This window comes from Thauera sp. (genome assembly GCF_047601425.1).
GTDB lineage: Bacteria > Pseudomonadota > Gammaproteobacteria > Burkholderiales > Rhodocyclaceae > Thauera.
Genome location: NZ_JASGJL010000001.1, coordinates 2,943,448 through 2,998,526 on the forward strand (window position 1 = coordinate 2,943,448; position 55,079 = coordinate 2,998,526).

Here is a 55,079-nt window from a genome sequence, read left to right on the forward strand (position 1 = left end):
CGCCCCGCGCACGCTTACATCTTGCAGGCGCCGACGTAGGCATCCTGGTGGTTTTCCAGCGTGATGCCGACCAGCTTGTTGGTCAGGCGGCCGTCGGCATCCTTGCCGACTTCGCGCAGGTAGTAGTTCTGCACCGGATAGTTGTTGACGCCATAGGTGAAGTCGCCGCGCACCGACTTGAAGCTCGGGTTCTTCAGCGCCTTCAGCACCGCTTCGCGGTCGCCCACCTTGCCGCCGACATCGCGCACCGCGGCGTCCATCGCCATCAGCGTGTCGTAGGCCATCGCCGCATACACCGAGGGGTAGCGGCCGTCGTACTTCTGGCGGAAGGCGGCGACGAATTCGGCGTTGGCGGGCACATCCAGATCGTGCGTCCAGTGCGCGGTGTTGAGCACGCCGAGCATCGGCTCGCCGACGGCCTGGATCACGTCCTCGTCGGCCGAGAAGCCCGGTGCGATCAGCGGCACGTCCTTCAGGCCGCCGCCGACGAACTGCTTGACGAAATTGATGCCCATCGCGCCCGGCAGGAAGAAGAACACCGCGTCGGGTTTGGCCGCACGGATCTGGGCGATTTCGGGCGCGTAGTCGATCTGGCCGAGCTTGGTGTAGATCTCGTCCTTCACCGCACCCTTGTACAGGCGCTTGAAGCCATTCAGGTGATCCTTGCCCGCCGGGTAGTTGGGCGCGATCAGCACGACGTTCTGGTAGCCCTTCTCGTTGGCGACCTTGCCGGCGGCCTCGTCGTAGGTGTCGTTCTGGTACTGGGCGAAGAACCAGGGACTGCACTTGTCGCCGGCGTAGGCGCTGGGGCCGGGGTTGCTCGACAGGTAGGGCACCTTGGCGGCGAACAGCGCCGGGCCGACCGCCAGCGCGGCGTTCGAGCCGATCGGGCCGGTGAAGAAGTCGATCTTTTCACGCTGCAGGTAGCGGGCGACGAGCTGGTTGGCCTGCTCCGGGCTGCCGCCGAAATCGGTGCGCAGGAACTCCGCCGGCTGGCCGCCGAGTTTGCCGCCGAGCTTCTCGATGGCCAGTTCGAAGCCGTCGCGCGCCTCCGCGCCCAGCGCCGAGAAGGGACCGGAAATGTCCAGCGCGATGCCGACCTTGATGTCGGCGGCGTTGACAGTGGCAGCGGCGCACAGCGCCAGGGTGGCGGCCAGGAACTTCATCTGCGGCATGGGGAATCTCCTCGATCATTTCGACGGGGCGGCATCTGTGCAGCACAAGGCAGCTCAGGCCGGCGCAATTGCGCGAACGGGCCAGATTCTAGCCCGAGCGCGCCGGCCGACAGAAGGAAAATACCCTCCAGGCGGGCCTGAATCCATGGCCACCCCGTTCATGGACCCCGCCAATCGAGCTGTATGAATTTTCACCCATGGGAACAGGCACTGGCAGGCGCCACTGGTAGACTTGCCACGTTCTCATCCGCCCCGCCTGGAAGCTCGCTCATGATCGGACGCATCACCGGCACCCTGCTCGAAAAGAACCCGCCCCAGATCCTCGTCGACGTACATGGCGTCGGCTACGAAATCGACGTGCCGATGAGCACCTTCTACGGCCTGCCGGCCACCGGTGCCCAGGTCAGCCTGCACACCCACCACGTGGTGCGCGAGGACGGCCATTTCCTGTTCGGCTTTGCCACCGACGAGGAGCGCACCACCTTCCGCCAGTTGCTGAAAGTGTCCGGCGTCGGCGCGCGCATGGCACTGGCGGTGCTGTCGGGGCTGTCGGTGAACGACCTCGCGCAAGCGGTCGCGCTGCAGGAAACCGGCCGCCTGGTGAAGATTCCCGGTATCGGCAAAAAGACCGCCGAACGCCTGCTGCTGGAACTGCGCGACAAGCTCGGCAAGGCGCTGCCGAATCTGTCCGGCGCCCGGCTCGCCGCCGCGCCGGGCCACGCGCCCGATGCCCGCAGCGACATCCTCAATGCGCTGCTGGCACTGGGCTACAACGAACGTGAGGCGCTGGGAGCGATGAAAAGCCTGGACGAAGGCATCGGCGTGTCGGAAGGCATCCGGCTGGCGCTGCGCCAACTGTCAAAAACTTGAAAATCGAATCACAACAAACAACAAAATCACAAATGTCGACAAATTTTACAGATAAAACCAAACGTAGAAATTTGTTTAATTAAATCAATAACAAGAAATATGGCACAAGTTGTGCTTGATGGCCTTGCAACCTTTTCTGGGAGGACCACACAATGCACACCATCCGCAACATCGTCGCCGCCAGCGCCCTGGCTCTGACCGCAACCGCTTCCTTCGCAGCCCCCGTCAGCTCCTGGGACTTCACCATCGGCCTGAGGTGGGACACCAGCGCAGGCGCCACTCAATTCGGTGGCGGTACCGGCACGCAGACCGTCGAACAACCAGCTGATCAGCTGGGGATACAACGGCGGCGACCACACCAATCAAAATGCAGGGACCAATTTCTCGCGTAGCGGCCTGCAGATCGGCAGCTCTCCGGCGTCCGGCAGCGTCGCCACCGACGGCAGCACGGCCCTGACCAACACCATCACGCATTACAACAATGCGCTGAATGGCAACTTCGCGACCCTGCGTTCCGCCACCCTGATCGCCGACGTGCTGCTGACCCCCCAAGGCGGCGATTCCATGCCGGCGCTGCAGAACATCTTCCAGATCCATTTCGTCGAAACCCCCAACTCCGCCGGCACCTGCCTGCCGAACAGCGTCACGGTCTGCGACGACGTCTTCGTGCTGGCCTTCGGCGCGCTCAACTACGAGTTCGAATTCGATGGCCACAAGTACTTCGCGAGCATTTTCGAAGCGTCCAACAATCTGAGGGCCCTGTCCGACGAAGCCTGCCTCGCCGCAGGCACCGCTCCCGGCTGCACCGGCTTCATGACCGAGGAAGGCAAGGCCACCGAGGCGCAATTCGGCCTCAAGATCACGACCCGGCCGGTGCAGGTGGTTCCGGAACCCGGTGCGCTTGCCCTGCTGGGCATCGGCCTCGCCGGCCTGGGCGCCCTGCGCCGCCGCCGCGCCTGATCGGCACTGCACTCGTGGCAACAAAAACGGGGGGCTTCGGCTCCCCGTTTTGTTTTCCCGGCCATCGGCTAAACTGCGCACCATGATCGAGACCGACAAGCTGCGCGCCGGGAGTACCGAGCGCCTGATCTCCGCCCAGCCCGCCGACCGCCAGGAAGATGCGATCGAGCGGGCGCTGCGCCCCAAGCGGCTGGCCGAATACGTCGGCCAGGCCAAGATCCGCGAACAGCTGGAAATCTTCATCCAGGCCGCACGCCGCCGCGGCGAGGCGCTGGATCACGTGCTGCTGTTCGGCCCGCCCGGCCTGGGCAAGACCACGCTGGCCCACATCGTCGCCGCCGAGATGGGCGTCAACCTGCGCCAGACTTCCGGCCCGGTGCTGGAGCGCGCCGGCGACCTGGCCGCGCTGCTGACCAATCTCGAACCGCACGACGTGCTGTTCATCGACGAGATCCATCGCCTGTCGCCGGTGGTGGAGGAAATCCTCTACCCGGCGCTGGAAGACTTCCAGATCGACATCATGATCGGCGAAGGGCCGGCGGCGCGCTCGGTCAAGCTCGACCTGCCGCCCTTCACCCTGGTCGGCGCCACCACCCGCGCCGGCATGCTGACCAACCCGCTGCGCGACCGCTTCGGCATCGTCTCGCGGCTGGAGTTCTACACGCCGGAAGAGCTCGGCTTCATCGTCGGCCGCTCGGCGCGGCTGCTCAACGTCGAGATCGACGATCCGGGCGCGCTGGAGATCGCCCGCCGCGCGCGCGGCACGCCGCGCATCGCCAACCGCCTGCTGCGCCGCGTGCGCGACTACGCCGAGGTGAAGGCGAACGGCCGCATCAGCTCGGCGGTGGCCGACGCTGCGCTGGGCATGCTGGACGTCAACTCGCTCGGCCTCGACCTGATGGACCGCAAGCTGCTGTCGGCGATGCTGGAGAAGTTCGGCGGCGGCCCTGTCGGACTGGACAACATCGCTGCCGCGATCGGCGAGTCAACCGACACCATCGAGGACGTGATCGAACCCTACCTGATCCAGCAGGGCTATCTGCAGCGCACACCGCGCGGGCGCATGGCAACGCATTCGATCTGGCAGCATTTCGGCCTCGCACCGCCGCGCGCAGCAGGCGGCGATCTGTTCGACGCCTGAGCGGCATCCGGCGTGCGCTCGCTGCAGGTGGTGATGTTCATGCTGTGCCTGGTCGGCGGGCTGTTCCTGCTGACGCAGGCGCCAGCCTTTTTCATGCCCGGCCGCGACCCCGCCATCGGGCTGCAGTTCGACACGGGCTCCTCCCGTTTGCTCGGCGCCGGCCTGCTGACGCTCGCGGCGGCAGGCGCGCAATACCTGCGGACAATGTATTACCACGGCGCAGAACGCAGACAGGCAGGCACGGCGGCACAACAACGCCGCTATTCGGCCGTGCTGCTGCTCGCACTGGCGCTTATCGGCAGCGCGCTCTGGAATGCGGAGCCCGGTGCGAATCCAGACTACCGCGCACCTGCCGCTACGGCGGCACCGTGATCACACCCACCGTCCCCGGTGGATTCAGGCATCGGCACCCACGCCCGTCGCCTCTCCCGTGGCAAGCTGGCCGGCTTCCCGCAAATCGCTGTATTCCGGCATCAGCTTGCGCGCGCGCTCGGCGGCATCCATCAATTCGACCAATTCACGCGAACTGAGGATCGAGCCGAAATGCCTGATGGCGGCTTCGGTAATGAACAGATGGCCGTTTTCCCTGCGCTCGATCCATCCCAGATCGACCAGACGGCCGATCTTCCTTCTCACGGTTTCACGCGGCAGATCGGTCGCCGCAGCGATGGAATAGGCGTTGCACGGACGCATGCGGCAATCATCGAACCGGAACACGTCGGGCGTGGGGCTCGAAGATACTCCGGACAGCTCAGACGCCCACTTGCTGTCGTGCTCAAATACCCCTATATTGTGCAAGGCGATTTCACCCAACAATATCGGCAGCAGGATGTCGCGGTCGAACTCCTCGAACCAGCGGCGCAGGTTACGGATCTGATGGCGGACAAGCAGCAACGCTACTGCGCGTGTTGCGCAACGCGGGGATTCCAAGGCCGGCTTTCCGGTATCGGCCATGCCTTCCCGAATGGGTAGCGCCTTGGGGACGGTTTTATTTGACATGAACTCCTGAGCCAACGGGCGTTGCCAGATTGGCCATTCACCGCTCTTATAGTAACTGGCCGAGCATACCGCAGCGCTTCTCTTCCGCCATGTTCAAAAATGCCCAATCTGGGCAAAACTTCCGAGACCGCTCCCTGTATGCCCAGTTTACTTGCGTGCTCGCGGGTGAGCCTTGTCATAAACTTGGGCAAGATGCTGGAAGTCAAGATGAGTATAGACCTGCGTGCTCCGAATGCTGGCATGGCCGAGCAATTCCTGGACAGCCCTGAGATCGCCGCTCGACTGCAGCAGGTGGCTGGCGAAGCTGTGCCTGAGCATGTGCGGATGGACATGCACGCCCAGGCCGCTCTGCCTGGCGCGCTCAGCCAGACGGCTGCGGATGCCGCTCGGCGACAGACGGGCCCCCGTGCGTGAAACGAAAACGGCCTGTTCATGCCTGGGCGCAACGGAATCCCGCACCGCCAGCCAGGCATGCAAGGCTTCGAGCGCCTTGCCGCCCACCGGCACGCTGCGCTGGCGCTGGCGTTTGCCGGTCACGGTGACCATGGCTTCGGCCAGATCCAGGCCCCCGCCGATGTCGAGCGACGCCAGTTCGGCAAGCCGCAGTCCTGACGAGTAGAACAGTTCGAACATCGCCTGATCGCGGAGGTCGAGCACGCCATCGCCCGTCTCGCCATCGAGCAAGGCCTGCGCCTGATCGGGAGACAGGGCGCGCGGCAGGGTCATGGCTGATTTCGGCGCCTGAATGCCGTCCACCGGATTGGCCGCCAGCCCCCGGCGGCGGACCTGCCAGCGATAGAAGCCCCGCCAGGCGCTGAGGTGGCGCGCAATCGAACGCCCCGTCAGCCCTTCGCCATGCAGGCGGGCGACAAAACGCCGGATGTCGTGCGGAACGAGCCCCGCCAGCTCCCTGCCCTCAGCGAGGCGCAGCAGGGTTTCGAGATCGCGACGATAGGCCTGCAGCGTCAGAACCGCCGCGCGGCGCTGGCTTGCCAGCCAGTCCAGCCAAGCCTCCACGTCAGGCGGCAACGGTATGCAGGCCTCTGCCGGCCCGGCTTCCGTGATCACATCCTGGGCCATACTGCCGCCTTGCCGATCGAATCAGCCACGTCCGGCCGACAAGGCGGCGGCGGCCAGATCGCCGATGCGCATGAGATAGAGCGTGCCCATGTCGGCATAAAAGCGCTCCGCTTCGGCACTGCCGAGCGCGAGCACGCCAAAAGCCGCACCGCCGCACCGCAGCGGAATCAATGCGACGGAGCGCACATGCGGCGCGACTTCGCCGAAGCAGGACAGCAGCTCCATGTTCTCGGGAGCGCCGCAATAAGGATTGCGCAAGGCGTCGAGATGGCGGCGCAGCGGTTCGCCGAGGCTGGAGTCGTCGCCTGCCAGGCCCCAGGTTTCCAGCGCGACATGCGGAACCGAAAAATCTTCCTGCAGGCTGCCGACCAGCACGCGGCGCACCGCATCCGCACTGCCTGCTGCCAGCAGGGCAAGCGCGAGACGATGCACCTTGGAGCTGATGTCGTCGTTTTCCTCGCCGAAACGGATCAGTTCGGCAAGCTTGTGCTCGAGCTGGCGGATCTTGTCGCGCAGCGCATGGAGCTGCCGCTCGGCGAGCGAGATGGCCTGGCCGCCATGCTGCGGGTGCGGCACGGTCAGCCGGGTGAACAGCTCGCCGTGCTGGGCAAGGAAATCAGGGTTGTCGCGCAGATACCGGGCGACGTCGTCAGCATTCATATCCATCACTCCAGCCGGGAGTACAGCGTGCCCAGCATCAAGAATTCGGCAAACCGCGGCGGGCCTTCCGCGACACCTTCAGTTGGGGACGCCCGGTCAGGGACGCCCGGCGATGGCCACCTAATCGAGCTCCATCTCGCCTTCGAAAACACTCACTGCAGGCCCGGTCATCAGCACCGGCGTGCCCGGCCCGGCCCAGGCGATCTCGAGTTCGCCGCCCCGGGTCTCAACCCGCACCGGCGACTCCAGCAAGCCGCGCAACAAACCGGCAACCACCGCCGCGCAGGCGCCGGTGCCGCAGGCCAGGGTCTCGCCGGCGCCGCGCTCGAACACGCGCAGGCGCACGCGATGCGGTTCGAGCACCTGCATGAAGCCGGCGTTGACCCGCGCCGGGAAACGCTCGTGGCGCTCGATCAGCGCGCCCTGATCGACCACCGGCGCGGCATCGACGTCGGCGACGACCTGCACCGCGTGCGGATTGCCCATCGATACCGCGGTGATCGCCACCGTGACCTCGCCCACCGGCAGCGGCTGCACGACCGCGTCGGAATCGGACAGGAAGGGAATCCTTGCCGGTGCCAACTCGGGCACACCCATGTCGACGGTGACCAGGCCGTCTTCGCGCAGGCGCGGGGCGATGATGCCCGAGCGCGTTTCGACGCGGATCTCGCGCTTGTCACTGAGGCCCTTGTCATGCACGAAACGGACGAAGCAGCGCGCGCCATTGCCGCACTGCTCCACTTCGCCGCCATCGGCATTGAAGATGCGGTAGCGGAAATCGACACCCGGCTGGCCTGCCGGTTCGACCACCAGCAACTGGTCGCAGCCGACGCCGAAATGGCGGTCGGCGATCGCCCTGACACGGGCCGGCGTCAGATCGGCCGGCGCACGCGTCGCGTCGATGACGACGAAATCGTTGCCGAGGCCGTGCATCTTGGTGAAACGCAGCTTCATCGCAATCCAGAGGGGAAAAGGTAAGGAGGACACCCGGGAGCGGCGATTGTCCTCCAGCCCGCTGCCCAGCGTCCACCTCGGGGCACGCGCTGGCCACCGCTCAGTAGATGCGCGGCTCGCCCTCGGGGCGGGTCTTGAAGCGGCGATGCACCCAGTAATACTGCTCGGGCATGGTGCGCACCACGCCTTCCAGCCAGCCGTTCATGCGCCGGGTATCGGCCTCGACGTCGTCCGAAGGATAATCCGCCCAGGGCTCGCCCAGTTCCAGCACATAGCCGGCGCCACCGGGAAGCATGCGCACGACGCTGGGCATCACGGCTGCTCCCGCCAGCCGCGCCAGCCGCGGCAAGCCCGTGATGGTGGCCGCCTGCACGCCGAAGAAAGGCACGAAGATGGATTCCTTGCGGCCGTAGTCCAGGTCCGGCAGGTAGTACAGCGGGCGGCCGGATTTCATCGCCTTCACGGTGGCGCGCACGCCATCGGTACGTGCGAGCAGCAACTGGTCATTGAAGCGGCTGCGGCCGTGATGCAGCCAGTGATCGAAGACCTTGTTCTTCTGCGGCGCATAGACACTGACGAAATCGCCTTCCATCGACAGCCGCGTGCCCGCCATGTCGAGGCCGACGAAATGCGGCGTCAGCAGGATCACCGGCTTGCCGGCGTCCTTCAGCGCCTGCAGGCGCTCCAGCCCGTCGATGCGCACCAGCCGGCGCAGGCGCTCGGGACCAGCCCACCACGCCAGGCCGCGTTCGAGCACGCTGCGGCCATTGACGGCGAAGTGGCGCCGCGCCAGCGCGCGGCGTTCGCCGTCGGACAGTTCGGGAAAGCACAGGCGCAAATTGGTCAGCACCACCTTGCGCCGCGGCACCACCACCACATAGAGCAGCAGGCCGAAGGCTTCGCCGATGCGCGACAGCAACGACAGCGGCAGCCAGTGCAGCAGCCAGAACAGGCCGATGGCGAGACGGCTCATGCTTCCCCCTCGCCGGCTGCCCGCCTGTCAGCGTCTCCCTCGCCGCCCCGCGGCTGCTTGTAGCGGTTGTAGCCCCACAGGTATTGCTGCGGGCATTGCAGGATGATGCGCTCCACTTCGCGGTTGATGATCGCCACGTCGGTCTCCAGTTCGCCGGTCAGTGCCTCGGTCGGCGCCTGCAGGCGGAACAGATAGCCTTGGCCGCGCGGCAGGCGCTCGGCCCAGGTGTAGATCACGCGCACGCCCTTCACCGCCGCCAGCCGCGCCGCCAGCGTCATCGTCCATGCCGGCTTGCCGAAAAAGGGCGCCCACACGCCTTCGCCCTCGCCCGGCACCTGGTCGGGCAGCATGCCCACCGCCTCGTGACTGCGCAGCGTCTTCACCAGCTTGCGCACGCCCGACAGGTCGGCCGGCGCGGTGCGCATCTGGCCGCGTGCCCTGCCCGCCTCCATCAGCGGCTGCAAGGCGGGCTTGCGCGGCGGGCGATAGAGCACGGTGATCGGAATCTTCGCCGCGATGCACTGCGCGGTGATCTCGAAGCAGCCCAGGTGCGGCGTGATGAACAGGATGCCGGCACCGTCCGAGCGCGCCTGCTCGACCAGCTCCCAGCCTTCGGTGCGCACCGCGCTGGCCACCACTTCCTCGGCCGGACGCAGCCAGATCCAAGGCAATTCCATCGCCTGGCGGCCGGCTTCGGCGACCGCGGCGCGCAGCACCGCCTCGTCCTCGCGGCCGAGCGCATTGAACAGGTTGGCACGCAGGCGCCGTGCATAGGACGGCGAGGCACGATAGACCAGCCAGCCGGTCCAGCCGCCCAGGCGGTGCAGCCAGGACAGCGGCAGGCGCGACAGAAGACGAAACGAAAGATCGACCAGCACGTCGGAAACAGACCCGGAAACAGGGGAGAAGGGGCGAATGCTTACATACCCGGCGATCCCGGTCTATAATCGCGCTTCACCGCCGAGTTAAATCGACAACTTGCAGGGCGGGCGCAGCGACCGGGCAAACAGGCTCAGACAGGTCGCCTCTGCGGAAATACTGCTAAAGCGTCGGCTGCCCGACAAAAATCCCCGGAGCTGGCCGCAGACGCAAGTCATTGGCTGATCGGGGATTTTTTGTTGCTGGAGCAGTACGACATGGCTGAATTTCTGTTTACTTCCGAGTCCGTTTCCGAAGGCCATCCGGACAAGGTGGCCGACCAGGTGTCCGACGGCGTGCTCGACGCCATCCTGGCCGAAGACCCGAAGGCGCGCGTCGCCTGCGAAACCCTGGTGTCCACCGGCCTGGTGGTGATCTCGGGCGAAATCACCACCACCGCCCATCCCAATTACCGCGAAATCGCGCAGGACGTCATCCGCCGCATCGGCTACGACAACTCCGACATCGGCTTCGACTACAAGAGCTGCGCGGTGCTGGCGGCGATCAACCGCCAGTCGCCCGACATCGCCCAGGGCGTGGATAACGCCAACGATGACCCGCTCGACCAGGGCGCCGGCGACCAGGGCATCATGTTCGGCTACGCCACCACCGAAACCCCCAGCCTGATGCCGCTGCCGATCTACTACGCGCACCGCGTCATGCAGCGCCAGGCCGAAGTGCGCAAGGACGGCCGCCTGCCGTGGCTGCGGCCGGACGCCAAGAGCCAGATCACGGTGAAGTACGTTGACGGCAAGCCGGCGGCGATCGACACCGTGGTGGTATCGACCCAGCACGACCCCGACGTCAGCCAGTCGCAGATCCACGAGGCAGTGGTCGAGCTCATCATCAAGCCGGTGCTGCCCAAGGAACTGATCCAGGGCAAGGTGCGCTACCTGGTCAACCCCACCGGCCGCTTCGTCGTCGGCGGCCCGCACGGCGACTGCGGCCTGACCGGACGCAAGATCATCGTCGACACCTACGGCGGCGCGGCCCGCCACGGCGGCGGCGCGTTCTCGGGCAAGGACCCCTCCAAGGTCGACCGTTCGGCCGCCTACGCCGGCCGCTACGTGGCGAAGAACATCGTCGCCGCCGGCCTCGCAGAGCGCTGCGAAGTGCAGGTCGCCTACGCCATCGGCGTCGCCCGCCCGGTGTCGCTGATGGTCAACACCTTCGGCACCGGCAGGATCGCCGACGAGAAGATCGTCGAACTGGTCGGCAAGCACTTCGACCTGCGGCCGAAAGCGATCATCCAGACCCTCGACCTGTTGCGCCCGATCTATTCCCGCACCGCCGCCTACGGTCACTTCGGCCGCGACGAACCGGAGTTCGGCTGGGAGCAGACAGACAAGGCCGCCGCGCTGCGGGCCGACGCCGGGCTGTAAGCCTCGCAGCTTCAGGCAAGTGCGCCCCCTGCCGGAAACGGCAGGGGGCGTTTTTTCTAGGTGAGGTACAACGCCAAGGCAATCACCGACGGAAGGCATGATGATTGATTCGTTATCGGCACGAGGAAACTGAAATGGCACGGACTGAAACCAAGGTGCTGACCGCGCACGTACCGCTGCCGTTGGCCGAAAAGGTCGATCAGATGGCCGAGCGGCTGGAGCGTTCGCGGGGCTGGATCATGAAGCAGGCGCCGTCGGCCTGGCTCGACCAGGAAGAAGAGCGGGAACGGCTGACCCACGAAACCCTCGCCGACGTGGACGCAGGCCGGGTCATCGATCATCAAGCCATGCAGGCGTGGGCCGACAGTCCGAGCACCCGAGAGGATCGTTGAGATTTCCTGGGCAAGTGAGGCCACGTAGGCCATGTAGCGAAACCCATCACACGCTTCTGTTCAAACCATGGGCAGTGCATCACGGCTACGCCCCAATCCCAATCTCGCCCCGATAGCCGGCACCCTATACTCCTCCGGCATCAGACATCCGCTCGCGTCCCACGCCATGGCCCTTCTCCGCTGCAACAAATGCACCCTGCTGGCCGAACAGGCAGACACACTGGCAGGGCAGACCCTCGCCTGCCCGAAATGCGGCGCCCCGACGAAGATCTACCCCACGCTGTATTTCGTCGAGCAGTTGCTCGCCCGCTACTTCGACGCTCAACGCGAACTCGCGCGCCTGAAAGCTTCCGCGCCCGACGTGTCCGCCGCGGCTCCGGCGTCCGCGTCGGCCAGCGACATCGATCTCTCCAACACCACTGTCCTCGCCAGCGATCAGCAACACCAGCCGATCTACGACTGGTTCCAGAAGCGGCAGATCAAGGCCGAAGCCGAACCGGACAGCGTGGATACCAGCGGCTTCTACGACGAGGTGGCCGAAGCCATCGGCGCGAACCTGCCGGTGCTCAAGGACGTGCTCGAACGCATGCGCTGGTCGCAGAACAAGGGCTACGCCAGCGCGTCGATCAGCCTGGCCAACAAATCCGCGGAAGACGCCCGCACGATCACCGACTTCTGCCGGCAGCTCTACGACTTCTCCTTCGTCGCCAAATACCTGCACAACAAGCAGGAAAACAACATTCGCCTGGTGCTCCAGACCGCCCCGATGATCCGCGCCTTTTTCAGCGGCCGCTGGCTCGAATGGCATGCGCTGATGGTCTGCCTGCGCCACGCGAAGGAGCGGCGCTGGCGCGTGTCCTGCGCCCGCAGCTTGCGGCTGATGTCCAGCAACGGCGACGCGTGCGAAGTCGACGTTTTCATGCTGCGCGACGGCCCCACGCCCGTTCCCGTCTGCATCGAATGCAAGACCGGCGAATTCCGTCAGGACATCGACCGTTATCTGGCGCTTAAGAAGCGCCTCGGCCTGGGCCGGCACCAGTTCGTGATGTGCATTGCCGGCCTGCCGGACGAAAACGCCAAGGCATTCACCTCGATGTACGAGCTGACTTTCGTCAATGAGCGGACCCTGCTGGAACACCTCGCGCACCTTTCGTGAAGCACCCCGAAAGGCCTTGCCATGCGCTCAAACCTGCATGGCCGCCTCGCTCAGCCGCTTGCCGTTCACCCCGCACACCTCGCGGAATCCCGCGCTGATCCGCCCGTCCGATGCCGCCAGCGACCAGAATGCCTGCGCCGCTTCGCAGGCGATACGCCATGCCGGCCGCTGCTGCGGCAGGGGCGGCGGGGGTTTGAACTCCCTCACCGGCAGTTCGCCGCCGGGCAGGGGGGCATACTGCATCGGCAGCATGTCGTAGGCTGGCGCCAATGCCAGACGCCCGCCGGCAGGACGAAAACTCAGGTTGCCCGTGTGCATGTCGATATTGGCAATCAGCCGTCCGTACCACCACAGGCACTCGATGCGATGCACATCCGCCGGTGACAGCAGGCCAGCGGCAGTGAAGCGCTCGGCCAGCCGGCCCCAATCGCGGGTGTCGGCGCCGAGCAGCGCGGCATCGAGCGTACCCAGGCTGCACAGCGGACTGCGGCCAAAATCGCCATGGCGGTCGAAACGCTCGACTTCCAGGAAGGTACGGCCGGCATGACGGACGATGCGGCTGGCGGCGCTCTCCACGCCAGGCATGTTTGCCGCGCATTCGAGCGCGAGATGCTCGCACACCAGCAGATCGGCCCAGCGCGTCACCGTGGCGGAATCGTCCGCGCCGGAGAACTTCACCAGCACATGCGGCGTGGCACTGCCCGGCAGGCGCCGCATCGCGCTGAACTTGGGAAACTCGCCGGCCGCGCTGGAGCCAGCGATGCCGGCTGCAACTGCACGCTCGGCCAGTTGCCCGTAGGCTTCGCCGATACCCTCCGCTTCCAGCGGTTCGGGCATCACGGAACGATTCTCCTGCCATTGCAGGCATGCCGCTTCACCGACGACCAGATCGCCACTGACGTCGCTGCCGGTCTGGCTGAGGACGTGCAGGACATCGTCGTCATCCCACTCCTCGGGATTCTCGGCGACGCCGAAGCGACGATGCTCCGCACGCGCGAACTGCCGGCCCATGTAACCCTGCGGGCGCATGTCGTAGAGCGGATAGGGCAAGCCTTCCCACCAGCCGTCGCGCGCCTCTTCCGGCGCCGGCCAGCCGATGACGGCAAGATCCATCCGGCAGCCTCGCGGCATCATGGGCGACAGGCTGGCCACCTGTTCGATCCGGCCGGCCCGATCGACCCGGTAGACCGGCAGTTCGGCCTCGACGCCACGCAAGGGTCTGCGCAGGGCGTAGCGCACACGGCGGGCCTTGCCGGCAGCCAGCACGCGGCCGTCCAGCTCGGCCAGCATGCGGTGCAGGGTCGGCACACTGACGCCGAGGATTGCGGCCAGCTCGCGCGCACTGGCCGCTGGTTGCCGTCCGAGCACGGTAGCCAGACGATCCCGAGGATGTTCGAGTCGGGGGCGCACGCAGCCTCCTGCCGAAATAATGAGAAGATTCTAATACAGAATTATCAAAAATCATCAAATGCTTGGCCATTATAAACAGCATAGTTATGAGAAGATTATAGGAAACATATCCACCCATCCGCGGCAACAGACCCAACACCTCGCCAACTGCACTGCACATGCCCCCGCCAGTCGCCGTATAATGCCGCCCTTGTTCCGAGGAGCGCTGCGAGGCGCCGGGCTGCCCAGCCCAGCCCCCCAGGCTCGGAAACCCGCGGCTTGCCGCCGCGGCGGTTTGAACGGCGCTCGCCCGAAACGTCTCCGTGTGTCGTCCGCAGGCGTTTCTTCCCTCAACCCTGCCGGGTTCGGGATGCCGGGTGAGCCGCACGCCATGCCCCTTCCCTCCCGGCCATAGCAATGGAGCATCACATGAACGCTGTGGCTGATTTCAAGGATTTCGTCGTTGCCGATCTGTCGCTTGCCGACTGGGGCCGCAAGGAAATCCGCATCGCCGAAACCGAAATGCCGGGCCTGATGGCGATCCGCGAGGAATACGCCGCCCGCCAGCCGCTGAAGGGCGCGCGCATCACCGGCTCGCTGCACATGACGATCCAGACCGCGGTGCTGATCGAGACGCTGACCGCGCTCGGCGCCGAAGTGCGCTGGGCCTCGTGCAACATCTTCTCGACCCAGGACCACGCCGCCGCCGCCATCGCCGCCTCGGGCGTGCCGGTGTTCGCGGTCAAGGGCGAATCGCTCGAGGATTACTGGAACTACACCCACCGCATCTTCGAGTGGTCCGACGGTGGTTACAGCAACATGATCCTCGACGACGGCGGCGACGCCACGCTGCTGCTGCACCTGGGCGCGCGCGCCGAGCAGGACCTGTCGGTGCTCGACAAGCCGGACAGCGAGGAAGCCGAAGTGCTGTTCGCCAGCATCAAGGAAAAGCTGAAAACCGACCCGAGCTGGTATTCCACCCGCCTAGCGCAGATCAAGGGCGTCACCGAGGAAACCACCACCGGCGTGCACCGCCTGTACCAGATGCATGCCCGCAGCGAGCTGAAGTTCCCGGCGATCAACGTCAATGATTCGGTCACCAAGTCCAAGTTCGACAACCTGTACGGCTGCCGCGAATCGCTGGTCGACGGCATCAAGCGCGCCACCGACGTGATGATCGCCGGCAAGATCGGCGTGGTGCTGGGCTACGGCGACGTCGGCAAGGGCTGCGCCCAGTCGCTGCGCGGCCTCGGCGCCACCGTGTGGGTCACCGAGATCGACCCGATCTGCGCGCTGCAGGCGGCGATGGAAGGCTTCCGCGTCGTCACCATGGAAGAAGCCGCCGTGCTCGGCGACATCTTCGTCACCACCACCGGCAACGTCGGCGTGATCACCCACGACCACATGAAGGCGATGAAGAACAACGCCATCGTCTGCAACATCGGCCACTTCGACTCCGAGATCGAAGTCGCCAGCCTGCGCCAGTACCAGTGGGAGAACATCAAGCCGCAGGTCGACCACATCATCTTCCCCGACGGCAAGCGCATCATCCTGCTGGCCGAAGGCCGCCTGGTGAACCTGGGCTGCGCCACCGGCCACCCCAGCTTCGTCATGAGCAATTCCTTCGCCAACCAGACGCTGGCGCAGATCGAGCTGTTCACCAAGACCGCCGAATACCCCGTCGGCGTCTATGTGCTGCCCAAGCAGCTCGACGAAATGGTCGCCCGCCTGCACCTGAAGAAGATCGGCGCCAGGCTGACCGTGCTGAGCCAGACCCAGGCCGACTACATCGGCGTGCCAGTGAACGGGCCGTACAAGCCCGAGCACTACCGCTACTGAGCGCATCGTGGGGCCGTCCGCATGAGCATGAACTCCTTCCATGCCCGCCAGGGACGGCCACGCCAGGCAGCGGAAACCAGGGTGCCGATCGAGCGCCACGGCATGCTGCGCGCCGACCAGCTGCTGGTGGCGCAAGGGCTTGCACCGTCGCGCACCGCCGCGCGGGCGCTGATCGAGGCCGGCCGCGTCAGCCATGAAGGCCAGCCGCTGGCCAAGCCGGCGCAGGTGCTGCCGCCCGACGCCGAACTGACGGTGGCGCCGGACGACAGCGACCGCTTCGTCTCGCGCGGCGCGCTGAAGCTCGAAGGCGCGCTGGCACGCAGCGGGCTCGACGTCCATGGTGCGGTCTGCCTCGACGTCGGCCAGTTCGACCGGCGGTTTCACCGACTGCCTGCTGCAGGCCGGTGCGGCCAAGGTGATCGGCGTCGAAGTGGGCCACGGCCAGCTTCACCCGCGCCTGACGGCCGAGCCGCGCTGCATCACGCTCGAAGGCCTCAACGCCCGCCATCTCGTTGCTGACGACCTGGGCGAGCATTTCCCGCCGCAGGGCTTCGACCTGCTGGTGTGCGACGCCAGCTTCATCTCGCTGACGCTGCTGCTGCCTCGATGGCCCGCGCTGCTGTCGCCGGACGGCCAGGTGCTGGCGCTGGTGAAACCGCAGTTCGAAGTCGGCCCGCAAGGTCTCGGCAAGGGCGGCATCGTGCGCGACACCGCGCTGTATGCCGAAGTCGAGGCCAGGCTGCGGACCGCCGCGCACGAGGCCGGGCTGATCGTGCTCGACTGGTTCGATTCGCCGATCACCGGCGGCGACGGCAACCGCGAATTCTTCTTCCACGCCATCCGCACGCCGGCTGGCAAAACCGCTTCCGACACAGCATGAACCACACTGAAATCTCGATCGAGTTCTTCCCGCCGACCACCGCCGAAGGCGCGGAAAAGCTGCGGGCCACACGCGACCGCCTGGCCGCGCTGCAGCCGTCCTTCTTCTCCGTCACCTACGGCGCCGGCGGCTCCACCCGCGAACGCACTTTCTCCACCGTGAAGGAAATCGCCGCTGCCGGCTTCGAGGCCGCGCCGCACCTGTCCTGCGTCGGCTCGACCCGCGACAGCATCCGCGAGATCCTGCAGGAATACGCCGAAGCCGGCATCCGCCGCATCGTCGCGCTGCGCGGCGACCTGCCCTCGGGCGTGGGCGATGCGGGCGAGTTCCGCTACGCCAACGAACTGGTGGAGTTCATCCGCGCCGAGACGGGCGACCGCTTCTCGATCGAAGTGGCGGCCTACCCCGAATGGCATCCGCAGGCGCGCAGCCCGAGGGACGACCTGCTCGCCTTCAAGCGCAAGGCCGAAGCCGGCGCCAATTCGGCGATCACGCAATACTTCTACAACTTCGACGCCTACCTGCACTTCGTCGACGAGGTCCGCAAGATGGGCATCGACATTCCCATCGTGCCCGGCATCATGCCGATCGGCAGCTTCAGCAAGCTGGCACGCTTCTCGGATGCCTGCGGCGCCGAGATTCCGCGCTGGATGCGCCGCAAGTTCGAGTCTTTCGGCGACGACAGCGACTCGATCCGCGCCTTCGGCCTCGACGTGGTCACCGAGCTGTGCAACAAGCTGATCGCCGCTGGCGCGCCCGGGCTGCACTTCTACAGCATGAACCAGGCGGCCCTGACCACCGAGATCTGCAAGCGGCTGAGTCTGGCCTGAGGGCCGCGCCGGATTTCAGTTCCGCTGGCGCGCCATCACCAGCACGCCCGCCACCACCAACACGGTACCGGCAAGCTGGGCGAAGCCGATCGCTTCGTCCAGCATCAGCCAGCCGAGCAGGATCGTGATCGCCGGCCCCAGCGTGCCGGTCAGCGATACCGGCCCCGCACCCAGGCGCCGGATTGCCTCCGACACCAGCCACACCGGCGCCACGGTGCTGAACAGCGCCATCGCCAGCGACAGGCCGTACACCTGCCAGGGCTGGGAGAACAGCGTCTCCAGCGGCCGCATGGCGAAGAACTGCGCCAGGCTGAACACGCAGGCGAAAGTGCTGGCATAGGCGGTGACGCGGGCCGAGCCGAGGCGGCCGACCACCTGGCCGTTGCCCATCAGATACAGCGCATAAGCGACCGCACTGCCGAACACCAGCACGCTGCCGAGCACGACGTCGCCGAATTCCCCCGACAGCTTCAGATCGTGGCCGACGGCAAAGCCGATGCCCAGGTAACAGGTCGCCAGCGCCAGCACGGTGCGCGCGGTGATGCGCTTGCCGAGGAACAGCGCCGACAGCACGATGACGATGGTCGGATAGCTGAACAGGATCAGCCGCTCGAGCGCGGCGCTGATGTAGTCGAGGCCGAGGAAATCGAGGTAGCTGGCAAGGTAGTAGCCGAAGAAGCCCAGCCCCGCCATCCAGCCCCAGTCACTGCCAGTCAGGGGGCGGGCTGAGTTGCGGCTCGCGAACACCCCCATGACGAGGAAAAAGGGCAGCGAGAAAGCCATGCGCAGGGCCAGCAGGGTTTCGGCATCGACACCGTGGCGGTAGGCGAGCTTGACCAGGATCGCCTTGAAGGAAAAGCCGACCGCCCCCAGTACCGCAAAGCCGAGCCCCGCACTGCTGCTGCCTATCACCTTCAGCGCTTGCCCCCGAACAGCGAGCCGAGCAGGCCACGGACGATCTGGCGACCGAGGTTGCTGCCCACGGTGCGCGTCACGGTCTTGGCGGCGATCTGCACCAGGCCGTCGCGCTTGCCGCCGCGCGGGCCGGTGGTGCCGAACAGGATGTCGTTGATCATGTTGCCGTCGTCGCCGTCGCCAGCGGCGCCAGGCTTTGCCGCCGCCGCGGTCTTGCTGTCGGCCTGGGCGCGCAGGATTTCATAGGCCGATTCGCGATCCACCGCCTTTTCATAGTGGCCGTAGATGACCGAACCGGTGATCGCCGCCCGGCGTTCGGCTTCGCTCAGCGGCCCGAGGCGCGAATCCGGGGCGATGACGAAGCAGCGCTCGGTGATCTGCGGCCTGCCCTTTTCGTCGAGGAAGGACACCAGCGCTTCGCCCACGCCCAGTTCGGTGATCGCCGCCGCGGCGTCGAAAGCCGGGTTCGGCCGCATGGTGTCGGCGGCGGTCTTCACCGCCTTCTGGTCGCGCGGGGTGAAGGCGCGCAGCGCGTGCTGGACGCGGTTGCCGAGCTGGCCGAGCACGGTCTCGGGCACGTCGAGCGGGTTCTGGGTGACGAAATAGACGCCGACGCCCTTGGAACGGATCAGGCGCACGACCTGCTCGATCTTCTCGATCAGCGCCTTGGGCGCGTCGTTGAACAGCAGGTGGGCCTCGTCGAAGAAGAACACCATCTTGGGCTTGTCGGGGTCGCCCACTTCCGGCAGTTGCTCGAACAGTTCGGACAGCATCCACAACAGGAAAGTGGAGTAGAGCTTGGGCGAGTTGTACAGGCGGTCGGCGGCGAGCACGTTGATGACGCCGCGGCCGTCGGCATCGGTCTGCATCAGGTCGGCGATGTCGAGCATCGGCTCGCCGAAGAACAGGTCGCCGCCCTGCTGCTCCAGCGCCAGCAGGTTGCGCTGGATGGCGCCGATCGACGCGGTGGAGATGTTGCCGTACTCGGTGGTGAAGCTCTTCGCGTTCTCGCCGACGTACTGCACCATCGCACGCAGGTCCTTGAGGTCGAGCAGCAGCAGGCCGTTGTCGTCGGCAACCTTGAACACCAGCGTCAGCACGCCGGTCTGGGTATCGTTGAGGTTCAGCAGGCGCGAGATCAGCAGCGGCCCCATGTCGGAGATGGTGGCGCGTACCGGATGGCCCTGCTCGCCGAACACGTCCCAGAACACCACGGCGTTGGCGCGCGGCGTGTATTCGGTGATGCCGATCGCGGCCAGGCGCTGCATCAGCTTGTCGGATTTCACCCCCGCCGCGCCGATGCCCGAAAGGTCACCCTTGACGTCGGCCATGAACACCGGCACGCCGATGCTGGCGAAGGACTCGGCCAGCTTCTGCAGCGTCACCGTCTTGCCAGTGCCGGTCGCACCGGTGATCAGACCGTGGCGGTTGGCCAGGCGCGGCAGCAGGTGGATTTCCTTGTCGGCGGTCTTGGCAATCAGCAGCGCTTCGGTCATCGCATCACTCCGGGGTGGTCACAGGGTCGTCGGGGGTTTCCCGCATCGCGCCGGAGTTTATCAGGCCGCCAGCAGAGCCGGCGAAGGGCGAGGGCAGGCGGCCCGGCAGAACGAGCCGGAACTGCATCGGCCTCAGGCGACACACGGCGTGCGGCAAGGCGCCGCCGGGTTGTAGACTGCGCAACTTTCAACCGCTTACGGCAGTATCGAGGGTCTTATGGCTGGTCATTCGAAGTGGGCCAATATTCAGCACCGCAAGGGGCGCCAGGACGAGAAGCGCGGCGCCGCGTTTTCCAAGCTGGCAAAGGAAATCACTGTCGCCGCCAAGATGGGCGGGGGCGACCCCAGCTTCAACCCGCGCCTGCGCCTGGCGGTGGACAAGGCCAAGGGCATCAACATGCCCAAGGACAAGATCGACAACGCAATCAAGAAGGGCACCGGTGAGCTCGAAGGCGTCAGCTACGAGGAAACCCGCTACGAAGGCTACGGCATCGGCGGCTCGGCGGTGATGGTCGATTGCCTGACCGACAACAAGACCCGCACCGTCGCCGACGTGCGCCACGCCTTCTCCAAGTACGGCGGCAACATGGGCACCGACGGCTGCGTGGCCTTCCAGTTCAAGCACTGCGGCCAGTTGCTGTTCGCGCCAGGCACGAACGAGGATGCGCTGATGGAAGCCGCGCTCGAAGCCGGTGCCGAGGACGTTCTCACCAATGACGACGGCTCGATCGAAGTCCTCACCGGTCCGTGGGAGTTCACCACGGTGAAGGAAGCGCTGGAACAGGCCGGCTTCACCGCCGAATTCGGCGAAGTGACGATGAAGCCGGAAAACGTCATCGAACTGGCCGGCGACGAGGCCGTGCGCATGCAGAAGCTGCTCGACGCGCTGGAATCCCTCGACGACGTGCAGGAGGTTCTACACCTCGGCGGAGATCGGCGAGTAAGCTGGCGGCCCTCGGCCCGCAAACACCCGAGCGGCGCCCTGCGCCGCTTTATTTTTTGCCGTCCCCCAGCCCCCCGCTCCCGACCATGCCGCCCCTCTCGTCCTCACCCTGGGTCCAGCGCCTGACTCCGCTGCTGTTCGTGCTGCTGTGGAGCACCGGTTTCATCGGCGCCAAGTTCGGCCTGCCCTATGCCGAGCCGCTGACCTTTCTGGCCGCCCGCTACGTGCTGGTCATCACGCTGATGACGGCGCTGGCGCTGGCCATGCGTGCCCCTTGGCCCTCCAGCCCGCAAGAAGCCTTCCATATCGGCGTCACCGGCCTGCTGGTGCATGCGCTGTACCTGGGCGGCGTGTTCATGTCGATCGACCGCGGCCTGCCGGCCGGCGTGTCGGCGCTGGTGGTCGGCATGCAGCCCTTGCTGACCGCGGCCTGCGCCGGACTGCTGCTGGGCGAACGCGTGTCGCCGCGCCAGTGGGCAGGGCTCGCACTGGGCTTTGCCGGCGTCGGCCTGGTGGTCGGCAGCAAGGCGACGGTGGACGGCGTCGCACCCGGCGCCCTGCTGCACATGCTGGTGCCGGCGCTGGCGGCGCTGGTCGGCATCACCGCCGGCACGCTGTACCAGAAACGCTTCTGCCCGCGCTTCGACCTGCGTACCGGCTCGGTGGTGCAGTTCGTGCCGACGCTGGCGGTCACCGCGCTGATCGCCAGCCAGACCGAAACGATGGCCATCGACTGGAGCGGCGAATTCATCTTCGCCCTGCTGTGGCTGGTGCTGGTGCTCTCGCTCGGCGCGATCAGCCTGCTGAACCTGCTGATCCGCAGCGGCAGCGCGGTCAACGTCGCCAGCCTGTTCTATCTCACGCCGCCGACCACCGCGCTGATCGCCTGGGCGATGTTCGGCGAGACGCTGAGCGCCATCGCGCTCGCCGGCATGGCCGTGGCAGTGGCTGGCGTCTGGCTGGCGCGCAAGGGCTAGAATGCGGTTTCCCCCCAAAGCGGAGAACAGATCATGCTGATGACCACCACGTCCACGCTCGAAAACCGCCCGGTGCGCCAGTATCTGGGTGTCGTCAATGGCGAAGCCATCATCGGCGCGAACATCTTCAAGGACATGTTCGCGTCGATCCGCAACGTCGTCGGCGGCCGTGCCGGCGCCTACGAACGCACGCTGTCCGACGCCCGCCGCATCGCGATGAACGAGATGGAGTCGGAAGCGAAGAAGCTCGGCGCCAACGCGGTCATCGGCATCGACGTCGATTACGAAGTGCTGGGCGCGGACAACGGCATGCTGATGGTGTGCGTCAGCGGCACCGCCGTGCAGATTTGAGCAAAGCCGCCGCCTCGCGCAGCGTCGCCACCCGCATCCTCGGGCTGGACCCGGGGTTGCGCATCACCGGCTTCGGCCTGGTGGACCAGCTCGGCAGCCAGCTGCGCTACGTCGCCAGCGGCTGCATCAAGACCAAAGACGGCGAACTGCCAGGCCGCCTCAAGACCCTGCTCGACGGCGTGCGCGAGGTCATCGCCACCTACCAGCCGGACGTCGTCGCGGTCGAGAAGGTCTTCGTCAACGTTAACCCGCAGTCCACGCTGCTGCTGGGACAGGCGCGCGGCGCGGTGATCTGCGGCGCGGTGTCCTGCGAACTGCCGGTGGCCGAATACACCGCGCTGCAGGTCAAGCAGTCGGTGGTCGGCTACGGCAAGGCGGCCAAGGAGCAGGTGCAGCACATGGTGCAGCGCCTGCTGGCGCTCGATGCCTGCCCCAGCCCCGACGCCGCCGACGCGCTCGCCTGCGCCATCTGCCATGCCCACGGCGGACAGGGGCTGGGTGGCCTGACAGGCGTCGGTACACGGCGGCGCGCGGGCCGCATCCTCGCCTGAGCAAAAAATATCCGTGCACATGTTGCGCCGGGCGGGAAGCCTCTCTATAATTCGCGGCTCTTGATCGACGGAAACGCCGATCTGCCGAAAGGCACCGGGGGTATAGCTCAGTTGGTAGAGCAGTTCACTCTTAATCAATTGGTCCAAGGTTCGAGTCCTTGTGCCCCCACCAGACAACATGAAAGGCCGATTCGAAAGGGTCGGCCTTTTCAATCCCGGCTCTGAACGAGCCGGGGGCAGGCGGGAACTGCCCATGTGGCTCAGTGGTAGAGCACTCCCTTGGTAAGGGAGAGGTCGGCAGTTCGATCCTGCCCATGGGCACCAGGTTGCAGACTTGGCCGGCCACAGGTTTTACGCGGGAATAGCTCAGTTGGTAGAGCGCAACCTTGCCAAGGTTGAGGTCGCGAGTTCGAGACTCGTTTCCCGCTCCAGTATGGCGCAGCCGCATGGCTGCAGAAAAAAGGAGCTTCGGCTCCTTTTTTCGTTTCTGCGCACCCCACCCTCACACAAGTCGCGCGCCGGCTTCAGCGTTCCTATGGAAATATTCGGTATCTGATCGATAACATTTCCATGGGAATAATCCTGCCCGACAGAGAAGCGAGCCTGCGCCAGCCAGCGTCGCGATCAACAGCTCCGCCGCAGTGGAAGCGAAACAGGCCGGCACGCCGTACCGGAACACGGCGGCCATGGCACGCAAGACCGACGGCAGGCGCGAACCACCCACGATCAGGTTCACCCGCACCAACCGCACACAGCTCAGCAACAGACCCCAGCCGGCTCACCGGAAAGAAGCATCAGTATTCGTTCCTGCCGAGAAACTTCCTGTCCACCACCTGCCAGCCCCCTTGCTGCATTTCCAGCGTGTAGCGATACCTGTTGCTGGGGAAGTTGTCGGCATCGTCCTCGGCGTGCTCGGAGGAGACGAGGGTGAATCGCCTGTCGCCCGTCTGCTTCAGCTCCTTGATGAACCTCGGGTTGATCCTGCTGACGAACTGCTCGCCGAAAGCATGATTGGTCCGGACCATGAACGGCCGCGAATCCGAATGGCGCCCCACTTCGCTGACGAACCACGAGGACGTGCCCGCACCACGGTTGCAGTCCATGTCGCCACCCCACAGGATGTAATAGGTGGCGCTGCCGATTTCCAAGTCGCGCTCGATGGTGTGGACATTCTTGAGCAATTCCCTGGCCGACTTGTGGCCGAGGAAAGTGGTGTCACAGGCCACGGTCTCGGAATGCTTGATCAGCACCGCCAGGGCCTCGAGCCTTTCTTCCGCTTCGGTGCTGGCATGGGACACGCTTGAAGCCGCGAGCAGCAAGGCGGACAGAAGGGTGCGCTTCACGATGGATCTCCCTGGATCGATGCACCGGGGAGAGTAGCGCTCCCGATGGCGCCGTGCCAGCACACGGGCAGATTAGCGCTTTCCGACCGGATCGCTACACTTGCAGGACTTGCTTTCTTACATCCGCCGCGCGCCATGCAAAAACCCATCCTGATCGCCATCACCGGCGGCACCCATGCCGAAATCCGCCAGCCGCCGGGCTCTCACGCCGACTTCGGCGACTGGATCGCCGCCGGCCTGGGGCGGGCCGTCCCGCATCGTTTTCTCGATGTGCGCAGCAGCCCTGTCCTGCCGGCTCCTGCCGACATCGCAGGAGTGGTCGTCACCGGCTCGCACGCAATGGTGAGCGATCATGCCGACTGGAGCGAACGGCTGGGACAGTGGCTCAAGACCTGCGTGGACGCGGAGGTGCCGGTGTTGGGTATCTGCTACGGCCACCAGTTGCTGGCCCATGCGCTCGGGGGCCGGGTTCGACTACCATCCGGCGGGACTGGAGATCGGCACCCACGCCATCCATCTGACGCCCGAGGGCCGGCAAGACCCCTTGTTCGCCACCCTGCCCGCCAGCTTCCCGGCCCAGCTCGTGCACCGGCAGTCGGCGCTGATCCTCCCGCCCGGCGCAAGCGTGCTGGCGCACAACGCGCATGAGCCGCATCAGGCGTTCCGCATCGGCAGATGTGCCTGGGGCGTGCAGTTCCACCCGGAATTCTCCGCCGCGGCGATGCAGGGCTATCTCGACCGGCTGGCACCGGACGCCGGATCGGTCGCCCGTCCGACACCCGAAGCCGCCAGCCTGCTGATGCGCTTCGGCATGCTGGCCGCCAATTCACTGCGCTCCACAGAAGAAACGACCGGGCCGAATCGACCCTAGGTCGCTGCATGCTGCCCGGCAGCCGGTCACGGAAAACCGCCGCCCTGGCTCAAGCCATGGGCGCATGTGAGAATATGGCGATTTTCAAAGACGGGGGGTGCGGGACAAAGCCGGTTCTGCCCCGAAACGGCCTACGCGATAAAAATGACGAGCAAAACCTCCTCCCCGACCCAGGACACTGCCGACCTGCTGCCTGAAGACGTCCAGCGCGGCAACATCTGGCGGCTTTCCATCGCGCAGGCGCTGGCCGGTGCGAATGCCGTGGTGATCTTCGCCACCGGCGCCATCGTCGGCAACGCGCTGGCGCCGTCGCCGATGCTGGCGACCCTGCCCGTGTCCATCTTCGTCGTCGGCATGGCGGCCTGCATCCTGCCGCTGGGGTCGCTGGCGCGCCGCCGGGGACGGCTGGCAGCCTTTCTGGCCGGTACCGCGGCCGGCGTGCTGGCCGGACTGCTGGCATTCGTTGCGGTCATCATCGATTCGTTCTGGCTGTTCTGCGTCGCCACCTTCTTCGCCGGCAGCTATGCAGCAGTGGTGCAGAGCTTCCGCTTCGCCGCCGCCGACGGCGTCGCGCCGCATCGGCGGGCACGGGCGCTGTCGCTGGTGATGGCCGGCGGCGTGGCCGCGGGCGTGGTCGGGCCGCAGCTCGTGACCTGGACGATGGACCTGTGGCAGCCGCACCTGTTCGCCGCCACCTACCTGGTGCAGGCTGCGGTCGCCGCGATCTCTGCCTTCATCCTGCTCGGCGTGCGCCTGCCGATGCCGAGCGCGGCCGAAGCGGCCGGCGGCGGCCGCCCGCTCGCCGAGATCGCGCGCCAGCCGCGCTTCGTCGCCGCGGCAGTCTGCGGTGCGGTGTCCTACATGCTGATGAACTTCCTGATGACGGCCGCACCGCTGGCGATGCACATGCACGGGCATTCGCAGGCATCGGCCAACCTCGGCCTGCAATGGCACGTCATCGCCATGTATGCGCCCAGCTTCTTCACCGGCAGCCTGATCGGCCGCTTCGGCGCCGGGCGCGTGGCCACGGTCGGCCTGCTGCTCATCGGCCTGTCGGCTGCTGCCGGACTGGCCGGCGCCGAGGTGATGCACTTCTGGTGGTCGCTGATCCTGCTCGGCCTGGGCTGGAACTTCGGCTTCCTCGGCGCCTCCGCGCTGGTGCTGGAATGCCACCGCCCGGAAGAGAGAACCCGGGTGCAGTCGTTCAACGACTTCATCGTGTTCGGCCTGATGGCGCTCGGCTCGTTCTCGTCGGGCGGGCTGCTGTCGGCTTACGGCTGGAACACCGTGCTGTGGGTGTCCTTCGTGCCGCTGGTACTGGCGGTGGTGGCGCTCGCGATGGCAGCGCGGCGCCAGGCTGCCGCACAGGGCTGAGGCCCGCGCATCACGAGGACCGCAGCCAGGCCACGGTGGCGATGCCCGCCAGCGTCATCGCCACCGAGCCGGCGACGTGGATGGCGACGGCCCCCATCGCCCCCGCGTACAGGCCGCGCTGCAACAGGTGGACGATTTCGGCCGAGAAAGTGGAGAAGGTGGACAGTCCGCCGCAGAAGCCGGTGATGATCAGCAGCCGCCATTCAGGCGGCAGGCTGGGCGTCTGGGCAAAGAAGGCCACGGCGAGGCCGACCAGATAGCCGGCAATCAGATTGGCTGCCAGCGTGCCGGGCGGCATGTCGGGAAACAGGCTGTTGAGCTTGAGGCCCAGGCCCCAGCGCAGGAGGCCGCCGAGCACCGAACCAATTGCAATCGCGATGATGGGTTTCCACATTGCCGCATCGTCCTTTTTTATTTGATCGTCATCAGGACAGGCAGCACGCACCTACGCGGCCCGTCCGGCCAGTCGTAGGCATCATCAGCCGCGAAGCGCGGCGGTTGAGGGAGGAATGCCATCTCCGCCCGGCAGTATAGCGCCTCAGAAAAACCGCTGCACCAGCACCGGCATGGCCGACGCCAGCAGTGCGACGCCGGATGCGGTCAGCAGCCCCAGCACGATCTGGCGGAAGCGTTCCTCGCTGATGCCGACGTACAGCCGCGCGCCCAGCAGCACCGGCACCAGCACGGCCAGCGCAACGATGCCGAAGAAAGGCAGGTGGCGGGCCGTGACGAGCCCGGTGGCGAGATAGGTGCCCATGGTCACGGCGAGCATCGCCAGGTTGAAGTTCTGCACCACGGCACGCAGCTCATCCTTGGGCCAGCCGCGCAGCGTGCCCCACAACGTAGGCAGCACACCGGTGAAACCGCCGATGCCGCCCATCACCCCGCCCGCGATGCCCACCGACGCATCGGCCAGCCGCCCGCCACGCTCGATACGCGGCAGCCGGGCGGACATCAGCATCGCCGGGCACCAGAGCACCAGCAACATGCCCAGCACGGCCTTGAACAGCGCCACGTCCAGGTGCGGCAGCACCCACACGCCCAGCGGCACCCCCGCCAGCCCACCCAGCGCGAAGGGCAGCAACCTGGGCAGATCGAAGCCGCGCCGCACCGTGACGGCGGCGATGACCTGCCCGGTCAGGCCGCCGAACACCGCCAGCACCGCCGCCAGGTGCGGGTCCAGCGTCCACGCCCAGATCGACATCGAGACCATGCCGAAGGCAAAGCCCGACAGGCCCTGCACGAAGCCGGCCACCACGGCCCCAAGCGCCACCATCAAATAGATCGAATCCATCAGCCCCGTCCCTGTCCTGCCGCCTATTGTCGCCCAGGACGAGGCGGCGACGAGACATCACTCCCGCCCCTGCCTCGCCTCTCGTCGCAACGGCTCCCGCCAGCCGCGCAAACGCAGGGCTGGCCCAGGCCCGCGGCAGGCCGGGCCAGGCCACCCTCGCCGCCAAATCTTGCCAGCCTCCGGCCATTCGTGGATAATGCGCCGCACTGCTGCCGTGTCACTGCATTAACGCAGACGGATCAAGCAGTTATCGAGGAAAGTGAGTGTTTCACATTTCCTTCCGGTTTCAAGATCGATGCCCGCATGGGCCTCGATTCAGGAGTGGTAGTTCAGTTGGTTAGAATACCGGCCTGTCACGCCGGGGGTCGCGGGTTCGAGCCCCGTCCACTCCGCCAGCTTCATTCGAGAAAAGGGCCGCGATCACACGCGGCCCTTTCTTTTTTTACTCCGGTTCTGAACCGGTCCATGCCTGGACCGCAGCTCCACCCAACCAGATCTACGCTTCCTTGCCGGCCGCTTCGCGCGCAGGCAGCTCGCCGGTATTCTGCACGCGCAGCCGCGGCATGGCTTCCTGCGGCCAGGTCTTCCAGTCAGGGTCGGGCAGGTCGGCGAAGACCCGGCGCAGGCTGGAGCCCCACTGGTTGTGGATCATGTCGAAATAGGGATTGTCGGCGTCGATGCTGACGTGGCGCGTCACCTTGAGGCTGTCGCGCTTGTAGATCAGCAGGTCCAGCGGCAGGCCGACGGAGAGGTTGGAGCGGATCGTCGAGTCCATCGAGATCAGCGCGCACTTGGCGGCCTCGTCGAGCGAGGTGCGGCAATTGACCACGCGGTCGACGATCGGCTTGCCGTACTTGGATTCGCCGATCTGGAAGTAGGGCGTGTCGCTGGAGGCCTCGATGAAGTTGCCGGCGGCGTAGATGCTGAACAGCCGCGGCGGCTCGTCGGCGATCTGGCCGCAGAGGATGAAGGAGGCGTTGAACTCGACGCCGAACTGCTGCAGGGCTTCGGCATCGCGCTGATGCACGCGGCGGATGGTGTCGCCCACCAGGCGCGCGCATTCGAACATGGTCGGGGCGCTCCACAGGCTCTGGCGGTCCTGCACCGAGGCGTGCTCGCGCAGGATGTTGATGACCGCCTGGGTGATGGCGAGGTTGCCGGCGCTCATCAGCACCAGCACCCGGTCGCCGGCACGCTCGAAGACGGTCATCTTGCGGAAGGTGTTGATATGGTCGACGCCCGCATTGGTGCGGGAATCGGACAGACAGACGAGTCCCTCGTCGAGGCACATCGCTACGCAATAAGTCATGCAGGCAGTCCTGTCGGGGTCATTGCTCGGCGCCGCCGGCCCATGGCCGTACCAGGGGCGGCGCCAGGAATCGTTCAGGCGGCGACCGGAACGAGAAAGTTGTCGCCGATGCGGTCGCCCAGCCGGTTGATGCGCTCCAGGAAGCGCTCGAGCCAGGGGTGCAGGCCGGTGTCGAAGATGTCGTCCATGCGGCCGTAGTGCAGCGTGGCGTGGAGTTCGCCGGCCTGGCGCGCGGCTTCGGCCGAATGCAGGTTGGCGATCTGGCCGAGGATGTCGTTGACCTCGTTCGACGCAGGCATGCAGCGAGCGCGGCATGGCATGGTTGAGGATCAGCAGCTCGGCGACCTTGTAGGGCGTGATGACGTCGCGGTAGACGTGGCGGTAGGTCTCGAAGGCCGACACCGAGCGCAGCAGCGCGCCCCACTGGTAATAGTCGGTGGTGCCGGTCGGGTTTTCGCTCTGCGGCAGCAGGCTGTGGTATTTCACGTCGAGCAGGCGCGCGGTGTTGTCGGCACGCTCGAGGAAGGTACCCAGGCGCACGAACTGGAAGGCATCGTCGTGCAGCATGGTGCCGAAGGTGACGCCGCGCAGCAGGTGGGAGCGGAATTTCACCCACTCGAAGAATTCGCCGAGGTCGGTCGACCGCAGCTTTTCCGGCGTCATGTCGCGGATCTCGAGCCAGGTGGCATTGGTGGTTTCCCACATCTCCGCGGTCAGCGTGCCGCGCACCGCATGGGCGTTCTCGCGCGCCGCGCGCAGGCAGTTCCATACGCTGGAAAGGTTGTCGCGGTCGAGCACGACGAACTCGATGACGTCGTGCGCCGTCAGCGGCCTGCCGCTGCGGGCGTAGGCATCGGTCAGTTCGCTGATGGCAAGGATCGCGCCCCAGCCGTCGTCGCCGTTGCCTTCGTTGCGCGGCAGCAGCGACATCCGGTACGAAACGTCGAGCATGCGCACGGTGTTCTCTGCGCGCTCGGTATAGCGCGCCATCCAGTAGAGGTGGTCGGCGGTGCGGCTCAGCATGATCGTTCTCCCAGCTTCATCGGATATGAGGTTCGGGCCTTCAGGCGCCTGGAGTCGGGCGGGCGGCTCAGCCGACCACCCAGGTGTCCTTGGTGCCACCGCCCTGCGAGGAATTCACCACCAGCGAGCCGGCCTTCATCGCCACCCGGGTCAGGCCGCCGGGCACCATGCGGATCTCCTTGCCGCCCGACAGCACGAAGGGGCGCAGGTCGATGTGGCGCGGGGCGATGCCGGCGTCGACGAAGGTCGGACAGGTCGACAGCGACAGCGTCGGCTGGGCGATGTACTTCTCCGGCGCGGCGATGATGAGCTGGCGGAAATGCTCGATCTCGGCCGTGGTCGCCGCCGGCCCGACCAGCATGCCGTAGCCTCCGGCGCCGTGGACTTCCTTCACCACCAGCTCGGGCAGGTGCGCGAGGGTATAGGCGAGGTCCTCCTCGTTGCGCAGCATGTAGGTGGGCACGTTGTTGAGGATCGGCTCCTCGCCGAGGTAGAAGCGCACCATTTCCGGCACGTAGGGGTAGATCGACTTGTCGTCGGCGACGCCGGTGCCGACCGCGTTGGCCAGCGTCACGCGGCCGGCGCGGTAGGCCGACATCAGGCCGGGCACGCCGAGCATGGAGTCGGCGCGGAACACCTGCGGATCGAGGAAGTCGTCGTCGATGCGGCGGTAGATGACGTCCACCCGGCGCGGCCCCTGGGTGGTGCGCATGTAGACCGTGTCGTCCTTGACGAACAGGTCCTGGCCTTCGACCAGTTCGACACCCATCTGCTGGGCGAGGAAGCTGTGCTCGAAGTAGGCGCTGTTGAAGGCGCCCGGCGTCAGCAGCACCGCGGTGGGGTCGAGCACGCCTTCGGGCGCGACCGCGCGCAGGGTTTCCAGCAGCAGGTCGGGGTAATGCTCCACCGGCTGCACGCGGTAGCGTGAGAACAGGTCGGGGAACAGCCGCATCATCATCTTGCGGTTTTCGATCAGGTAGCTGACGCCCGAGGGCACGCGCAGGTTGTCCTCCAGCACGTAGTACTCGCCCTTGCCGTCGGCGCCCGCGGCGCGCACCAGGTCGATGCCGGCGATCATCGCGTAGAGGCCGCCGGGCACGTTGACGCCCTTCATCTCGGTGCGGAACTGGGCATTGTTCAGCACCAGATCGGACGGCATGCGGCCGGCACGGAGGATTTCCTGATCGTGATAGACGTCGGTGAGGAAAGCGTTGAGCGCCCTCACCCGCTGGCGCAGGCCGGCTTCGAGCGCCGTCCACTCGTCGCCGGGGATGATGCGCGGCAGGAGGTCGAACGGGATCAGCCGTTCCTTGCCGCCGTCGGCGCCATAGACGTTGAAGGTGATGCCGACGCGGTGGAAGGCGACGTCGGCCTCGCTGCGCTTGCGCTCGATGCGCTCGCGCGGCATCCGTTCGAGCCAGTCGGCGTAGCTGTGGTAATGGGCGCGCACCGAACCGTCGGCGGCATACATTTCGTCATAGGGTTTCGCTGCGGTCATTTTGCGTTCTGCGATCATTGTCGGACTCCCTTGCGCACTACCACAGCAGAAAGCGTGCCAAGCCACGGAGGTGCGCAGAACGCCGCGCCACGGCCCGATTGCGCGGCGTGCACCTCGCTGGTGCGCACCAGCCTGGCATCCCATGCATCATGCTGGTGCATGCCGTTCTCCGGATGCCGGCGGCGGCACGGGCATCACCGTCACCGCGACGTCCGCGGCATGGCGGGCGCCGCCCAGGATCACGCCGCGCAGCGGGCAGACGTCGCCGTAGTCCCGCCCCCAGGCCAGCGTGATGTGGCCCTGCGCCGGCTGCATGGCATTGGTCGGGTCGAACTCCACCCAGCCGATGCCCGGGCACCACACTGCGACCCAGGCATGCGAGGCATCGGCACCGATCAGCCGCGGCCGGCCCGGCGGCGGTTCGGTCAGCAGGTAGCCGGACAGATAGCGCGCTGCCAGTCCCAATGAGCGCAGGCAGGCGATCATCAGGTGGGAAAAGTCCTGGCACACGCCATGGCGCTCGGCAAAGACTTCGGCCACCGGCGTGGCGACGCTGGTCGCCGCCGGGTCGAAGCGGAATTCGGCATGGATCAGCGAGGACAACTCCTGGGCCGCCTCCAGCAGCGGCCGGCCGGGGGTGAAGCAACGCGCGGCATAGGCGGCGTAGATCGCGGTTTCCTCGCCGAGCGCGACGAAGGGCGAGGCGAAACGGTACTGGCCGGCGTCGCGCGCATCGGCCTGCAGCGGTGCATGGCCGGACAGCGCATCGCGCAGATGGTCGCGCGCGGCCTCCCAGGGCAGGCTCTGCGCCGGCTCGGGCCAGTCCTGCACCTGCACGCCGACGAGACTCACCGCCTCCACGCTCAGTTGCTCGTGCCGCGCATGCAGGCCGAAGTGCGTCGTCGGGTTGCCGAAGAAATCCAGGCGCTCGCCACGCGTGGCCGGCTCGGGCGAAATCGTCAGGCGGTGCCCGAACAGGCGCTGGCGCGGCATCGCGCGCGGGCGGAGGTGGGCGATCTGCTGCGACAGCAGCACCGGGCTGGCGTAGCGATAGGTGGTGTCGTGAGTGATCTCGTAGCAGTGCATCGACGATTCGCCGGCCGTCGGCATGCATGGCTGTTCAGCGCGAGGCGGTTGCATGGCTGCGCGCGTCCAGGTGGGTGAAGTAACGGTGGGAGATGCCGTCGGCCAGCGCATTGCCGGCGCTCCATATCCGCCGCAACAGCGACGCGACGGCCTCTCTCGCCTCGATCGCGGAGGCTTTGCGGGGGTCGAGCGTCAGCCTGTCGAAGCAGTCGCACTCGAGCTCCGTGTCCAGCTCGGCCAGCAGCACCTGCAAGGGCTCGCCAAGCGACTGGCCGTCCGGCAGGCGGGCAACGTGCTCGATCAGCGATTCGAGCTGATAGCGCAAGGCACGCGGGTTGTCGGCGTCGAACATCACCAGCTCGGCGACCGGCCGCGGCGCGAGCCCGCGCGTATTGCGGCTGCGGTAGCGGATCTCGCCGTCGGTGACGGCCAGCAGCGCTTCCAGCGCCCCCTGTTCCGGCACCGTCAGCAAGGCAGACAGCGCCGAAGTGAGGAATTGCAGGCGTTCGATGCGCCGGCCGATGGACAGGAAACGCCAGCCGGCATCGCGCGGCATGCTCTCGATGACGAAACCCGACAGCGTCACCAGCGACAGCAGCGATTCGTCCAGCCGCTGCATCGCCTCGCCCAGACTCGGCGCGGCCGGCACCGGCGCGGCGAATTCGGCCAGGCGGTTGTAGATGCGCCAGCTGTCCGGCGACAGGCGGTCGCGCAACTGCGCCGCCAGCCGCAGCACGCCGCGCAGGTTGGCAACCACGCTGCCGCTCTGGCTCTCGTCGAACAACGCACCCGCCAGCCGTTCGATGCCGCACTCGGTGGAAGGGGAAGCATCCTTGGGCACCGCCGCACCATCGGCCGGCCCCATTTTCTGCGCCGATCCCTCGCCCCCTGCCGCATCCTCCCCTGCGGACAGCCGCAGGCCGCAGCGCTCGCACAGGCTGGCCAGCGCCGCCAGCGTCGGCGTCGCCCATGGTCCCGCTTCCTCGCCCGGCCCTTTCCCCCCACGGCGGCCGAACTCCACCAGTCCGCCGAGCCGCCTCAGGGTTTCCCGCCCCAGGCGTGCCGAACCATCGGCGCGTTCGCTGTAGCGGCCCAGCCAGAAGAAATTTTCCGCAACCCGGCTTGCCAGGCCTGGCAGCGGCATGTCGAGCTCGCGCGGCGCAAGCTGGCCGGGCACCACGGGCGCCGGCCGGCGCACCGTGGATACCGCGCCGCCCAGCACCCAGGCATCCTTGCTGCCGCCGCCCTGCTGCATCGACACCACGCGCATGTCGGTCTCGGAGGCGACGCGCACCAGGCCGCCAGGCATCACGCGGAAACCGTCGGGCGAGGCGGCGACGAACACCCGCAGGCCGATGTTGCGCGCCACCAGTCCGCCAGCCGCTTCTGCATCATCGGCCAGTACCGGCGCCTGCGAGATATTCACCATTTCCTGCGCGACGAAATCGAAAGGCCGCTCGGTGATGCGCGCGGCCAGCGCTTCCAGTTCCGCAGGCGGCAGGTCGCGGCAGAACACCGGCCCGCCGCGCATGGCCGGATAAGCCGGCTTGACCACCAGTTCGCTCAGCCGCGACAGCGCATGGGCGCAGGCCGCCGCTTCGCCGCACCACCAGGTCGCCACCGAGGGCATCTTCAGCTTCTGCCCCAGCAGGTGTTCGGCCAGGCGCGGCAGGTAGCCCAGCAACGCGCCGGTCTCGAGGATGCCGCTGCCGAGCGCGTTCGCCACCGTCACGCCGCCGGCGCGCACCGCCGCCACCAGCCCGGCCACGCCAAGCGCCGAGTCGTCGCGCAGCTCCAGCGGATCGCACCAGATGTCGTCCACCCGGCGCAGGATCACATGCACCCGGCGCAGGCCGTCCAGCGTGCGCAGGAAGACCTGCTCGTCACGTACCGTCAGGTCCTGGCCTTCGACCAGCGGAAACCCCATCTCGCGGGCGAGGAAGGCATGCTCGAAGTAGGTTTCGTTGTACGGCCCCGGCGTCAGCACCACGATCAGCGGCGCACCACCGCCGCCCTCGCCTTCCCCGCCGGGAGGCGCCAGTGCGGCAAGACTGTCGCGGAAATCCTCGAAGAAGGGCGCCAGCGGCTGCGTGCCGGCTGCGCGGTACAGCTCGGGCAGCGCGCGCGCCACCACGCCGCGGTTCTCCAGCGCATAACCGGCGCCGGACGGCGCCTGGGTGCGGTCGGCCACCACCCACCAGCGGCCGTCGGGCGAGCGTGCCAGATCGACCGCATACAGATGCAGGAACAGGTCGCGCGGCTGCTTCGCCCCCACCAGCGGGCGCAGGAAACCGCTGTGGCCGTAGATCAGCGCGGGCGGGATCAGCCCTTGCTGCAGCAGGTTCTGCTCGCCGTAGAGGTCGGCGAGGATCAGGTTGAACAGCGTCGCGCGCTGGATCACCGCGGCCTCGATCTGGGCCCATTCCGTCGCCGGCAGGATGTAGGGCAGCAGGTCGAGATCCCAGGGCCGCTCGAAGCCGCGCGGGTCGGCATACACGTTGTAGGTGATGCCGTTCTCGTGCACCAGCCGGCGCAGCGCCGCCCGCCGCGCCTCCGTCTCGGCCGGCGGCAGCGCCGCCAGCTGGTGGAAGAAGTCGCGCCAGTGCGGCCTCACCACCACCACGCTGCCGATGCGCTGGCAAAGTTCGTCGTAGCGGTCGGGCCGCGCGGCGTAGCGGGCGAGCAGTTCGGGCGGGCTTTGCGGCTGGACCTGCATGACGCCCTCAGCCCTGGCGACGCAGGTCGAGGGTGAAGGGGAAGTCGGCGTTGCGCGTCGCCGGCGCCGGCGCAATGCGTCCCGGCGTGTGGCCGGTGACGGTGAAACGCGCCAGACGGCGGCCTTCGGCCTCGTAGGGATTGACCGGATAGGCCTCGTGGTTGCGCCCGCCCGGGTGGGCGACGTGGTAGGTGCAGCCGCCCATCGAGCGCTGCATCCAGCCGTCGACCAGGTCGAAAGTCAGCGGCGCATGCACGCCGATGGTCGGATGCAGGCAGGACGGCGGCTGCCAGGCGCGGTAGCGCACGCCGGCGACGAACTCGCCGACGATGCCGGTGGGCTGCAGCGGGATCGCGCGGCCGTTGCAGCTCAGCACGTGGCGGTCGTCGTTGAGGCCGCTGACCTTGACCTGCAGGCGCTCGACCGAGGAATCGACGTAGCGCACGGTGCCGCCGACCGAGCCCTCCTCGCCCATCACGTTCCAGGGTTCGAGCGCCATGCGCAGCTCGACCCGGACGCCGCGCGCGGCGAACTCGCCGTATTTGGGGAAGCGGAACTCGAAATGCGGCGCGAACCAGTCGAACTCCATCGGATAGCCGAACTCGCGCAGTTCGTCGATGACGTCGCGGAAGTCCTCCGCCACCCAGTGCGGCAGCAGGAAGCGGTCGTGCAGCTCGGTGCCCCAGCGCCGCAGCCGGTCGGGCGCGTAGGGCTGGCGCCAGAAGCGGGAAATCAGCGCGCGCAGCAGCAGTTGCTGGGCCAGGCTCATGCGCGCATGCGGCGGCATCTCGAAGGCGCGCAGTTCCAGCAGGCCGAGGCGGCCGGTGGGGCCGTCCGGGCTGTAGAGCTTGTCGATGCAGAACTCGGCGCGGTGGGTGTTGCCGGTGGCGTCGATCAGCAGGTTGCGCAGCAGGCGGTCGATCAGCCAGGGCGGCACCTGCATGCCGGGATCGGGGAACTGCTGGAAGGCGACTTCCAGCTCATGCACCGAATCGTGGCGGGCCTCATCGACGCGCGGCGCCTGCGAGGTCGGGCCGATGAAGAGGCCGGAAAACAGGTAGGACAGGCTGGGGTGGTTGTGCCAGTAGCTGACCAGGCTGCGCAGCAGGTCGGGCCGGCGCAGGAAGGGCGAATCCACCGGCGTGGCGCCGCCGAGCACGAAGTGGTTGCCGCCGCCGGTGCCGGTATGGCGTCCGTCGAGCATGAACTTCTCGGTCGACAGGCGCGACTGGTGGGCCTCCTCGTACAGCGTGGTGGTGCGCTCGACGAGTTCGTCCCAGTTGCCCGCCGGGTGGATGTTGACCTCGATCACACCCGGGTCGGGGGTGATGCGGAAGCTCGACAGGCGCGGGTCGGACGGCGGCTCGTAGCCTTCGAGCACGACCGGCAGGGCGAACTCCTCGGCCGTGGCTTCGATCGCGGCGACGACTTCGAGGTAATCCTCCAGCGCCGAGGTCGGCGGCATGAAGATGTACAGCAGGCCGCCGCGCGGCTCGGCGCAGATCGCGCTGCGGGTGATCCAGCCGGCGGATTCGTAGGGGCCGGGGCGGCGGGCCGGGTCGTAGCGTTCGTCGCGGCTGGCAAGCGCCGCGGTGTCGGCGCCGGGCAGGGGCATCGCCGCTTCGCCATCGACGTCGTGCTGGCCCGCGTGCTCGACGTGGCTCGGCGTCCAGCCGCCGGGTTGCGCATCGAAGCCGAGGCCGCTGTCGGCACCGATCGTCACGCCCGCCGGGCGCAGTTGATGGCGCAGCGCGGCGTGGGCCGGCAGCGCCGGGAAGGCCTGGTTGGGGTCGGTCTGATGGATCCACGGATAATCGCCCTTGCCGGCCCAGGGTTGGGAGTCCAGCGGCAGGCGGTAGCCGATCGGCGAATCGCCCGGGATCAGGTACAGGCGTTCGGCGCGCAGGAACCACGGTCCGCTCTGCCAGCGCTGCGGGCCGCTGTGGCTGCGCACGATCGGCAGCACGTGGCCGATGACCTCCTTCAGGCCCTGCTCGAAGACCTTGGTCAGGCGGGCGCGCTCGAGCGGATCATCGACGCGCGAGTCGTGCGGGTCGACGTTGGTCGGCAGCTTGCGCTCGCGCCACAGGTAGTACCAGGCATCCTCGAAGGCCGGCATCATCCACTTGCCGGCGACGCCGAGGCGTTCGGCGACGCGGGCGAGGAAGGCCGCCGCGGTCTGCTCGTCCACCTGGGTACCGGAGAGTTCGCGCGCAAACAGCTCCGGGTCGCGCCACAGCGGCTCGCCGTCCTTGCGCCAGTAGCAATTCAGCGACCAGCGCGGCAACTGTTCGCCCGGATACCACTTGCCCTGGCCGAAATGCAGCAGGCCCTGCGGCGCATAGTGGTCCTTGAGCCGGAACATCAGGTTCTCGGCCAGCGTGCGCTTGCTCGGTTTGCTGGTGTCGCGGTTGAAGGGATCGAGCGCATCGCCGTTCCAGGCCGCGCCGTCGCGGTCGTCGAGCGAAACGAAGGTCGGCTCGCCGCCCTGGGTCAGGCGCACGTCGTCGGCGTCCAGATCGCCGTCGATGCGGTGGCCGAGCGCTTCGATCGCCGCCCATTGCTCCTCGGTATAGGGCTTGGTGACGCGCGGCGCTTCCCATACCCGCTCGACCTTCATGTGGTGCTCGAACTCGCATTCGCACTCGTCGGTGAAGCCGGTGATCGGCGCCGCCGAGGACGGCTCGGGCGAGCAGGCGAGCGGGATGTGGCCTTCGCCGGCGAACAGGCCGGAAGTCGGGTCCAGCCCGACCCAGCCGGCGCCGGGCAGGTAGACCTCGCACCAGGCGTGCAGGTCGGTGAAGTCCACTTCGGTGCCCGAAGGGCCGTCGAGCGACTTCACGTCGGGCGTGAGCTGGATCAGGTAGCCCGACACGAAGCGCGCCGCCAGCCCCAGGTGGCGCAGCAGCTGCACCAGCAGCCAGGCCGAATCGCGGCAGGAGCCGCTCGCCAGGGTCAGGGTTTCCTCCGGCGTCTGCACGCCGGGCTCCATCCGCACCAGATAGCGGATGTCCTGCTGCAGGCGCTGGTTGAGCGCGACGAGGAAATCGACGCTGGGCTGCGGTTCGCGCGGAATCGAGGCCAGGTAGGCCGCGAACTTCGGCCCCAGCGTCTCGGCCGGGGCCTTGACCAGATAGGGCGCGAGTTCAACGAGCTGGCCGTCGTCGTAAGCGAAGGGAATTTCCTTGGCGCTCGGCTCGAGGAAGAAGTCGAAGGGGTTGATCACCGACATCTCGGCGACCAGATCGACTTCGACGCGGAATTCGGTGGTCTTCTCCGGGAAGACCAGCCGCGCCAGATAGTTCGACTGCGGATCCTGCTGCCAGTTGATGAAGTGCTCCGCCGGCTCGACCTTCAGCGAATAGGCATGGATCGGCGTGCGGCTGTGGGGTGCCGGGCGCAGGCGGACGACCTGCGGCGACAGCGCCACCGGGCGGTCGTAACGGTAATGGGTAATGTGATTCAGCTTGACGTGGATGGACACGAGAGCCTCGCAGGACACGGTTGGGCAACAGCCTTCGCCACAGCAAGAACCGTGCGCATCTGAAAATCGAGGCCGACGCCATGCAACCCGGCAGCAGCTCTCACCCGTCACGCACCTGGATCGCACATCGCGCACCACGGCGGTGCATGGACCACATGTTCACAGGGAACTGGCAGAATCCGGGGGCTCGGACCCCCAAGCCCGCATGTGCGGCGCTTGCCGTGCCCACATGCCATGAGCCGAACCGCGCGCCCCTCCTCGCTGCCCCGCAATCTCGCCATCGCCTATGCGGCGCTGGTGGCCTACGCCTGCCTGCATCCGCTGGCAGGCTGGAGCGACAGCGGACTGCCGCTGTTCGACTACCTGTGGGCGCCATGGCCGCGCTACTTCATCCTCGACGACTTCCTGTTCAACATCCTCGGCTACCTGCCCTTCGGCTTCCTTGCCGCCGCCGCGCTGCCGGCGGGCAGGCCGGCCTGGCGCGGCGCCGCACAGGTCACCATGCTGGCGGCACTGCTGAGCCTGGGCCTGGAAACCCTGCAGAACCTGCTGCCCAGCCGCATCGCCAGCAACCTCGATCTCGGCGCCAACATCCTGGGCGGCCTGCTCGGCGCGATGCTGGGGATACGCTGGGGGCAGGACTGGTTCGGCCCCCGCGGCATCATCCATCGCTGGCGCACGGCCTGGATCATCGGCGGACGCACCGGCGAAGCGGGCCTGGTCCTGCTCGCCCTGTGGCTGCTGAGCCAGCTCAGTGCCACCGACCTGCTGTTTTCCAGCGGCAACCTGCGCCAGCTGCTCGGCATCGCCGGACCATTGCCCTTCAGCCCCGAGCGCTTCATCGCCTTCGACACCGCGCTGACCGCAGCCTCGATCCTGGCCGTCGGCCTCTTCACACGCTGCATGATGCGCGCGCGCAATCCACTGCCGATCGTGCTGCTGCTGGCGCTGGGCATCGGCGCCAAGAGCCTGGCGACCGCCACCTTCTTCGAACCCGGCGCACCGCTGGCCTGGCTGACGCCGGGCGCCGAACGGGGACTGGCGATCGGCGGCGTGCTGCTGGCCGCCGCGCTGCTGCTGCCCCGCCTCGCCCAGCACGCGCTCGCCGGTACCGCTCTGCTGGGCGCCACCGCGCTGGTCAACCTGATGCCCGACAATCCCTACCTCGCCTACAACCGGCAGTTGGCCCACCTGAGCAACGTGCTGAACTTCCACGGCCTCACCGACCTCGTCGACAGCCTGTGGCCTTTTGCCGCATTGGCCTACCTGTCGGCGCTCGGCCTGTGGCGCGGCGAACATCTGACCGCCAAGGCAGGCGAGCGGCGCCAAGGCCTATAATCGCCGCAAGCTTTCCGCGCGGCCGGCGCTGCCCGCCCCGGCCAGCCCCCTGACCTGCGCCTCTTTGCCAAACCACGAGACACCGATGAGCTACTTCAAGCACCACGTCTTCGTCTGCTGTAACCAGCGCGACGGCGGCCAGACCTGCTGCAACGACCACCGCGCCAGCGAGCTGCAGGCCTATGCCAAGGATCGCTGCAACGCGCTCGGCCTGCGCGGCAAGGGCAGCGTGCGCATCAACAAGGCCGGCTGCCTGGGCCGCTGCGACGACGGTCCGGTGCTGGTGGTCTACCCCGACAATGTCTGGTACACCTTCGTGGACGAGGAAGACATCGACGACATCATCGACAACCATCTGGTGCATGGCCGCATCGTCGAGCGCCTGCGCCTGCCGGAGGAAGCATGAGCCGCTCCCTGCCCACCGAATCCGCGCTGCTGCGCGGCGCCGAAGGCCACATCGAAGTCCTGATCGACGCGCCGGAAACCGTGCGCGGCATCGCCCTGGTGTGCCACCCGCATCCCTTGTTCGGCGGCGCCAACACCAACAAGGTGGCGCACACCCTGGCACGCAGCTATCGCGACCTCGGCTACGCCGTGATCCGGCCGAACTTCCGCGGCGTGGGCCAGAGCGAAGGCAAACACGACGAAGGCGTCGGCGAGACCGAGGACATGCTGTCGGTGATCAGCTGGGCGCAGTCACGCTGGGGCAGCCTGCCACTGGCGCTCGGCGGCTTCTCCTTCGGCGGCTACGTGCAGGTGCGCGTCGCCAACCGGCTGGCCGACAGCATCGCGCCGCCGCGGCAGCTGATCCTGGTCGGCACGGCCGCCGGCGACACCACCGGCAGCGGCCGCAACTACCAGACGCCGGCGGTGCCGAAGAACATTCCGACGCTGCTGATCCACGGCGAGAACGACGACACCGTGGCGCTGGCCAACGTGCTCGACTGGGCACGGCCGCAGGAACTGCCGGTGATCGTGGTGCCGGGCGCCGACCACTTCTTCCACGGCAAGCTGCACATCATCCGCGAGCTCATCGCCCGCAACGTCGCCCCAGCCTGACCTGGCCCCCGAGGGCCTCGCCGGAGGTAGACCGCCATGCATCCGCTCCGTGTTCTGGTGCTTGCCCTGCTGTCGGCGGCGGCCGCTCCAGCCGACGCCGACGATCTGCCGGTTGCGAGGCCGGCCGGCCCCTTCTTCGAAACCGAGCACGTCGACGTCGCCGTAAGCGGTTCGGTCATCGTCGGCGTGGCCTCCAGCAATGCGCTCGGCGGCCATGCCGTGCAGCAACTGCGGCTTTCGCCATGGCCGGCCATGGCGGGAAACCAGCTGTGCTTGACGGTGCTGTCACGCGACGGCGTCTATTATTCGCACAACACTTACGACGTGCCGGCGCTGGAGCGCGCCCGGCCAGTGCAGCTGCGCTACGACACCGCACTTCAGGCGCGCCTGAACAAGTATGCCGATGACGAACTGGCCATGCGTGCCCGCCCCGGCGCCTGCGAAACGAGCGGCAACGAGTACTACGTACTCGACGCCGGCGCGGGGAAACGGCCGGAAACGATCCACATCTTCGTCAATTCCTTCGGCGCGACCGACGTCTTCTGGCACGACAAGGGCACCGACACCCATGGAAACTGCGACGCGATCGATGTCGGCCGGCGCACGAGCTTCGATCATCAGTGCGAAATCAGATGGCCGGCCAGCACCAGGGAACGCCTCGATCTGCGCATCGAACGTGAACGCTACGGCCGCGAAATGCCCGCCGCGGACCTGACGCTCTTCCTCTCTCCCCAGCCATGACGCAGCCCGGCGAAGGCCCGTCGTCGTGGGCAATGGCGCGGCAGCGCATCGAGGCGGTCGGCGAATTCCTGCGGAGCGTGCTGCTGCGCCTCGCCGTCGCCGCGCTGCCACTGCTCATCGGCGGCCTCGTCGTGTTGCTGGCGATGAACCTGGTATTTCCGCCGAGCTGGCATTTCAGCGTCAACGCCCGCACCGATACCGCAGTGCTCGACTTGCCCGCAACACGCGAAACGAGCTGGCGCATCGAAGGCGCCACGCTATGCAGCACGGAGGCACTTGCGCTGCCTGCCGAAACGAACCGCCCGGCAGCGTGCGGCGGCAGGCGCTGGCACGCCCATCGGCTGCCGACGGGCAGCGATCCGATACTGGATGAGCAGGTGCTGGTTCTCGGCGCCCAACCGCCTGCGTCCACCGGCCCTCCTGCCATCAAGGTCACCCTGACCGTCGATGCCGATGGCGCCCTGCAGGCCTCGTTCCGTTCGGGCGGCGACTACGGTCTCGGCGTGCTGCGGCTGAACGACCGGCCCGCCGAAATCGCACTGGGCACGCAGATCAATCTCGTCTGGCCCACCGAAGGCCGGCCGCGCGATCTCGTTTTCCCCTTCATTGCCGAACAGCTGCGGATCGGGCGCGACATCGCCTGGTCCGATACCAGCATGCTGCACAGCGGCCGGCTCGCCGTCTATACCGGCTCGGAACAGTCACTGGCCAAGCGCGCCCTGATCGAACAGGTCGATCTGCTGCCGGGCGACCAGGTGCGGCTCAGCCAGTTACGCGGCGGAAGCCCGCTTCAGCCAAAGGGTTTCCTGCGCTTCGAGCGCAATCCGGCAGAAGAAGCTCCGTCGCTTGCGATCATTGCTTTCGGTGGCGCCGAAAGCGTGCGCATAGAGCGCTTCGGCGACAACGGCTATGATTTCCGCCCCGGCTGGTGGGCCAGCATCATGTACGACCGCTGGCTGGCGATCTGGCTGGCCATCACGGCCGGCCTGCTCAGCCTGCTAGGCGGCTACGCCAGTTGCCGTGACATGCGTGCCCCTCCGCTGGGCCGCGCCTGGACGATTCTGCGCAGCAGCTGGCTTGGCGAGCCCATGCCCATCGATGAGGAGCAACGATGAAACGCGCTGGTTCACTCCTTTGCACGTTCATGCTGAGCTTGCTGTGGCCGTCCATCGTCCCGGCCCAGCAGGCCGTCGTGACGACCCACGACAGCGCCGCAATCGAAGTCGGCCAGGCCTTTCTTGCCCGCCACGGCAGCGACTGCCTGGCGATCCTGCCACAGCACGTCGTCCAGGAGGTTGGCCGCCCCGCCCTGCTGCGCGAAGGCAAGCCGCCGCTGATCGGCGAGACACGCTCGGCCGCCGACCTCGGCAACGACCTCGCCGTCCTGCGCATCGAAGGCGGCATCTCCGGCGCTTGCGGCGCCGGGGCCCTCAGCATCCGCCGCGACATCGCCCGCCTGTTGCAGCAGGGCCGGCTCGGCACGCTGCGCTCGGTCAATGGTGACGGCACCATCGCTCAGCTCGCCGTCACCCTGGTCGACGACGATGGCCACAGCCTGCTCCGCATCCAGCCCACCCATCCCGACAATCCGATTCGCAAGGGTTTGAGCGGCAGCCTGCTGATGATCGACGGCATTGCCGCCGGCATGCTGCTGTCCGTGAATGCACGCTCGGGCATCGGCACGGTGATGCGCATCGACGCACTGCTGGCACGGGTAGACCGTCATCTATTGACGGCCGGTATCGGCACCACGCCCACTCCGGGCGGCAAGCCGGCCCACGCCAGCGGTGCCCAGGTGCTCGCCTGGAGTTCACTGCCGCGCAGCGAGGACTACCGTGCAGCCAACCTGCTCTCAGGCGACGAAAACACACCGCCCTGGATCACCACACCCGCGCGCTGGCCGGTCAGCGTCGACCTGCAAGCGGGTGAAGGCATCGTCACGATCAGCGGCATCACGTTCGACACCCTCGGCCTGGAGGACAGCGGCCAGCGGCCGGCGGCGGTCGAGATATTCATCAACCTCAGCGGCGAGCCCCATGGCTGGCGCACGATACGCTCGGCGGCGCTGGAGTATGTCGAAGGCATCGCGCGCGTGGAATTCGCCCCGCTACGCGCCCGGCAGATCAGATTGAGTTTTTCCCGCCCGGCCGACGGTGGCGTCACGCTGGCGCTGCGGCGCGTGGCGCTGCACTGAAGCTGGCCTGGCCCGGCTCAACGCAAGCGGGCGGTGGCCAGGAAGCGCGTACTGCCTTTATCCAGTCGCACCACACCAGCCAATGCATTGTCGTCCTTCAATGTGAGCTGGGCATTGTTGCCCCCGTAATTGAGCATGAACTCCATTCCACTCACCTGGCCTGCCCAGCTATTGCTGCGGAACGTACCGGCCGCAGGGTCGCGCTTCCCCAGGCCGATCAGCAGCGCGTTGCCGTTCTTCGCCAGATAGGCCGTCGAGGCCTCGACGATGGGCCGGGGTGCGGATGGGTCCGGCGCCAGCTCCAGATGAAGAGTGTCCAGATTCATCACTGCTGCCTTGAAGGCCATTGCGCGCATCACGCTGTCGGCGCTCGCCAGCCCGGCTTCGTATGCGACCAGCCGCATCGCCTCGTCACCGCTCTTGATCATCGTATCGAAAGTCGCCAGACGCATGTTCTGGTCGGCACCGGTGAGGATGGCACGCAGTTCCTCGATCTCGCGCGCCTGCGCGCGAGCTTTTTCGAGTATCTGCGCCGCGCTGTCCTGGGCATTCGCCGGCAGCACGGCCGCCATCGACAGGCAGCACACCACGGAAGCGAACAAGGCTCGAATCTGGGACATGGATCGTCTCCGGCAGGGGGTCGTGGGCACGCAGGCAATTTAACCACACCGAACGCTGCGGACAAGCGCTCCACAGCCGGCCCGGCACCGTCCCCCACCCCAAGGCAGCCCTCACTTGATCCGCGACAGCCCAAACAGCTTCCACCTCTGGGACAATCCCGGCAAGCTCCGGAGCACACCATGTCCGACACCCTCCTCGTCCTCACCAACCTGCCCGACACGGCCGACGCCCGCGCGCTGGCGACCGACCTGGTGGAGCAGCGGCTCGCCGCCTGCGTCAACATCCTGGCGCCCTGCACCTCGGTGTATCGCTGGCAGGACGAGATCGAGACGGCGACCGAAGTGCCGCTGCTGATCAAGACCACGGCCGCGCGCTATGCCGAACTGGAAGCGGCAATCCTGGCTCGCCATCCCTACGAACTTCCCGAAATCATCGCGGTCCCTGTGAAGCCGGGCCTACCCGGCTATCTCGGCTGGATCGCGGCCGAAACCGCCCCCGGCGACTGAAACCCGCTCTCATGCCTTTCTTGCAAAGAACACGATGCACCGCCTGCTGATCCTGTTTTCGCTGCTTGCCAGCCTGTTGCTGCCCGGTCTGTCCCTGGCCAACCCGATCGAACCCGAAAGAGCCTTCGCGCTGCGCGCCCAGGCGCTGGATGCTCGGACGGTGGAAGTCGTGTTCCAGGTGGCGAAGGACTACTACCTGTACGGCGACAAGTTCCGCTTCGAGTCCGAGCCTGCCGGCGTCGAATTCGGCCCGCCGGTGAAGCCGGCCGGCAAGTGGCACAAGGATGATTTCTTCGGCCAGGTGGAAACCCATCGCGGCGAATTGCGCATGCTGCTGCCGGTGACGGCGCTTCCCGATGGGATGACCCGCTTCGAACTGGTCGCCACCAGCCAGGGCTGCTGGGACGGCGGCATCTGCTACCCGCCGACGACTCAGCTCGCCGCGATCGATCTCGACGCGCCACCGCAGAAAAGCGGCAGCGGCTTCCTCGGCAATGTGCTCAACGGCAGCTTCGGCGGTGCGGCGGCCTCTTCCGCAAACACGCCAGTCACCGCCGAACCCGCCGCCAGCGCGGCCGTTTCCAGCGACGAGACCGGCGACATCGCCCGCCTGCTGTCAGGCGCCAGCGTGCCGCTGATCCTGCTGAGCTTCTTCGGCTTCGGCCTGCTGCTGGCGTTCACGCCCTGCACCTTCCCGATGATTCCGATCCTGTCCGGCATCATCGTCGGCCAGGGCCACAAGGTCTCGCACATGCGCGCCTTCGTGCTGTCGCTGGCCTACGTGCTGGGCATGGCGGTGACTTACGCGCTGGCGGGCATCGCCGCCGGCATGTCGGGCACGATGCTGAGCGCGGCCTTGCAGAACGTCTGGGTGCTGTCGGCCTTCGCGCTGCTGTTCGCGCTGCTGTCGCTGTCGATGTTCGGCTTCTACGAACTGCAGCTGCCGACCGCGCTGCAAAGCAGGCTGGCCGATTCCGCGAGCCACAACAAGGGCGGCAATCTGGTCGGCGTCACCATCATGGGCGCGCTGTCGGCGCTGATCGTCGGCCCCTGCGTCGCCGCACCGCTGGCCGGCGCCCTGCTCTACATCGCCCAGACCGGCGACGCGGTGCTGGGCGGCTGGGCGCTGTTCGTGATGGCGCTGGGCATGGGCGCGCCGCTGCTGCTGGTGGGCGTGGCCTCGCGCAGCCTGCTGCCCAAGGTCGGGCCGTGGATGGAAGGCGTCAAGAAGGCTTTCGGCGTGATGCTGCTGGCGGTGGCGCTGTGGATGCTGACGCCGGTGATCCCGCCGCTGGCCATGATGCTGGGCTGGGCGGCGCTGCTGCTGTTCTCGGCCATCTTCCTGCACGCGATCGACCCGCTGCCGCACAACGCCAGGGGCTGGCAGCGCTTCTGGAAAGGCGTCGGCGTGCTGCTGCTGCTGTCCGGCGCGGCGATGCTGATCGGCGCCCTGGCCGGCTCGCGCGACCCGCTGCAGCCGCTGGCGGTGCTGCGCGCCGAAGCCGCGGCGCCGGTCAGCCTGCCGCCGTTCGAGAAGGTCGATTCCATCGCCGAGCTCGACGCCCGCCTTGCGGCCACCGACCGCCCGGTGATGCTCGACTTCTATGCCGACTGGTGCGTGTCGTGCAAGGAAATGGAACGCTTCACCTTCACCGACGCCGCCGTCGCCGAGCGCATGGGCCGGATGCTGCTGCTGAAAGCCGACGTCACCGCCAACAGCGACGAGCACAAGGCGCTGCTGAAGCGCTTCGGCCTGTTCGGCCCGCCGGGCATCATCTTCTTCGACGCCGGGGGCCAGGAGCGCAAGGGCCTGCGCGTGGTCGGCTTCATGAAGGCCGAACCCTTCGCGACCGTGCTGGACCGGGCGCTGTAAGCGAGACCAGGGTTTTTACCCTACAATCCCGCCTTTCCCCTTTCGCGTCAGACCTTTCATGTTCTCCGGCATCGTCGCGGCCATCGGCCGCATCGAACACATCGAGCCGCTCGCGGACGGCATCCGCCTCACCGTCGATACCAACGGCCTCGACCTGTCCGACGTCATCGTCGGCGACAGCATCGCACACAGCGGCGTATGCCTGACCGTGATCGAGATGGACGGCCCCAGGCTGAAGTACGACGTCTCGCGCGAGACGCTGAACTGCACCGTCGGCCTGGACGCGGCCGGCAACGAAGTGAATCTGGAAAAGGCGCTGCGCCTGGCCGACCGCCTCGGCGGCCACCTCGTCACCGGCCATGTGGACGGCGTCGGCGAAGTGCTGAAGTTCGAGCCGCTGGGCGAAAGCCACGAACTGGTGATCCGCGCACCGGCGGCGATCGCCGGCTACATTGCGAAGAAGGGCTCGATCACCGTCAATGGCGTCAGCCTGACGGTGAACCAGGTCGAGCAGCGCGACTTCTCGGTCAACCTGATCCCGCACACGGTGGCGATGACCAACCTGAAGCATCTCGCCGCGGGCAGCCGGGTCAACCTGGAAATCGACCTGATCGCTCGCTACGTCGAGCGCATGCTCGCCTGGCGCAGCGAAGAAGCCGCCCAGGCCTGAGCAGCAACGAAACACATGCGCCGCGCCAGACGCCGGCAAGGCACGAACAAAGGAAACAACATGAGCGCACTCGCGCCGATTACCGAGATCATCGCCGACATCAAGGCCGGCAAGATGGTCATCCTGGTCGACGAGGAAGACCGCGAGAACGAGGGCGACGTCGTCCTCGCCGCGGAGTTCGTCACCCCCGAAGCGATCAATTTCATGGTCACGCACTGCCGCGGCCTGGTCTGCCTGACGCTGACCGACGAACGCTGCCGCCAGCTCGGCCTCGAGCAGATGGTGCGCGACAACCGCACGCCGCACGGCACCGCCTTCACCGCCTCGATCGAGGCCGCCACCGGCGTCACCACCGGCATTTCGGCCCACGACCGCTCCCGCACCGTGCAGGTCGCGGTCGCCCGCCACGCCAGGCCGGAAGACATCGTGATGCCGGGCCACATCTTCCCGCTCACCGCGCAGAAGGGCGGCGTGCTGATCCGCGCCGGCCACACCGAGGCCGGCTGCGACCTCGCCCAGCTCGCCGGACTGGAGCCGGCCGCGGTGATCTGCGAGATCCTCAAGGACGACGGCACCATGGCCCGCCTGCCCGACCTCATCGAGTTCGGCAAGGCGCACGGCCTGAAGATCGGCGCCATCCGCGACCTGATCGAATACCGCGCCGCCACCGAGCACCTGATCGAGAAGGTCTGCGACAAGGAAGTTGACACCGCCCACGGCCGCTTCACGCTGTCCGCCTTCGAGGACAAGACCTCGGGCGACGTGCATTTCGCCCTGTCGCGCGGCGACATCACGCCGGAACGCGAAACCCTGGTGCGGGTGCACGAGCCGATCTCGGTGGTCGATTTCCTCGACTCCAGCAGCAATCACCACAGCTTCCCGGTCAACGAATCGCTCGCCGCGCTGGCCGCGGCCGAAGCCGGCGTGATCGTGCTGCTCTACCGGCCGATGTCCGGCCGCGAGCTGCTCGCCAGCCTGAACGGCGGCCAGGATCGCCCGGCGAAATGGGACGCCCGCCTGTTCGGTGTCGGCGCCCAGATCCTGCGCGCGCTGAACGTCGGCAGGATGCGGCTGCTCGCCAGTCCGCGCAAGATTCCGAGCATGGCCGGCTTCGGCCTGGAAATCACCGGCTTCGTCGACAAGAACTGACCGCACCCCACGAGACCTCCGCATGCAACGCAACCAATCCGAAAACGCCCGCCAGGGCGTCCGCTACGACGGCATCGACGAGATCGACCCCAACTTCGACGGCAAGGCCGTGCGCGTCGGCATCGTCATGGCGCGCTTCAACCTCGACATCTGCGAAGGCCTGCTGTCGGCCTGCACCGACGAACTGCTTCGGCTCGGCGTCGCCCGCAGCGACATCCGCATCGTCACCGTGCCTGGCGCGCTGGAAATCCCGCTGGTGCTGCAGACGATGGCGAAGAGCGGCCTGCACGACGCCCTCGTGGCGCTCGGCGCGGTGATCCGCGGCGAGACCTATCACTTCGAGCTGGTCTCCAACGAAATGGGTGCCGGCATCACCCGCGTCGGCCTCGACACCGGCATCCCGATCGCCAACGGCGTGCTGACGACCGAGGACGACGACCAGGCCATCGCCCGCATGAGCGAGAAAGGCGCAGACTGCGCCCGCACCGCGGTGGAGATGGTCAATCTGCTGAAGGTGGTGAAATGAGCGACACCGACGACACCCGGCCGGCCGCCGACGGCGCCGCCGCGCCCAACCCGACTAGCAAGATGGCGCGCCGCCGCGCCCGCGCGCTGGCCCTGCAGGGCGTATATCAATGGCTGCTGTCGGGCAACACCGCGGCGACCGTGCAGCGCCATCTCGAAGCCGAAAGCGACAACTTCGACAAGACCGACCGCGAGCTCTTCGTCAGCCTGCTGCGCGGCGCGATCGACAGCGCCGACGAACTGCGCGCCTGCTTCGAACCGCTGCTGTCGCGCCCGGTGGCCGAGCTGTCGCCGATCGAGCATGCCATCCTGCTGCTCGGCACCCACGAGCTGCGCCACAACATCGAGACGCCCTACCGCGTGGTGATCAACGAGGCGATCGAGCTGGCCAAGGGCTACGGCGGCACCGACGGCCACAAGTTCGTCAACGGCGTGCTGGACAAGACCGCCGCCAGGCTGCGCCCCGAGGAAGTCGAAGCCACCCGCGCCGGCCGCGGCTGACGCGGACGGCTTCCCTCACCGCCTCCGTTCAATCCCGCCGGGCGCGCACGATGCTGCGCTCGGCGGACTTCAGCTCCAGGCTGCCGTCGGCGGCGATGCCGAAGCCATCCACTTCGTCGAGCGCGGCCCGGAAACGCAGCTCCTCGTCCATCAGCGCCTGCTCGCAGGCCATCTTTGTCGCCCCCAGCTCCGACAGCCGCAGGCCTTCGCCCGACAGGACGTAGCGGCCCTGGTAACGGTTGCAGGCGGCGATACCGGCCAGGCTGCCGCCTTCGCCGAAGGCCAGCGTCAGCCGCTGCGGATCGCCGACGCGCCGGCCATCGATCTCCACCACCAGCCACGGCTCGCCCTGCAGCAGCCGCGCCGGATCACCGCCGCAGCCTTTCAGGCGCTGCCCCTGCCAGCTCACTTCGACTGCCGCCGGATGCGGCATGCCGCTCATGCTGTCCACGCACAGGCGATCGACCACGGTGGCCGACATCTCTCCATCGAGCGTGTCGGCACGGTAATGGCGCACCCCGTCCGCCTCCTCGACCAGCGGCCCCGGCGCGACCACACGCGTGTCACCCCAGTCGGTCAGCAGGACCAGCGCCCTAGCCGTCACATCCAGGCGCCAGGACGGTTCGTTGCCGACGGCGCGGAACAGGCGCTCCTCGTCGCCCGCCAAGCGGCATTCGGGCTGGCTCACGCCGGCCAGTTCCAGCATCGCCACATCGCCCTTGCTCCAGAACACCGTGCGCTCGTCGTCCACCGCCACCAGCTTCACGCCCGACGCGGCGATTGCCTGCCGCAAGGCCCAGTTCCGGCCACCGGCGTTCAGGCTTGCACCATCGCCCAGGCGCCTCAGCGTCGCGACCATGTCGCCGCAGCGCCAGCTCTCCTCCAGCGAGGTCGCCGCCGCCATGCGCTGAACGGCAGCCGGGGGTTCCGCCGGCCCCGCGGTTTCAGCCTTGTCGCCGAACAGGCTGCAGCCGCTCAAGGACAGCGCGGACAACATGCAGACGGACATTTTCCGGGCCAGGCTCATCGACATTCCTCGTTCGGGTGAAAACCGCACAGCAGCGGCGACGGACGCCATTCTCATACAGGGCTCCGAGAACGGCACCAGGCAGTCGCCGACCTTACAACTGATTACCTTGCCGGCCCCGCAGGACGCGGGATTTCCTCTACCGTCCGGTTGCCGATATTGCGCACTCCATAGCCTGAACGAAGGACGCCGACGATGAAGCCCTCATGGCCCCCGATGCTGGCAGCAACGCTGGCGCTGCTGCTGACCGGCTGTGCCGTCGCTCCCGACGAACGCAGCTACGGCTACGGCAGCCATGGCTACGATGGCTATGGCGGCCCTTACTACGAACGCGAAATCATCATCGTCACGCCCGCGCCCCGCATCGAGCGCCGCGGGCCGCCGCCCGGCCCGGGCCACGTCTGGATCGGCGGCTACTGGAATCGCGTCGGCCCCCGCCACGACTGGGTGCCAGGCCATTGGTCGCCGCCCGCCCGCCAGCCGCGGCCACCGGCATACCCCCAATGGCAGGGCGGCCGCGACCGCGTCGAGCACCATCGTGATGATCGCGGCCGCGAACCGCCGCGGCTGCACCCGGCGCCGAAGCCGCGCCTCGACCATGACATGCGCCCGGATCGCCCCCGGACACCCGATTTTGGCGAGAAACGCCGGCCACCGCCCGAAGCACGCAAGGATGGACATGACCGACAGCCGCGGCCGGATTTCCGGCCTCGCAACAGTCGGGACAAGTTCAACGACAGGCCGGGCGACAGGCAGCAACCCTCGCTCCACATCAATCGCCGCTGAGTCCGCTGGCGGCCTCGCTGCATCAGCCGGTTGATCCCCCGCCGCATCACGGCGAAAATCACGCCTTCGGCGCCCGTGACATGGGTGCCGAATCGCGGCGTGCAAAGCTTCTGTGCGCCCTCGATCACTCTTTCGGGCAAGACCATGAAGAAACTCACCTCGCTGCTGATGCTCTCCCTCACCGCCGGAGCCCTGCTGGGCGGATGTGGCAACAACGACGCCACCCCGGCAGCACAGTCCGGCGCGGCGCCCGCCGTCCCGGCGAAGATCGTCGTCGGCCTGGACGACAATTTCCCGCCGATGGGCTTCCGCAACGAGAAGAACGAACTGGTCGGCTTCGACATCGACCTGGCACGCGAAGCCGCCAGGCGCCTCGGCGTGGAAGTCGAGTTCAAGCCGATCGACTGGAGCGCCAAGGAAGCCGAGCTGAACGGCAAGCGCGTCGATGCGCTGTGGAACGGCCTGACGATCACCGAAGAGCGGCGCAAGAACATCGGCTTCACCACGCCCTACATGGAAAACCACCAGATCATCGTGGTGCCGGCCAATTCGCCGATCAAGGCCAAGGCCGAACTGGCCGGCAAGGTCATCGGCATCCAGGACGGCAGCAGCGCGATCGACGCGGTGCAGAAGGATCCGATCTCCGGCTCCTTCAAGGAACTGAAGCGCTTCGGCGACAACGTCACCGCGCTGATGGACCTCGCCACTGGCCGCCTCGACGCCGTGGTGCTCGACGAAGTCGTCGGCCGCTACTACACCTCGAAGAAGCCGGACGACTACGTGGTGCTGGACGAGCACTTCGGCACCGAGGAATTCGGCGTCGGCGTGCGCAAGGACGACACCGAACTGCTGGCCCGGATGCAGAAGGCCATGGACGAGATGAAGGCCGACGGCAGCGCCGCCCGCATCTCGAACGAATGGTTCGGCAAGGACATCATCAAGTAAGTCCCGGTCGCCCCGTCCCTTTCCTTCTTCGACCCCGCCGGGCCCGCGACACGGCCCGGCGGACGGACAGGCCGCATGGACTACGTACTCAGCATCATCGGACCGCTTGCCGAAGGCTCGCTGGTCACCCTCAAGCTGTTCTTCATCACGCTGGCGCTGGCGGTGCCGCTCGGGCTGGCGCTGGCGCTGATCCGCATCTCGCGCTTCACCGCCGCCAGCCAGGCGGTCAATGGCTACATCTGGCTGATGCGCGGCACGCCGCTGATGCTGCAGCTGCTGTTCATCTACTTCGCGCTGCCCTTCGTGCCGGTGATCGGCATCCGCCTGCCCGACTTCCCGGCGGCGGTGGTGGCTTTCGCGCTCAACTACGCCGCCTACTTCGCCGAGATCTTCCGCGCCGGCATCCAGTCGATCGACCGCGGCCAGTACGAAGGCGCCAAGGTGCTCGGCTTCTCCTACGGCCAGACCATGCGCCGCATCGTGCTGCCGCAGGTGGTCAAGCGCATCCTGCCGCCGATGAGCAACGAAACCATCACCCTGGTCAAGGACACCTCGCTGATCTACGTGCTCGCCCTCAACGACCTGCTGCGCGCCGCGCGCGGCATCGTCCAGCGCGACTTCACGATCACCCCCTTCGTGGTCGCCGCCGCCTTCTACCTGCTCATGACCCTGGTGCTGACCTGGTTCTTCCAGCGCCTGGAGAAACGCCATGCCGTCTATGACTGAGGCAGCGAGCCCAATGACGACTCCGATGACGGGTCCAATGATTCTCGCCGACGGCATCCACAAGCGCTTCGGCAGCAACGAAGTGCTCAAGGGTGTGTCGTTGACGCTGGCCAAGGGCGAAGTGATCGCGGTGATCGGCCCCTCCGGCTCGGGCAAGAGCACCTTCCTGCGCTGCCTGAACCACCTCGAGACCATCGACGCCGGCCGCATCGACATCGAGGGCGACACTCTGGTGAGCAACGATGCCCAGGGCTGCGCCCGCTACGTCGCCGACGCCGAAGTGCGCCGCATCTGCGCGCGCATGGGCATGGTGTTCCAGCACTTCAACCTGTTCCCGCACCTCACCGTGCTGCAGAACGTGATCGAGGCGCCGATCACGGTCAAGGGCATGAAACGGGAGGCGATCCTGCCCAAGGCCGAGGAGCTGCTGAAGAAGGTCGGCCTGCTAGACAAGCGCGACGCCTACCCCTCGCGCCTGTCCGGCGGCCAGAAGCAGCGCGTCGCCATCGCCCGCGCACTGGCGATGGAACCGGACATCATGCTGTTCGACGAGCCGACCTCGGCGCTCGACCCCGAGCTGACCGGCGAAGTGCTGCGCACCATGCGCCAGCTCGCCGACGAGCACATGACGATGCTGGTGGTCACGCACGAGATGGGCTTCGCCCGCGAAGTCGCCAGCCGCGTCGCCTTCATGGACGGCGGCAAGCTGATCGAATCGCAGCCGTCGGCGGCGTTCTTCGCCAATCCGCAGCATCCGCGCACGCGGGCGTTTCTGGAGAGCATGCTGTAAGCAGGCATCTCCATTCGGGGGCAGAATTCCCGCGATCGGTGGCAATGATGTAGATTGTGCACTGCACAATCAAAATACCCCTTGTCAACACTCGTCCGGGAGAGTGTCCATGTTCGGCAAATTCCTGCGGGCCGGGCGCAGCGATCCGGCCCCTCCCCTCAGCCTCGCCCTGCAGGGCGGCGGGGCGCATGGCGCCTATACCTGGGGCGTGCTGGACCGGCTACTGGAAGAAAACTGGCAGCTGGATGGTGTCAGCGGCACCAGTGCCGGCGCGATGAATGCGGTGGCGCTGGCGCAGGGCTGGACCGCCGGCGGCGCGGAAGGCGCGCGCGCCGCACTGGAAGCTTTCTGGCTGGCGGTGGGCGACAGCACCCCCTTCCATCTCGACCTGATGCACAGCCTGAACCCGGCGCAGGACGGCGGCCTGCCGGCGCCGATGAACATGATGCTGGGACTGGCGCGTCTGTTCTCACCCTATCAGCTCAACCCATTCGAACTGAATCCGCTGCGTGACGTGGTGCGCGCGCAGTTCGACTTCGAGCGCCTGCGGCAAAGCTGCCCGCTGAAACTCTTCATTGCTGCCACCGAGGTGCGCACCGGCAAGGTCCGGTTGTTCCGTACCGGCGAACTGAGCGAGGATGCGCTGCTGGCTTCGGCCTGCCTGCCCACGCTGCACCATGCCGTCGAGATCGATGGCGAGCACTACTGGGACGGCGGCTTCACCGCCAACCCGGCAATCTACCCATTGATGTACGAGTGCACGACGCCGGACGTGCTGCTCGTGCTGCTGAATCCGCTG

54 protein-coding genes, 4 tRNA genes, 3 pseudogenes and 2 riboswitches (1 of these 63 running past the window's edge) are annotated in these 55,079 nt (G+C 67.1%); of the genes and pseudogenes, 39 read left to right on the forward strand and 22 right to left on the reverse strand.

The genetic code is table 11. The features are described from left to right. Positions 1 to 14: 14 nt before the first annotated feature. Complete coding sequence (locus QM748_RS14285; RefSeq protein WP_415247590.1) at positions 15 to 1,175, reverse strand: ABC transporter substrate-binding protein; 1,161 nt, start codon at positions 1,173 to 1,175, stop codon at positions 15 to 17. Positions 1,176 to 1,445: 270 nt separating this feature from the next. Between QM748_RS14285 and ruvA the strand changes: the two genes are divergently transcribed. From ruvA to QM748_RS14305, 4 genes are all read left to right on the forward strand, one after another. Beyond that, positions 1,446 to 2,045 (forward strand): Holliday junction branch migration protein RuvA, encoded by a 600-nt coding sequence (gene ruvA / locus QM748_RS14290; RefSeq protein ID WP_415247591.1) that lies wholly within the window; start codon positions 1,446 to 1,448, stop codon positions 2,043 to 2,045. Positions 2,046 to 2,333: 288 nt separating this feature from the next. Continuing rightward, positions 2,334 to 3,005, forward strand: coding sequence for a THxN family PEP-CTERM protein (locus QM748_RS14295; RefSeq protein ID WP_415247592.1), 672 nt, complete (start codon positions 2,334 to 2,336; stop codon positions 3,003 to 3,005). Between the two features lie 82 nt (positions 3,006 to 3,087). After that, positions 3,088 to 4,146, forward strand: coding sequence for a Holliday junction branch migration DNA helicase RuvB (gene ruvB, locus QM748_RS14300; protein WP_415247593.1), 1,059 nt, complete (start codon positions 3,088 to 3,090; stop codon positions 4,144 to 4,146). 12 nt (positions 4,147 to 4,158) lie between these two features. Beyond that, positions 4,159 to 4,518, forward strand: a complete 360-nt coding sequence (locus QM748_RS14305; RefSeq protein ID WP_415247594.1) for a hypothetical protein — start codon at positions 4,159 to 4,161, stop codon at positions 4,516 to 4,518. 24 nt (positions 4,519 to 4,542) lie between these two features. On the opposite strand, the gene QM748_RS14310 is transcribed toward QM748_RS14305, so the two are convergent. The 6 genes from QM748_RS14310 to QM748_RS14335 form a co-directional block, all read right to left on the reverse strand. Beyond that, positions 4,543 to 5,100 carry a hypothetical protein gene (locus tag QM748_RS14310; RefSeq protein ID WP_415248076.1) on the reverse strand — a complete coding sequence of 186 codons (558 nt, stop codon included), beginning with the start codon at positions 5,098 to 5,100 and terminating at the stop codon, positions 4,543 to 4,545. A 192-nt stretch (positions 5,101 to 5,292) separates the two neighbouring features. Continuing rightward, a complete protein-coding gene (xerC, locus tag QM748_RS14315) occupies positions 5,293 to 6,225 on the reverse strand; it encodes a tyrosine recombinase XerC (protein ID WP_415247595.1) in 933 nt (310 codons plus the stop codon). A 21-nt stretch (positions 6,226 to 6,246) separates the two neighbouring features. After that, on the reverse strand, positions 6,247 to 6,885 hold the full coding sequence (locus tag QM748_RS14320; RefSeq protein ID WP_415247596.1) for a DUF484 family protein: 639 nt from the start codon (positions 6,883 to 6,885) through the stop codon (positions 6,247 to 6,249). Positions 6,886 to 7,005: 120 nt separating this feature from the next. Beyond that, complete coding sequence (dapF, locus tag QM748_RS14325; RefSeq protein ID WP_415247597.1) at positions 7,006 to 7,839, reverse strand: diaminopimelate epimerase; 834 nt, start codon at positions 7,837 to 7,839, stop codon at positions 7,006 to 7,008. Positions 7,840 to 7,939: 100 nt separating this feature from the next. After that, positions 7,940 to 8,812 (reverse strand): lysophospholipid acyltransferase family protein, encoded by an 873-nt coding sequence (locus QM748_RS14330; protein WP_415247598.1) that lies wholly within the window; start codon positions 8,810 to 8,812, stop codon positions 7,940 to 7,942. After that, on the reverse strand, positions 8,809 to 9,690 hold the full coding sequence (locus QM748_RS14335) for a lysophospholipid acyltransferase family protein (protein WP_415247599.1): 882 nt from the start codon (positions 9,688 to 9,690) through the stop codon (positions 8,809 to 8,811). Before QM748_RS14335 ends, QM748_RS14330 begins: the two co-directional genes overlap by 4 nt. 258 nt (positions 9,691 to 9,948) lie before the next feature. Between QM748_RS14335 and metK the strand changes: the two genes are divergently transcribed. From metK to QM748_RS14350, 3 genes are all read left to right on the forward strand, one after another. After that, positions 9,949 to 11,112 (forward strand): methionine adenosyltransferase, encoded by a 1,164-nt coding sequence (gene metK / locus QM748_RS14340; RefSeq protein ID WP_415247600.1) that lies wholly within the window; start codon positions 9,949 to 9,951, stop codon positions 11,110 to 11,112. A gap of 134 nt (positions 11,113 to 11,246) precedes the next feature. Continuing rightward, positions 11,247 to 11,504: a CopG family ribbon-helix-helix protein gene (locus tag QM748_RS14345; RefSeq protein WP_415247601.1), complete on the forward strand. Its 258-nt coding sequence runs from the start codon at positions 11,247 to 11,249 to the stop codon at positions 11,502 to 11,504. A 166-nt stretch (positions 11,505 to 11,670) separates the two neighbouring features. Beyond that, positions 11,671 to 12,660: a hypothetical protein gene (locus tag QM748_RS14350; protein WP_415247602.1), complete on the forward strand. Its 990-nt coding sequence runs from the start codon at positions 11,671 to 11,673 to the stop codon at positions 12,658 to 12,660. Positions 12,661 to 12,687: 27 nt separating this feature from the next. Here QM748_RS14350 and yjjJ read toward each other — a convergent pair whose 3' ends face one another. Further along, positions 12,688 to 14,070, reverse strand: coding sequence for a type II toxin-antitoxin system HipA family toxin YjjJ (gene yjjJ / locus QM748_RS14355; protein WP_415247603.1), 1,383 nt, complete (start codon positions 14,068 to 14,070; stop codon positions 12,688 to 12,690). 191 nt (positions 14,071 to 14,261) lie between these two features. Further along, positions 14,262 to 14,364, forward strand: a riboswitch (S-adenosyl-L-homocysteine riboswitch). Between the two features lie 114 nt (positions 14,365 to 14,478). On the opposite strand from yjjJ, the gene ahcY reads away from it, so the two are divergent. From ahcY to metF, 4 genes are read left to right on the forward strand one after another with little or no spacing between them, the layout of a single operon-like run. Further along, positions 14,479 to 15,888 (forward strand): adenosylhomocysteinase, encoded by a 1,410-nt coding sequence (gene ahcY / locus QM748_RS14360; RefSeq protein ID WP_415247604.1) that lies wholly within the window; start codon positions 14,479 to 14,481, stop codon positions 15,886 to 15,888. 21 nt (positions 15,889 to 15,909) lie between these two features. Next, complete coding sequence (locus QM748_RS14365; protein WP_415247605.1) at positions 15,910 to 16,407, forward strand: S4 domain-containing protein; 498 nt, start codon at positions 15,910 to 15,912, stop codon at positions 16,405 to 16,407. Then, positions 16,304 to 16,768: an SAM-dependent methyltransferase gene (locus QM748_RS14370; RefSeq protein ID WP_415248077.1), complete on the forward strand. Its 465-nt coding sequence runs from the start codon at positions 16,304 to 16,306 to the stop codon at positions 16,766 to 16,768. The genes QM748_RS14365 and QM748_RS14370 overlap by 104 nt, the downstream gene beginning before the upstream one ends. After that, on the forward strand, positions 16,765 to 17,598 hold the full coding sequence (gene metF / locus QM748_RS14375) for a methylenetetrahydrofolate reductase [NAD(P)H] (protein ID WP_415247606.1): 834 nt from the start codon (positions 16,765 to 16,767) through the stop codon (positions 17,596 to 17,598). The genes QM748_RS14370 and metF overlap by 4 nt, the downstream gene beginning before the upstream one ends. Positions 17,599 to 17,613: 15 nt before the next feature. On the opposite strand, the gene QM748_RS14380 is transcribed toward metF, so the two are convergent. Together QM748_RS14380 and QM748_RS14385 are read right to left on the reverse strand one after the other, a co-directional pair. Further along, a complete protein-coding gene (locus QM748_RS14380; protein WP_415247607.1) occupies positions 17,614 to 18,510 on the reverse strand; it encodes a DMT family transporter in 897 nt (298 codons plus the stop codon). A 2-nt stretch (positions 18,511 to 18,512) separates the two neighbouring features. Then, entirely contained in the window at positions 18,513 to 20,009 is a 1,497-nt protein-coding gene (locus QM748_RS14385) for a helicase HerA-like C-terminal domain-containing protein (protein ID WP_415247608.1), read from the reverse strand. A 217-nt stretch (positions 20,010 to 20,226) separates the two neighbouring features. Here QM748_RS14385 and QM748_RS14390 point away from each other — a divergent pair. The 7 genes and pseudogenes from QM748_RS14390 to QM748_RS14420 all read left to right on the forward strand — a co-directional run bounded on the left by QM748_RS14390 (position 20,227) and on the right by QM748_RS14420 (position 23,262). Then, positions 20,227 to 20,953: pseudogene (locus QM748_RS14390) on the forward strand (YebC/PmpR family DNA-binding transcriptional regulator). Positions 20,954 to 21,038: 85 nt separating this feature from the next. Beyond that, positions 21,039 to 21,929, forward strand: a complete 891-nt coding sequence (locus QM748_RS14395; RefSeq protein ID WP_415247609.1) for a DMT family transporter — start codon at positions 21,039 to 21,041, stop codon at positions 21,927 to 21,929. A gap of 33 nt (positions 21,930 to 21,962) precedes the next feature. After that, the gene (locus QM748_RS14400; RefSeq protein WP_263461505.1) at positions 21,963 to 22,280 is read left to right on the forward strand and encodes a heavy metal-binding domain-containing protein; all 318 of its coding nucleotides are present in this window, start codon (positions 21,963 to 21,965) and stop codon (positions 22,278 to 22,280) included. Further along, positions 22,277 to 22,831: a crossover junction endodeoxyribonuclease RuvC gene (gene ruvC / locus QM748_RS14405; RefSeq protein WP_415247610.1), complete on the forward strand. Its 555-nt coding sequence runs from the start codon at positions 22,277 to 22,279 to the stop codon at positions 22,829 to 22,831. The genes QM748_RS14400 and ruvC overlap by 4 nt, the downstream gene beginning before the upstream one ends. A 96-nt stretch (positions 22,832 to 22,927) precedes the next feature. Next, a tRNA-Lys gene (locus QM748_RS14410) sits at positions 22,928 to 23,003 on the forward strand. Positions 23,004 to 23,080: 77 nt separating this feature from the next. Beyond that, positions 23,081 to 23,155, forward strand: a tRNA-Thr gene (locus tag QM748_RS14415). A 31-nt stretch (positions 23,156 to 23,186) separates the two neighbouring features. Beyond that, a tRNA-Gly gene (locus tag QM748_RS14420) sits at positions 23,187 to 23,262 on the forward strand. A gap of 363 nt (positions 23,263 to 23,625) precedes the next feature. Here the strand turns inward: QM748_RS14420 and QM748_RS14425 are convergent. Next, positions 23,626 to 24,174 (reverse strand): hypothetical protein, encoded by a 549-nt coding sequence (locus tag QM748_RS14425; RefSeq protein ID WP_415247611.1) that lies wholly within the window; start codon positions 24,172 to 24,174, stop codon positions 23,626 to 23,628. Positions 24,175 to 24,291: 117 nt separating this feature from the next. Further along, a complete protein-coding gene (locus tag QM748_RS14430) occupies positions 24,292 to 24,627 on the reverse strand; it encodes a hypothetical protein (protein WP_415248091.1) in 336 nt (111 codons plus the stop codon). Here QM748_RS14430 and QM748_RS14435 point away from each other — a divergent pair. From QM748_RS14435 to QM748_RS14445, 3 genes and pseudogenes are all read left to right on the forward strand, one after another. Further along, entirely contained in the window at positions 24,514 to 24,822 is a 309-nt protein-coding gene (locus QM748_RS14435) for a glutamine amidotransferase-related protein (protein WP_415248078.1), read from the forward strand. The genes QM748_RS14430 and QM748_RS14435 overlap by 114 nt on opposite strands. Continuing rightward, positions 24,713 to 25,045 (forward strand): annotated as a pseudogene (locus QM748_RS14440) (glutamine amidotransferase-related protein); the annotation flags it as partial. The gene QM748_RS14435 and the pseudogene QM748_RS14440, both read left to right, overlap by 110 nt. Before the next feature lie 144 nt (positions 25,046 to 25,189). After that, on the forward strand, positions 25,190 to 26,419 hold the full coding sequence (locus tag QM748_RS14445; protein WP_415247612.1) for an MFS transporter: 1,230 nt from the start codon (positions 25,190 to 25,192) through the stop codon (positions 26,417 to 26,419). Between the two features lie 10 nt (positions 26,420 to 26,429). On the opposite strand, the gene crcB is transcribed toward QM748_RS14445, so the two are convergent. Both crcB and QM748_RS14455 read right to left on the reverse strand, forming a co-directional pair. Next, positions 26,430 to 26,813, reverse strand: coding sequence for a fluoride efflux transporter CrcB (crcB, locus tag QM748_RS14450; protein WP_415247613.1), 384 nt, complete (start codon positions 26,811 to 26,813; stop codon positions 26,430 to 26,432). 68 nt (positions 26,814 to 26,881) lie between these two features. Then, positions 26,882 to 26,948: riboswitch (Fluoride riboswitch) on the reverse strand. Positions 26,949 to 26,957: 9 nt separating this feature from the next. Continuing rightward, the gene (locus QM748_RS14455; protein ID WP_415247614.1) at positions 26,958 to 27,713 is read right to left on the reverse strand and encodes a sulfite exporter TauE/SafE family protein; all 756 of its coding nucleotides are present in this window, start codon (positions 27,711 to 27,713) and stop codon (positions 26,958 to 26,960) included. 318 nt (positions 27,714 to 28,031) lie between these two features. Here QM748_RS14455 and QM748_RS14460 point away from each other — a divergent pair. Beyond that, positions 28,032 to 28,108: transfer RNA gene (locus QM748_RS14460), tRNA-Asp, on the forward strand. 101 nt (positions 28,109 to 28,209) lie between these two features. Here the strand turns inward: QM748_RS14460 and QM748_RS14465 are convergent. The 6 genes and pseudogenes from QM748_RS14465 to QM748_RS14490 all read right to left on the reverse strand — a co-directional run bounded on the left by QM748_RS14465 (position 28,210) and on the right by QM748_RS14490 (position 38,829). After that, complete coding sequence (locus QM748_RS14465; RefSeq protein ID WP_415247615.1) at positions 28,210 to 29,022, reverse strand: peptidase; 813 nt, start codon at positions 29,020 to 29,022, stop codon at positions 28,210 to 28,212. Positions 29,023 to 29,096: 74 nt separating this feature from the next. Further along, positions 29,097 to 30,045, reverse strand: a pseudogene (locus tag QM748_RS14470) (alpha-E domain-containing protein). Between the two features lie 67 nt (positions 30,046 to 30,112). Next, entirely contained in the window at positions 30,113 to 31,543 is a 1,431-nt protein-coding gene (locus QM748_RS14475) for a circularly permuted type 2 ATP-grasp protein (protein WP_415247616.1), read from the reverse strand. 147 nt (positions 31,544 to 31,690) lie between these two features. Next, on the reverse strand, positions 31,691 to 32,629 hold the full coding sequence (locus QM748_RS14480; RefSeq protein ID WP_415248079.1) for a transglutaminase family protein: 939 nt from the start codon (positions 32,627 to 32,629) through the stop codon (positions 31,691 to 31,693). Positions 32,630 to 32,663: 34 nt separating this feature from the next. Further along, positions 32,664 to 35,345, reverse strand: a complete 2,682-nt coding sequence (locus QM748_RS14485; protein ID WP_415247617.1) for a circularly permuted type 2 ATP-grasp protein — start codon at positions 35,343 to 35,345, stop codon at positions 32,664 to 32,666. 7 nt (positions 35,346 to 35,352) lie between these two features. Continuing rightward, on the reverse strand, positions 35,353 to 38,829 hold the full coding sequence (locus tag QM748_RS14490) for a DUF2126 domain-containing protein (protein WP_415247618.1): 3,477 nt from the start codon (positions 38,827 to 38,829) through the stop codon (positions 35,353 to 35,355). Between the two features lie 234 nt (positions 38,830 to 39,063). Between QM748_RS14490 and QM748_RS14495 the strand changes: the two genes are divergently transcribed. The 6 genes from QM748_RS14495 to QM748_RS14520 all read left to right on the forward strand — a co-directional run bounded on the left by QM748_RS14495 (position 39,064) and on the right by QM748_RS14520 (position 44,161). Further along, the gene (locus tag QM748_RS14495; protein ID WP_415247619.1) at positions 39,064 to 40,167 is read left to right on the forward strand and encodes a VanZ family protein; all 1,104 of its coding nucleotides are present in this window, start codon (positions 39,064 to 39,066) and stop codon (positions 40,165 to 40,167) included. Between the two features lie 85 nt (positions 40,168 to 40,252). Then, positions 40,253 to 40,573 (forward strand): (2Fe-2S) ferredoxin domain-containing protein, encoded by a 321-nt coding sequence (locus QM748_RS14500; RefSeq protein WP_415247620.1) that lies wholly within the window; start codon positions 40,253 to 40,255, stop codon positions 40,571 to 40,573. Continuing rightward, entirely contained in the window at positions 40,570 to 41,226 is a 657-nt protein-coding gene (locus tag QM748_RS14505; RefSeq protein ID WP_415247621.1) for an alpha/beta hydrolase, read from the forward strand. Before QM748_RS14500 ends, QM748_RS14505 begins: the two co-directional genes overlap by 4 nt. Before the next feature lie 36 nt (positions 41,227 to 41,262). Beyond that, entirely contained in the window at positions 41,263 to 41,967 is a 705-nt protein-coding gene (locus QM748_RS14510) for a hypothetical protein (RefSeq protein ID WP_415247622.1), read from the forward strand. Further along, positions 41,964 to 43,082: a hypothetical protein gene (locus QM748_RS14515; protein ID WP_415247623.1), complete on the forward strand. Its 1,119-nt coding sequence runs from the start codon at positions 41,964 to 41,966 to the stop codon at positions 43,080 to 43,082. Before QM748_RS14510 ends, QM748_RS14515 begins: the two co-directional genes overlap by 4 nt. After that, entirely contained in the window at positions 43,079 to 44,161 is a 1,083-nt protein-coding gene (locus tag QM748_RS14520; RefSeq protein WP_415247624.1) for a hypothetical protein, read from the forward strand. Before QM748_RS14515 ends, QM748_RS14520 begins: the two co-directional genes overlap by 4 nt. A 17-nt stretch (positions 44,162 to 44,178) precedes the next feature. On the opposite strand, the gene QM748_RS14525 is transcribed toward QM748_RS14520, so the two are convergent. Beyond that, a complete protein-coding gene (locus QM748_RS14525; RefSeq protein ID WP_415247625.1) occupies positions 44,179 to 44,781 on the reverse strand; it encodes a hypothetical protein in 603 nt (200 codons plus the stop codon). Positions 44,782 to 44,961: 180 nt separating this feature from the next. On the opposite strand from QM748_RS14525, the gene cutA reads away from it, so the two are divergent. Genes cutA through nusB form a run of 6 tightly spaced genes read left to right on the forward strand, consistent with a single transcriptional unit; the run spans position 44,962 to position 50,006 of the window. Next, a complete protein-coding gene (cutA, locus tag QM748_RS14530; protein WP_415247626.1) occupies positions 44,962 to 45,288 on the forward strand; it encodes a divalent-cation tolerance protein CutA in 327 nt (108 codons plus the stop codon). 34 nt (positions 45,289 to 45,322) lie between these two features. Further along, positions 45,323 to 47,161: a protein-disulfide reductase DsbD gene (gene dsbD / locus QM748_RS14535; protein WP_415247627.1), complete on the forward strand. Its 1,839-nt coding sequence runs from the start codon at positions 45,323 to 45,325 to the stop codon at positions 47,159 to 47,161. A gap of 58 nt (positions 47,162 to 47,219) precedes the next feature. Continuing rightward, positions 47,220 to 47,831, forward strand: a complete 612-nt coding sequence (locus tag QM748_RS14540) for a riboflavin synthase (RefSeq protein ID WP_415247628.1) — start codon at positions 47,220 to 47,222, stop codon at positions 47,829 to 47,831. 60 nt (positions 47,832 to 47,891) lie between these two features. Then, positions 47,892 to 48,980 (forward strand): bifunctional 3,4-dihydroxy-2-butanone-4-phosphate synthase/GTP cyclohydrolase II, encoded by a 1,089-nt coding sequence (ribBA, locus tag QM748_RS14545; protein ID WP_415247629.1) that lies wholly within the window; start codon positions 47,892 to 47,894, stop codon positions 48,978 to 48,980. A gap of 22 nt (positions 48,981 to 49,002) precedes the next feature. Further along, positions 49,003 to 49,506, forward strand: a complete 504-nt coding sequence (ribH, locus tag QM748_RS14550; protein ID WP_415247630.1) for a 6,7-dimethyl-8-ribityllumazine synthase — start codon at positions 49,003 to 49,005, stop codon at positions 49,504 to 49,506. Then, positions 49,503 to 50,006 carry a transcription antitermination factor NusB gene (gene nusB, locus QM748_RS14555; protein WP_415247631.1) on the forward strand — a complete coding sequence of 168 codons (504 nt, stop codon included), beginning with the start codon at positions 49,503 to 49,505 and terminating at the stop codon, positions 50,004 to 50,006. The genes ribH and nusB overlap by 4 nt, the downstream gene beginning before the upstream one ends. Before the next feature lie 28 nt (positions 50,007 to 50,034). Here nusB and QM748_RS14560 read toward each other — a convergent pair whose 3' ends face one another. Next, the gene (locus tag QM748_RS14560) at positions 50,035 to 51,015 is read right to left on the reverse strand and encodes an META domain-containing protein (protein ID WP_415247632.1); all 981 of its coding nucleotides are present in this window, start codon (positions 51,013 to 51,015) and stop codon (positions 50,035 to 50,037) included. A gap of 213 nt (positions 51,016 to 51,228) precedes the next feature. Between QM748_RS14560 and QM748_RS14565 the strand changes: the two genes are divergently transcribed. The 5 genes from QM748_RS14565 to QM748_RS14585 all read left to right on the forward strand — a co-directional run. Then, positions 51,229 to 51,819, forward strand: a complete 591-nt coding sequence (locus QM748_RS14565; protein WP_415247633.1) for a YXWGXW repeat-containing protein — start codon at positions 51,229 to 51,231, stop codon at positions 51,817 to 51,819. A 144-nt stretch (positions 51,820 to 51,963) separates the two neighbouring features. Then, the gene (locus tag QM748_RS14570; RefSeq protein WP_415247634.1) at positions 51,964 to 52,764 is read left to right on the forward strand and encodes an amino acid ABC transporter substrate-binding protein; all 801 of its coding nucleotides are present in this window, start codon (positions 51,964 to 51,966) and stop codon (positions 52,762 to 52,764) included. Between the two features lie 75 nt (positions 52,765 to 52,839). Further along, entirely contained in the window at positions 52,840 to 53,490 is a 651-nt protein-coding gene (locus QM748_RS14575) for an amino acid ABC transporter permease (protein WP_415247635.1), read from the forward strand. Between the two features lie 37 nt (positions 53,491 to 53,527). Then, entirely contained in the window at positions 53,528 to 54,280 is a 753-nt protein-coding gene (locus QM748_RS14580; RefSeq protein ID WP_415248080.1) for an amino acid ABC transporter ATP-binding protein, read from the forward strand. Positions 54,281 to 54,389: 109 nt separating this feature from the next. Further along, positions 54,390 to 55,079, forward strand: partial view of a patatin-like phospholipase family protein gene (locus QM748_RS14585; protein WP_415247636.1) — the 5' portion only. 360 nt of this gene lie beyond the right edge of the window; the window shows 690 of its 1,050 coding nt (coding positions 1-690); it begins with the start codon at positions 54,390 to 54,392; its stop codon lies off the right edge, out of view.

What these genes read in the sequence shown, in the direction of transcription:
- QM748_RS14285 (WP_415247590.1), bottom strand. Translation starts at nt 1,175, where the DNA reads ATGCCGCAGATGAAGTTCCTGGCCGCCACCCTGGCGCTGTGCGCCGCT.
- ruvA (WP_415247591.1), top strand. Translation starts at nt 1,446, where the DNA reads ATGATCGGACGCATCACCGGCACCCTGCTCGAAAAGAACCCGCCCCAG.
- ruvB (WP_415247593.1), top strand. Translation starts at nt 3,088, where the DNA reads ATGATCGAGACCGACAAGCTGCGCGCCGGGAGTACCGAGCGCCTGATC.
- QM748_RS14310 (WP_415248076.1), bottom strand. Translation starts at nt 5,100, where the DNA reads ATGGCCGATACCGGAAAGCCGGCCTTGGAATCCCCGCGTTGCGCAACA.
- xerC (WP_415247595.1), bottom strand. Translation starts at nt 6,225, where the DNA reads ATGGCCCAGGATGTGATCACGGAAGCCGGGCCGGCAGAGGCCTGCATA.
- QM748_RS14320 (WP_415247596.1), bottom strand. Translation starts at nt 6,885, where the DNA reads ATGAATGCTGACGACGTCGCCCGGTATCTGCGCGACAACCCTGATTTC.
- dapF (WP_415247597.1), bottom strand. Translation starts at nt 7,839, where the DNA reads ATGAAGCTGCGTTTCACCAAGATGCACGGCCTCGGCAACGATTTCGTC.
- QM748_RS14330 (WP_415247598.1), bottom strand. Translation starts at nt 8,812, where the DNA reads ATGAGCCGTCTCGCCATCGGCCTGTTCTGGCTGCTGCACTGGCTGCCG.
- metK (WP_415247600.1), top strand. Translation starts at nt 9,949, where the DNA reads ATGGCTGAATTTCTGTTTACTTCCGAGTCCGTTTCCGAAGGCCATCCG.
- QM748_RS14345 (WP_415247601.1), top strand. Translation starts at nt 11,247, where the DNA reads ATGGCACGGACTGAAACCAAGGTGCTGACCGCGCACGTACCGCTGCCG.
- QM748_RS14350 (WP_415247602.1), top strand. Translation starts at nt 11,671, where the DNA reads ATGGCCCTTCTCCGCTGCAACAAATGCACCCTGCTGGCCGAACAGGCA.
- ahcY (WP_415247604.1), top strand. Translation starts at nt 14,479, where the DNA reads ATGAACGCTGTGGCTGATTTCAAGGATTTCGTCGTTGCCGATCTGTCG.
- QM748_RS14365 (WP_415247605.1), top strand. Translation starts at nt 15,910, where the DNA reads ATGAGCATGAACTCCTTCCATGCCCGCCAGGGACGGCCACGCCAGGCA.
- metF (WP_415247606.1), top strand. Translation starts at nt 16,765, where the DNA reads ATGAACCACACTGAAATCTCGATCGAGTTCTTCCCGCCGACCACCGCC.
- QM748_RS14385 (WP_415247608.1), bottom strand. Translation starts at nt 20,009, where the DNA reads ATGACCGAAGCGCTGCTGATTGCCAAGACCGCCGACAAGGAAATCCAC.
- QM748_RS14395 (WP_415247609.1), top strand. Translation starts at nt 21,039, where the DNA reads ATGCCGCCCCTCTCGTCCTCACCCTGGGTCCAGCGCCTGACTCCGCTG.
- QM748_RS14400 (WP_263461505.1), top strand. Translation starts at nt 21,963, where the DNA reads ATGCTGATGACCACCACGTCCACGCTCGAAAACCGCCCGGTGCGCCAG.
- QM748_RS14435 (WP_415248078.1), top strand. Translation starts at nt 24,514, where the DNA reads ATGGTGAGCGATCATGCCGACTGGAGCGAACGGCTGGGACAGTGGCTC.
- QM748_RS14430 (WP_415248091.1), bottom strand. Translation starts at nt 24,627, where the DNA reads ATGGGCCAGCAACTGGTGGCCGTAGCAGATACCCAACACCGGCACCTC.
- QM748_RS14445 (WP_415247612.1), top strand. Translation starts at nt 25,190, where the DNA reads ATGACGAGCAAAACCTCCTCCCCGACCCAGGACACTGCCGACCTGCTG.
- crcB (WP_415247613.1), bottom strand. Translation starts at nt 26,813, where the DNA reads ATGTGGAAACCCATCATCGCGATTGCAATTGGTTCGGTGCTCGGCGGC.
- QM748_RS14455 (WP_415247614.1), bottom strand. Translation starts at nt 27,713, where the DNA reads ATGGATTCGATCTATTTGATGGTGGCGCTTGGGGCCGTGGTGGCCGGC.
- QM748_RS14465 (WP_415247615.1), bottom strand. Translation starts at nt 29,022, where the DNA reads ATGACTTATTGCGTAGCGATGTGCCTCGACGAGGGACTCGTCTGTCTG.
- QM748_RS14475 (WP_415247616.1), bottom strand. Translation starts at nt 31,543, where the DNA reads ATGACCGCAGCGAAACCCTATGACGAAATGTATGCCGCCGACGGTTCG.
- QM748_RS14480 (WP_415248079.1), bottom strand. Translation starts at nt 32,629, where the DNA reads ATGCACTGCTACGAGATCACTCACGACACCACCTATCGCTACGCCAGC.
- QM748_RS14485 (WP_415247617.1), bottom strand. Translation starts at nt 35,345, where the DNA reads ATGCAGGTCCAGCCGCAAAGCCCGCCCGAACTGCTCGCCCGCTACGCC.
- QM748_RS14495 (WP_415247619.1), top strand. Translation starts at nt 39,064, where the DNA reads ATGAGCCGAACCGCGCGCCCCTCCTCGCTGCCCCGCAATCTCGCCATC.
- QM748_RS14500 (WP_415247620.1), top strand. Translation starts at nt 40,253, where the DNA reads ATGAGCTACTTCAAGCACCACGTCTTCGTCTGCTGTAACCAGCGCGAC.
- QM748_RS14505 (WP_415247621.1), top strand. Translation starts at nt 40,570, where the DNA reads ATGAGCCGCTCCCTGCCCACCGAATCCGCGCTGCTGCGCGGCGCCGAA.
- QM748_RS14510 (WP_415247622.1), top strand. Translation starts at nt 41,263, where the DNA reads ATGCATCCGCTCCGTGTTCTGGTGCTTGCCCTGCTGTCGGCGGCGGCC.
- QM748_RS14515 (WP_415247623.1), top strand. Translation starts at nt 41,964, where the DNA reads ATGACGCAGCCCGGCGAAGGCCCGTCGTCGTGGGCAATGGCGCGGCAG.
- QM748_RS14520 (WP_415247624.1), top strand. Translation starts at nt 43,079, where the DNA reads ATGAAACGCGCTGGTTCACTCCTTTGCACGTTCATGCTGAGCTTGCTG.
- QM748_RS14525 (WP_415247625.1), bottom strand. Translation starts at nt 44,781, where the DNA reads ATGTCCCAGATTCGAGCCTTGTTCGCTTCCGTGGTGTGCTGCCTGTCG.
- cutA (WP_415247626.1), top strand. Translation starts at nt 44,962, where the DNA reads ATGTCCGACACCCTCCTCGTCCTCACCAACCTGCCCGACACGGCCGAC.
- dsbD (WP_415247627.1), top strand. Translation starts at nt 45,323, where the DNA reads ATGCACCGCCTGCTGATCCTGTTTTCGCTGCTTGCCAGCCTGTTGCTG.
- QM748_RS14540 (WP_415247628.1), top strand. Translation starts at nt 47,220, where the DNA reads ATGTTCTCCGGCATCGTCGCGGCCATCGGCCGCATCGAACACATCGAG.
- ribBA (WP_415247629.1), top strand. Translation starts at nt 47,892, where the DNA reads ATGAGCGCACTCGCGCCGATTACCGAGATCATCGCCGACATCAAGGCC.
- ribH (WP_415247630.1), top strand. Translation starts at nt 49,003, where the DNA reads ATGCAACGCAACCAATCCGAAAACGCCCGCCAGGGCGTCCGCTACGAC.
- nusB (WP_415247631.1), top strand. Translation starts at nt 49,503, where the DNA reads ATGAGCGACACCGACGACACCCGGCCGGCCGCCGACGGCGCCGCCGCG.
- QM748_RS14560 (WP_415247632.1), bottom strand. Translation starts at nt 51,015, where the DNA reads ATGTCCGTCTGCATGTTGTCCGCGCTGTCCTTGAGCGGCTGCAGCCTG.
- QM748_RS14565 (WP_415247633.1), top strand. Translation starts at nt 51,229, where the DNA reads ATGAAGCCCTCATGGCCCCCGATGCTGGCAGCAACGCTGGCGCTGCTG.
- QM748_RS14570 (WP_415247634.1), top strand. Translation starts at nt 51,964, where the DNA reads ATGAAGAAACTCACCTCGCTGCTGATGCTCTCCCTCACCGCCGGAGCC.
- QM748_RS14575 (WP_415247635.1), top strand. Translation starts at nt 52,840, where the DNA reads ATGGACTACGTACTCAGCATCATCGGACCGCTTGCCGAAGGCTCGCTG.
- QM748_RS14580 (WP_415248080.1), top strand. Translation starts at nt 53,528, where the DNA reads ATGATTCTCGCCGACGGCATCCACAAGCGCTTCGGCAGCAACGAAGTG.